Here is a 57,671-nt window from a genome sequence, read left to right on the forward strand (position 1 = left end):
GCTTTATTCAGATTTCAGCGTAATACGCGCAAAAGCCTTCTTGCCGGCCTGACATACATGGGTAGAACCCAGCTCATATATATAGGCGCGATCCACAACTACACCATCTATACGCACACCACCCGAGCCCAGGAGATCTCGCGCCACCGCAGCGTTCTTGACCAAGCCTGCTTTATTAAGGACTGCCGCAATCGGCATATCCTCGGCAGCAGTCAGCTCGATCTCCGGCAGATCATCCGGCAGCTCACCATCCTTCATACGATTACCCGCCGCGCGATGAGCATTGGCCGCAGCCTCCTCACCGTGGAAACGAGCAACAATCTCTTCGGCCAGCTTGATCTTGATGTCTCGCGGATTGGCTCCCGCCTCGACATCGGCACGGAACGCATTGATCTCATCCATGGACCGGAAGCTCAACAGCTCGAAGTAACGCCACATCAGCACATCAGGAATGGAGACCAGTTTGCTGTACATGACGCCGGGCGCTTCCTGAATACCTACGTAGTTGCCCAGCGACTTGGACATCTTCTTCACGCCATCCAGACCTTCCAGCAATGGCATGGTCAGAATGCATTGCGCCTCCTGACCATAGCCACGCTGCAACTCACGCCCCATCAACAGGTTGAACTTCTGGTCAGTACCGCCGAGCTCAACGTCCGCGCGCAACGCGACCGAGTCATAACCCTGTACAAGCGGGTAGAGGAACTCATGGATGGCAATTGGCTGATTGGATTTATAGCGCTTGTCGAAATCATCGCGCTCGAGCATACGAGCTACGGTGTATTGAGACGTCAGGCGAATGAAATCCGCCGGCCCCATCTGATCCATCCAAGTGGAGTTGAAAGCCACTTCAGTCTTGGCCGGATCAAGAATCTTGAAAACCTGAGTCTTGTAGGTCTCGGCATTATCGAGAACCTGCTCACGAGTCAGCGGTGGGCGCGTAGCACTCTTGCCACTTGGATCACCGATCATCCCGGTGAAGTCACCTATAAGGAAGATGACCTGGTGCCCCAGATCCTGGAACTGGCGCAGCTTATTAATAAGCACGGTATGACCCAGGTGCAGATCGGGCGCCGTTGGATCGAAACCGGCCTTGATACGCAGCGGCTGCCCGCGCTTGAGCTTTTCGATCAGCTCGGACTCGACCAACAATTCTTCCGCACCACGTTTGATCAGCGCTAGCTGCTCTTCAACCGACTTCATAACAGACCCGTAAGGCTCAGATTCAAAGGGCCCCAACCATACAAGATCGCGCACCAAATACAAGGTTTGCCCGGCGCGCGGACGCCAATCCACAGAACAGAGCGTCCGCGGGCTTGCTTCGCAGGGGATTTGGTTATATTTTATACAGTTATTTCATCTTCATCATGTCATTCATCTTTTCCAATTCATCTTTTCAAAAGTCAAAATTACCTATGACCACAGAACCGTCTAAAGCGCCACCGCTTTACCCAAAGACCCACCTGCTTGCCGCAAGTGGCATCGCAGCCCTCCTTAGCCTGGCGCTCCTGGTGTTTCCCTCCAGCGATGTTGAAGCCAAAAAGACGACTCTGAGTCTTGAACTGGAAAGCCCTGCTGAACAACTGACACAAGAACAAGACGCCGCCGAAGCCGTTCAAGCCACAAACGAACCGGCCGCCTCTCCTTTTGCGCAGATTGAAAACAGCCCGCAAGACACCACCGAGGCAGCCGCTCAGGTAGAAGCGCCTGTTGCAGAAGAAAAGAAGGGACCAGACCATCGCGAAGTGATTGTTGCCAAGGGCGACACACTTTCCACCCTCTTCGAAAAGGTTGGCCTGCCCTCGACTTCGGTCCATGAAATCCTGGCCAGCGACAAGCAAGCCAAGCAGTTCACTCAACTGCAGCGCGGCCAGAAACTCGAATTCGAACTCAATCCAGACGGACAGCTGACCAACCTGCACACCAAGCTGAGCGACCTGGAAAGCATCACCCTGACCAAAAACGACAAGGGTTATGTATTTAACCGCGTCACCGCCAAGCCTACCGTTCGCTCGGCCTACGTTCATGGCGTCATCAACAGCTCATTGTCCCAGTCGGCTGCTCGTGCCGGCCTTTCCCATAGCCTGACCATGGACATGGCCAGCGTATTTGGCTACGACATCGACTTCGCCCAGGACATTCGCCAGGGTGACGAGTTCGACATCATCTATGAGCAAAAAGTGGTCAATGGCAAGAGTGTCGGCAACGGTCCGATTCTTTCCGCGCGCTTCACCAACCGCGGCAAGACGTACACCGCAGTGCGCTACACCAACAAGCAAGGCAACAGCAGCTACTACACTGCCGACGGCAACAGCATGCGCAAGGCCTTCATCCGTACACCGGTTGATTTCGCCCGTATCAGCTCGAAGTTCTCCGCCGGTCGCAAGCATCCGATCCTGAACAAGATCCGCGCCCATAAAGGTGTCGACTACGCCGCCCCCCGCGGTACGCCAATCAAGGCCGCCGGCGACGGCAAGGTATTGCTTGCCGGACGTCGTGGCGGTTATGGCAACACTGTGATCATCCAGCACGGCAATACCTATCGCACGCTGTACGGCCACATGCAGGGCTTCGCCAAAGGCGTGAAGACAGGCGGCACTGTCAAGCAAGGCCAGGTTATTGGATACATCGGCACTACCGGCCTGTCCACCGGACCGCACTTGCATTATGAGTTCCAGGTCAACGGCGTCCACGTCGACCCACTAGGCCAGAAACTGCCGATGGCCGATCCGATCGCCAAGGCCGAGCGCGCGCGCTTCCTGGCCCAAAGCCAACCCTTGATGGCTCGCATGGATCAAGAGAAAGCCACCATGCTGGCCTCGAGCAAGCGCTAAGCATGGCGCTCTATATCGGTGTGATGTCAGGGACCAGCCTGGATGGCTTGGACATCGCACTGATCGAACTGACCCCGGCGATCAAATTGATCGCCACGCACTACATTCCGATGCCCGCCGCCCTGCGCACCGAATTGCTCGGATTGTGCAGCAGTGGGCCCGATGAGATCGCCCGCTCCGCCATTGCCCAGCAAAGCTGGGTAAAGCTGGCTGCACAGGGTATCCATACCCTGCTCAACGAACAGAAACTCAAGCCTGAAGACATCACAGCGGTCGGCAGCCACGGCCAGACCATCCGCCATGAACCCGCCCGCGGATTTACCGTACAGATTGGCAATCCGGCCTTGTTGAGTGAGTTGACCGGCATCGCCGTCGTCAGCGACTTCCGCAGCCGCGACGTCGCCGCCGGTGGACAAGGCGCCCCGCTGGTTCCGGCATTTCACGAAGCACTGTTCGAAGAACGAATCGGCAATCGCGCCGTGCTGAATGTCGGCGGTTTCAGCAATCTCAGCCTGATAGGGCCCGCAAAACCAGTAGCTGGTTTCGACTGTGGCCCTGGCAACGTATTGCTCGATGCCTGGATACACCAACAACGGGGCGAGCATTTCGATCGGGACGGTCAATGGGCTGCCAGCGGGAAAGTCGAGCCAGCCCTGCTCAAGGCACTGCTCAGCGATCCTTTCTTCGTCACCAAGGGGCCGAAAAGTACCGGCCGTGAGGTCTTCAACCTGCCTTGGCTGAGTCAGCATTTGTCGCAGTTGCCAACCTTCGCCCCGGAAGACGTACAGGCGACGCTGCTCGAACTGACTGCCCTGACCATCGTCGAATCCCTTCAACATGCCCAGTCCAATACTCAAGAGTTGCTGGTCTGTGGCGGCGGCGCGCACAACCAGGCGCTGATGAAGCGCCTGGCTGAGTTGCTGCCGGATACCAAGGTCAGCAGTACGGCGGTGCATGGCGTGGACCCGGACTGGGTCGAAGCCATGGCTTTCGCCTGGCTCGCCCATTGCTGCCTTGAAGGCATTCCGGGCAATCGTCCGAGTGTTACTGGCGCCTGTGGCTTGCGCGTACTCGGCGCCATCTACCCGGCCTGAGAAAGATTACGGACAAAAAAACGCCGCAGGGCCGTAAGGCACTGCGGCGTTTTTATTGGAGCCGTCTCAGATCGAGAACGAAGAACCGCACCCACAAGTCGTGGTCGCGTTTGGGTTCTTGATCACGAACCGCGAGCCTTCCAAGCCTTCCTGGTAATCCACCTCGGCACCTGCCAGGTACTGGAAGCTCATTGGATCGACCACCAGGCTGACACCTTCGCGCTCGACGATGGTGTCGTCTTCGGCCACTTCCTCATCGAAAGTAAAGCCATACTGGAAGCCGGAACAACCGCCACCCGTAACAAATACGCGCAGCTTCAAACGATCATTGCCCTCTTCATCGACCAGGCTCTTCACCTTGTGCGCGGCACCGTGGGTGAATTGCAAAGCCGTGGGGGTGAAGGTTTCGACGCTCATGCTGAATATCTCCCGGCGCTTACGCCGCCATAATGCGTGATGGCGGGCATTATCCGCTTCTCCTAGAAAATCGGTCAACTATTTGAAGAGCAGCGGCAAGCTACAAGTTAAAGGCTGCAAGCTTGTAGCTTAAAGCTTGCAGCTTTTAACTGCCGTTACGGCAACATCCCCGCATGGGACAGCCCCAGGCGCTCATCCAGCCCGAACAGGATGTTCAGGTTCTGCACCGCCTGGCCGGACGCGCCCTTGACCAGGTTATCGATGACCGACAACACCACCACCAGATCACCGTCCTGCGGACGATGCACGGCGATCCGGCAAACGTTCGCACCGCGCACGCTGCGAGTTTCCGGGTGGCTGCCGGCCGGCATTACGTCGACGAACGGTTCGTTGGCGTAACGCTTTTCAAACAACGCCTGCAGGTCCACCGAACGATCGACGACGGTTGCATAAAGAGTGGAGTGGATGCCACGAATCATCGGCGTCAGGTGCGGCACGAAGGTCAGGCCGACCTCCTTGCCCGCGGCCCGGCGCAATCCCTGGCGAATTTCCGGCAGGTGGCGGTGCCCCTTGACCGCGTAGGCCTTCATGCTTTCCGACGTTTCAGAATAAAGCGAGCCAACACTGGCTCCGCGCCCGGCACCGCTGACACCGGATTTGCAGTCGGCAATCAGACGCGAAGCATCGGCAAGACCGGCCTCGAGCAACGGCAGGAACCCCAGCTGAGTTGCCGTCGGATAGCAACCCGGTACCGCGATCAGTCGGGCCTGCTTGATTTTCTCGCGATTGACTTCCGGCAAGCCGTAAACCGCCTCGTCGAGCAGATCCGGCGCGCCGTGAGGTTGACCGTACCACTTGGCCCATTCATCAGCGTCCTGCAGGCGGAAGTCCGCCGACAGGTCGATGACCTTGGTCCCGGCAGCCAGCAGTTCACCCGCCAGGGCGTGGGCGACACCGTGGGGCGTGGCGAAGAACACCACATCGCAGGCGCCAAGGGTCTTGACGTCCGGAACGCTGAACGCCAGGCCGTCGTAATGGCCTCGCAGGTTCGGGTACATGTCGGCGACGGCCAGGCCGGCCTCGGATCGGGAAGTGATGACCACCACCTCAGCTTGCGGATGCTGTGCCAACAGACGCAGCAGTTCGACACCGGTGTACCCCGTGCCGCCGACGATACCGACCTTGACCATAAACCTGCCCTCAACGAACCCACTGGAAAGCCGTCGATGATAGGGGCCGCAGGGCCCGGCGACAACCGCCAAGGTGACGTGCGGACGCTCTAACCTCTACTATCGGGCTACCGTGAATCCTGGGAATAACTAAAAATGCTCTATCTGTGGCTCAAAGCACTTCACATCGTCAGCATGGTCTGCTGGTTCGCCGGCCTGTTCTACCTGCCGCGCCTGTTTGTCTATCACGCCCAAAGCGAGGACAGCGTCAGCAAAGAACGTTTCAGCGTCATGGAGCGCAAGTTGTATCGCGGCATCATGGGCCCGGCGATGATTGCCACCCTGGTATTCGGCATCTGGCTGCTCAGCCTCAACGCCGGCGCCTACTTCACCCAAGGTGGCTGGATGCACGCCAAGCTGACCCTGGTCGTGCTGCTGATCGGTTACCACCATATGTGCGGCGCCCAGGTAAAGCGCTTCGCCCGTGGCGAAAACACCCGCAGCCATGTCTTTTATCGCTGGTTCAATGAAGTGCCGGTTCTGATATTGCTGGCTATCGTAATTCTGGTTGTCGTCCGACCGTTCTAATCTCCAATCAGCGTCCATTATCTGGGGTACTTGCGATGTCGTTGCCCGCTCTGCTTGAACAACGCTTGCGCCTGCCCGTCGTGGCAGCGCCAATGTTCCTGATTTCCAATCCACAACTGGTGCTGGCCTGCTGCCGTAACGGCATCGTCGGTAGTTTTCCGGCGTTGAACCAGCGCGAAAGCAGTGGCTTCAAGGCCTGGTTGGCGGAAATCGAAGCAGGCCTGGCGACCCTGGAAAATCCGGCACCCTACGCTGTGAACCTGATCGTCCATCACAGCAACCCGCGGCTTCAAGCCGACCTGGCCATCTGCATCGAGCACAAGGTGCCGATTGTCATCACCAGCCTGGGCGCGGTGAAGGAGTTGGTGGATGCCGTCCATGCTTATGGCGGACTGGTGTTCCACGACGTGACGACCCGGCGTCATGCCGAGAAAGCCGCCGAAGCCGGTGTCGATGGCTTGATCGCCGTTGCCGCCGGTGCAGGCGGACACGCCGGGACCTGGAGCCCATTCTCATTGATTGCCGAGATCCGGCAGTTTTTTGATAAGACCTTGCTGCTTGCAGGATGCCTGAACCACGGTCACCAGATTCTGGCCGCACAATTGCTCGGCGCCGATCTGGCCTACTTCGGTACGCGCTTTATCGGTACGAGCGAAAGCCACGCCCCTGACGCTTATAAAGAGATGTTGCTCACATCCAGAGCCGCAGACATCGTGCATACTCCCGCTGTATCCGGAGTGCCGGCCAGTTTCATGCGCCAGAGCCTGGAGAATGCCGGTTTCGATCTGACCGCTCTGCAGAACAAGGGCGAGGTGGATTTTGGCTCGAAACTCAAACCGCTGAACGATGAAGCCAAGGCCTGGAAAACCGTATGGTCCGCGGGCCAGGGCGTGGGTGAAATCGATGATTTGCCCAGCGTCGATCAGTTGGTGGCACGCCTGGATGAAGAATACCGTCAGGCACAAGCACGGGCGGCGCAGCTTGGCGGGCAATGGCCCCGCTGAATCAACCTGAACAAAACAACTATTCAACTTCTAGAGACAAGGATGCCGGGCATGAGCGAAACCCGTTTCAACATCGTATTCGACGGCGGCCTGATGCCGGGCGTCGATACCACCACCGCCAAACTCAACCTCGCCGAGCTGTTCAAAAGCGATGTCAGCGCCATTGAACGGCTGTTCACCGGGCGCAAGGTAGCCCTCAAAAGCAACCTGTCCCAGAACGAGGCGCAACAGTACCTGGAAGCGCTCAACAAGAGCGGGATCGATGCCAGGATCGAAGCCGAACCCGTCGTCCAACTGAACCTTGGCGAGGTACAGGAGGCGCCACGGCAACCGAGTGGACGCCATCCCGATTCGATCGTCGAGCCCGCCTCGCCGTACGCGCCTCCCCGCGCCGAAGTCGGTGAAGCGCTTGCAGAGTACGGCACGCTCAAGCCCTTCAGCTTCGACGGGCGTATCGGACGCCTGCGCTACCTGGCCTGGACCATGGTGTTGACCTTGGCCCTACTGCCCTTGGTCGGCATAGGCTTCTGGCTGGCCACGGCCTGGCTGCTGGCTTCCGACTCGGTCGCGGGACTCATCGTCGGCGGCCTGCTCGCCGCAGTCGTCGTCCTTGCCTTTGCCTTCGTGAGCATCCAGTTCAACGTCCAGCGCCTGCATGATCTGGGCTGGTCGGGGTGGTTGTGGCTGATCAACCTGGTTCCCTTCGTGGGCAGCATCTTCCCCTTCATCCTCATCATCGCTCCGGGCAATACCGGCGCAAACCAGTACGGCCCCCCGCCGCCGCGCAATACCACTGCGGTCAAATTGCTGGCCTCGCTCTGGCTGGTGATGATCGTCCTGATTTTCATGGCTACCTTTGCCGGCATCTTCGGGGCCCTTCAGGAGGACTACGACAGCAGCAGCCTGAGCAGCTATGAAAGCAGTGAATACAGCAACGAAACCTCTGAAGAGCCCGCCGTCGAGGCAGCCGAGCCCGCTCCACCTTCTGTAGACTATGAAGAAGAAGAGGAACAATAAGCGCGCTTCATGCCGGTGACAGCCCAGTCAACTGGCGGCGGGCTGTTGCGATGGAGAACTGCATGACCCGTTACGCACTGATCACTGGCGCTTCCAGCGGCATTGGCCTGGCCATGGCCGAAGCGCTGGCCCGGCGCGGCCGCAACCTGATACTGGTGGCTCGACAGCGTGATCGGCTGGAAAGTATTGCAATCGAACTGACTCAGCGGTTTGGCGTGGAGGTATTGTTCCGGGCTTGTGACCTGAGCGAACCGCTGAGGCTTTCAGGCTTTCTCCTGGAACTGGAGGAAGGCGAGCGGCAGATCGACCTGCTGGTCAATTGCGCAGGCATCGGCACCAGCGGGCCGTTCCTGGGCCAGGACTGGATGACCGAGCAGGACCTGATCGAAGTCAATATCCTCGCCCTGACACGGCTTTGTCATGCCATCGGTAACAGCATGGCGCTGCTTGGCGGCGGGCAGATCCTCAACGTCGCCTCGATCGCCGCGTTCCAGCCCGGCCCCTGGATGAGTACCTATTACGCCAGCAAGGCCTATGTGCTGCACTTCTCCGAAGCCCTGCGGGTCGAGCTGAAGAAATGCGCGATCAAGGTCTCGGTGCTTTGCCCTGGCCCGACCCGGACCGGCTTCTTTTCCAGGGCGCAGATGGACGAACAGAAGCTCATCGACAGCAAGTTACTGATGAGCCCCGAAGAAGTGGCCCTGTACGCCGTGCGCGCGCTGGACCGCAACCGCGCCATCATCATTCCCGGACGCCGCAACCGCTGGCTGGCCGCACTGCCGCGCCTGGGCTCGCGATGGCTGGTCCGAACCATCGCCGGCATGATCAACAAGGCCTATTGCCCGCGCTGATCCCTTCAAGTTGAACTATCAGTCGCCTCAATCGGAGCCTTCACGCCCCCCGACCTCGACGAACCCAATGGAGAAAACAGCTGTGGATACTCTGTTCACCAAGATCATCAACCGGGAAATTCCGGCAAAGATCATTTACGAGGATGACCAGGTATTGGCCTTCCACGACATCGCCCCGCAGGCGCCTGTGCATTTTTTGGTCATACCGAAAAAACCGATTCGCACCCTCAATGACCTGGCCGAGGAAGACAAAGGCCTGGCTGGACACATTTTGTTCACTGCTCAGCGCCTGGCACTTGAATTAGGCTGTGAAGAAGGTTTTCGTGTGGTGATGAACTGCAATGAACTGGGTGGGCAAACGGTCTATCACATTCATATGCATGTGCTGGGACAGCGCCAGATGAACTGGCCACCGGGCTGATACACCTGACCCAACGCAAATCTTCGGCGGTCGATTGGGTTAAACTGGCCGCTGTGATTTTTCCCGGAGGTAAGCATGACTACCCAACGTCACTACTCGCCGATTGACCGTCTGTTGCTGCAAGCCGATACCGCGATGCGCACCCTGCTGCCCTTCAGTGGACAGCCGTACCGTCCATCACCGGCTATCGTGCAGCCAGACGCGCAACTGAGTGACGAGCAAACCCGCCACGTCGCCGGACTGATGCGTATCAACCACACCGGCGAAGTCTGTGCCCAGGCGCTGTATCAGGGCCAGGCGCTGACAGCGAAGCTACCGCAAGTGCGTGAAGCAATGGAGCATGCCGCCGAGGAAGAAATCGACCATCTGGTCTGGTGTGAACAACGGATTCGCCAGTTGGGCAGCCATACCAGCGTCCTGAACCCGCTGTTCTATGGGATGTCATTCGGGATCGGGGCCGTTGCCGGGCTGATCAGCGACAAAGTCAGCCTCGGTTTCGTTGCGGCGACCGAGCATCAAGTGTGCAAGCATTTGAATGAACACCTCGAACAACTGCCAGCCGAGGATGAAAAATCCCGGGCGATCCTTGAGCAGATGCGCGTGGATGAGGAACACCACGCCGAGAGTGCACTTGAGGCCGGTGGCTTCCGTTTTCCGGCCCCGGTCAAGTTCGGCATGAGCCTGCTGGCCAAGGTCATGACCAAGAGCACTTATCGGATTTGACGGCAATTGGGGACTGACCAGCTCATCCCCACGGAAATTAAAAAGGCGACTCCCCCAAGGGAAGTCGCCTTTTTTCTGTCCGGAAACTTCAATACGGCCCGTCGGCTATCGACTCAACCCAACTCGATGATTTCATAATCGTGGGTGATTTCGACCCCTGCGGCGCCGAGCATGATCGAAGCCGAGCAGTACTTCTCGGCGGACAGCTCAATGGCGCGCTTGACCTGGGCTTCCTTCAGGGCTCGCCCCTTCACCACGAAGTGCATGTGGATCTTGGTAAACACTTTGGGATCTTCAGTGGCGCGCTCTGCCTCCAGGAAAGCTTCGCAGCTTTCGACGGCCTGGCGGGACTTTTTGAGAATGCTGACCACGTCGAAGTTACTGCAACCGCCCACGCCCAGCAGGAGCATCTCCATCGGCCGAACCCCCAGGTTCCGCCCACCGGCCTCTGGCGGGCCGTCCATGACGACCACATGACCACTGCCTGACTCACCGAGGAACATGGCTTCGCCAGCCCATTGGATGCGTGCCTTCATCGCCAAGACTCCACTGTTAAAAAAGGGTCGCCAGCTTAGCACAGCGCTCCGGCATGACCGCTCTCCGTCTTAGGAGACCTGACCTGACAGCACGTAGGTAAATTCTCAAATCAATTAAGGACGCCTCTGTTAAGCTGGCCATACGCCAACTCGCTGGCGCATGGCCAGCTTTTAGCGATAGCCATTCGCGTCTATAAAAAAACCAAACCATCACACTGCGCAGTCTTTCGGGATACAACCATGGTTGCCATTACTCCCACGTTCAAGATCAAGAATCTCGACAAACTCTTGATGCATTGCCAGCGCCGCCGCTATCCAGCCAAACACAACATCATTTGTGCAGGAGATCGTTCCGAGACGTTGTTTTTCATCATCAAGGGGTCGGTCACTATCCTCATAGAAGATGACGACGGTCGGGAAATGATCATCGCCTATCTCAACTCCGGGGATTTTTTTGGCGAGCTGGGGTTATTCGAACAGGCGGGCAAGGAACAGGAACGCAGTGCCTGGGTACGGACCAAGATTGAATGTGAAGTTGCGGAAATCAGCTACGCCAAATTCCGAGAACTGTCCCTGCAAGACCCGGACATTCTTTACGTACTCAGCGGACAAATCGCACAGCGCCTGCGCAATACCACCCGCAAGGTCGGCGATCTCGCATTTTTCGACGTCACCGGACGTGTCGCACGCTGCCTGTTGGAACTGTGCAAGCAGCCCGATGCCATGACCCACCCGGACGGGATGCAGATCAAGGTGACCCGCCAGGAGATTGGTCGGATTGTCGGTTGTTCGCGGGAAATGGTCGGTCGCGTTCTCAAGGATCTGGAAGAGCGCAACCTGGTCAGTGTCAAAGGCAAGACCATGGTGGTGTTCGGAACGCGTTAGGCACCCAGCAGATTGATCAGCAGCTCCCGGTACAAAGCGTCGAGCCGCTCCAGCGCGTGAGGCGCCGGGAATTTTTCATGCAGGGCAATATGGCTCTCGGCTCGCACTCGCGGCTCCAGGCCGCAAGCCTCATTGAAGCGATTGACTGCCGCGACCAAGGACTCGCGCTCGTTCTCCAGCAAAAACGCGCCATGAACCAGCCCCACCGGACGTTGCCCCCCTTTGCTCTGGCGCCAGCGCTGGGCGGTGCCCACCATTTTCCGGCCGTCGAGGTTGACGTTGAAGCGCCCGTCACAAAAAGCCCCTTCCACCTCTCCCAGCGAAGCCACCCCGCCCAACTCGTCCAACAGCTGACAGATGGGATCGCACAACCGGCGATAGCCGGTTTCGATACGTCCGTGGTCACCTTCGCTGCGCGGGGGTGCGTAGACCAGGGCGATATTGACCGTAGCGACCGACTGCGGCACCGGTTCGCCACCTGTTTCACGCAACAAGACAGGCCAGCCATGAGCAGCCGATACTTCACAAGCGTCTTCAAACCCCGGTAGGCGACTCAAACGGCGCGGCATGACCAGCGCACGGTCGTTGGGCTGCCAGAACAGCAGGCCGAACTCGGCGTCGCCCGCGCAGATGCTGGCCAGCAGATCCTGTTCGGCTTGCAGGCCAGCTTCGACGGTCAGGGAGATCACAGGCGACATGGATCAGTCCAGCGTCGAGCCGCTCACCGGCAGACCACGCTCAGGAAAGAACAGTCGCTGCAATTCCGTACCCGGGTTCTCGGCGCGCATGAACGCTTCGCCTACCAGGAACGAGTACACATCGCTGACTTCCATCAGCTCGACATCGGCCCGGTTGAGGATACCGCTTTCGGTGATGACCAAGCGATCGCGCGGAATGCGCGGCAACAGGTCCAGAGTGGTTTCCAGGCTCACTTCAAAAGTGTGCAGATTGCGATTGTTCACGCCGACCAGTTTGGTATCGAGGGTTTTCAGGGCTCGTTCCAACTCGTCACCGTCGTGGACTTCCACCAGGACATCCAGCCCGACGCTTTTGGCTACGGCCGCCAGCTCGGCCATTTTCACGTCGTCCAAGGCGGAAACGATCAACAGCACGCAGTCGGCGCCCAGCGCACGCGCCTCGACGATCTGGTACGGGTCGATCATGAAATCCTTGCGGATCACTGGCAGCTTGCATGCCGCCCGCGCCTGTTTCAGGTAGTCGTCAGCGCCTTGAAAAAAGTCGACGTCGGTCAGCACCGAGAGGCAGGTAGCACCGCCCTTCTCGTAGCTTCGCGCGATCTCGGCCGGGACGAAGTGCTCACGAATCACGCCCTTGCTGGGGGATGCCTTCTTGATTTCGGCAATCACCGCCGGCTGTTTTTTCTTGGCCTGATCGATCAGAGCCTGGGCAAAGCCGCGCGGCGCATCCGCTGAACGCGCCAGGCTTTCCAGCTCGGCCAGACTGACCCGAGCGCTGCGCTCGGCCACTTCCTGGGCCTTGCGAGCCAGAATGTTTTCCAGAACCGTTGGCACGCTCATCCTTCGTTCTCCACTTTGAATACGGCGGTAAATGCACCCAACTCTTCGAGCTTTTCCCTGGCCAGCCCAGTGTGCAGCGCATCATGGGCCAGCTCCACGCCTTGCTTGAGGCTGCTGGCGTGGTCGGCGGCATACAACGCGGCACCGGCATTGAGCACGATCATCTCAGCGGCTTTCTGGCCATTCTCGGTCTTGCGACGCCCCAGGGCATCACGAATCAGCTCCAGCGATTGGGTCGGGCCGTCGACTGCCAGCCCGTGCAGGCTCTGGCTCTTCATACCGAGGTCTTCAGGTTCGACCCAATACTCGCTGATCTGATCATTTTTTAGCTCGGCCACGAATGTAGGCGCCGCCAGGCTGAACTCATCCAGTCCATCCTTCGAATGGACCACCAGTACGTGCTTGCTGCCCAGGCGTTGCAAGACTTCAGCCAATGGTCGGCACAACGCCTGGCTGAACACACCGACTACCTGATGTTTCACACCGGCCGGATTCGTAAGCGGGCCGAGCATGTTGAACAGCGTACGCAGCCCCAGCTCGCGGCGCGGCGCGGCGGCGTGTTTCATGGCGCTATGGTGGGTCTGGGCAAACATGAAGCCGATACCGACGTTATCGATACAGCGTGCCACCTGGACCGGCGTCAGGTTCAGGTAAATGCCCGCTGCCTCCAGCAGATCGGCACTTCCGCTCTTGCCGGAAACTGCCCGATTGCCATGTTTGGCAACGGTGCAACCGGCCGCCGCGACGACAAACGACGAGGCCGTGGAAACGTTGAAGATATTGGCGCCGTCACCGCCGGTACCGACCACATCCACCACACCGTCCAGCGTCTTGAGTTCGACCTTGTCCGCCAGCTCACGCATCGCCGAAACCGCACCCACGATTTCATCGATGCTCTCACTCTTCATGCGCATGGCCATCATGAACGCGCCGATCTGTGCATCCGTGCATTGGCCGGTCATGATTTCGCGCATCACGTCGCGCATCTCGTCGGTGCTCAGGTCGAGATGGCCGACGATACGGCTCAGGGCTGTCTTGATATCCATGAAAAGTCCTTAGCGCGTGCCGCCGGTTTGTTTGAGGAAGTTGGCGAACAGTTCGTGGCCCTGTTCGGTGAGAATAGACTCGGGATGAAATTGCACACCCTCGATATTCAGCGTCTTGTGGCGCAGGCCCATGATTTCATCGACCGAGCCATCTTCAAACTGGGTCCAAGCCGTCAACTCCAGACAGTCAGGCAGAGTTTCGCGCTTGACCACCAGGGAATGGTAGCGGGTTACGGTAAGCGGATGATTCAGCCCCTCGAACACGCCCTTGTCCTCGTGGAATACCGGGCTAGTCTTACCGTGCATGACTTGTCGGGCGCGTACCACGTCGCCGCCGAACGCTTGGCCGATCGACTGGTGCCCCAGGCAGACACCGAGGATCGGCAGCTTGCCGGCGAAATACTTGATGGCGTCGATGGAAATGCCCGCTTCGGTCGGCGTGCATGGGCCGGGCGAAACCACGATGCGCTCAGGCTTGAGGGCTTCGATTTCGGCGATGGTCAATTCGTCGTTGCGCACGACCTTGACCTCGGAGCCCAGCTCGCCGAGGTACTGCACAACGTTGTAGGTAAAAGAGTCGTAGTTATCGATCATCAGCAACATGGCGTAAGCGACCTATTGAATTCACTGACTTTAAATACAGCCTTCAGAGAATGACCCGCACGCTGCTGCGCTTGGCGAGGCAAGTGATGCCCCTGCGAAGCGGCTCTACAAGCGGGTAAAGAAGGCAAATCGGTACAGGTCCGGCGAAGCCGGCGGAGAATGTTCAGGCGCGCCAACGCCAGCGGGCGTGTGCCTTGATCATTTGATCCAGAAGTTTGCTGACAATCGACACAGGGAAAGTCTCGTTCATACGTCCCGGCACAGTAGCTTAGCTGGGCGGAGCACGCAATATGGGCGATCCCGAAGGGCTTTGAAACAATCGCGACGTTCAAGATGGATGGCAAAATGCCGGAAGTTTTTGGTACTGTCGTTTCGTTTTCTAACAAAAATAAGATAAAAACGGACTTTCCCATGATAAAGAAGACGTTGTTCGTACCGATTGCCGGTTGCCTGCTGGCGATGGCCTGCGCCCAGGCGAGCGCCGCCCCCAACCCTTATTCCAAGTTCATCGTGTTCGGCGACAGCCTCAACGACGCAGGCCAGTTCGCCGACCCGAATGGTCCGCCCGGCTCGACCGAGCGTTACACCAACCGAACCGGTCCGATCTATACCGACGGCAGCGGCGAGGCCTACTCCGCCAACTCCACCCAGTTGCTCGGTGGGCGCCTGGGTTATTCCGCCGACGAGACTGCCGCTTCCACTTCGGCGGTCCGCGCCGACCAGGGGCTGGCGGACGGCAACAACTGGGCGGTGGGCGGTTATCGCACCGACCAGATCCTCGAATCGATTACCGGCGTGTCCGACACCGGCGAGCGCAGCCGTCCTGGCTACCTGCAGTCCAATGGCCTGCGCGCCGATCCAAATGCGCTGTATTACATTTCCGGTGGTGGCAACGATTTCCTTCAAGGCCGGGTACTGACCCCCGAACAAGCGAACGCCGCCGCGGACCGTCTGGCCGACAGCGTCCAGGTGCTGCAAATGGCTGGTGCCCGCTATGTGATGGTCTGGTTGTTGCCCGACCTGGGCCTGACCCCGGCCCTCAACGGTGGTCCGTTACAAGACGCCTTTTCGCAACTGGGCAACCAGTTCAACCAACAGCTGATCACGCGACTGCAAGGCATCGACGCTGAAATCATTCCATTGAACATTCCGCTGTTGCTCAAGGAAAGCTTCGCCGACCCGGCAAGATTCGGCCTCGCCATCGGTGAGAACCTCACCGCGACCTGCTTCACTGGCAACGGCTGCACCGAAAACGCCACCTACGGCATCAACAGCGCCACGCCTGATCCCACCAAGCTGATCTACAACGACGCGGTCCATCCGACCGAAGCCGGACAGAAACTGATCGCCGACTATGCCTATTCCCTGCTCGCGGCGCCCTGGGAACTGACGTTGCTGCCGGAAATGGCCCACTCGACCCTGCGCGCTCACCAGGACGAGTTACGCAGCCAGTGGCAATCTGACTGGGAGAACTGGCAGGCCGTCGGCCAGTGGCGAGCTATTGTCGCAGGCGGCGGCCAGCATCTGGACATGGACAGCCAGGACAGCGGCGCCAGCGCCGATGGCAGTGGCTACAGCCTGAACATTGGCGGCAGCTATCGTCTCAACGACGCGTGGCGCGTAGGTGTCGCCGCCGGCCTCTACCGCCAGGACATGGAAGCAGGCCACAACGATTCGAAGTACAAACTCAATAGCTACCTGGCGACCGCTTTCGCCCAGTTCCAGCAAAACCGCTGGTGGGCCGATGCGGCACTGACCGGCGGCAAGCTCGACTACGACAACCTGGAGCGCAAGTTCGACCTGGGCGTCAACGAGGCGCAAGAGAAAGGCGACACCGACGGCCATCTCTGGGCATTCAGCACGCGGGTGGGCTACGACATTGCCCAGCCGGGCAGCGAATGGCACCTCTCGCCGTTTATCAGCGCTGACTATGCGAAGGTGGAAGTCGACGGCTATTCGGAAAAGAGCAACCGCTCCACGGCCCTGACCTTCGATGACCAGACCCGCGACTCGAAACGCCTGGGCATTGGCTTGCAGGGCAAATACAACATCACCCGCCAGACCCAGGTGTTTGGCGAATATGCCTACGAACGCGAGTACGAAGACGACACGCAAAAGGTGAACATTGCCCTCAACAGCCTGCCGGCCAACGACTTCACACTGGAAGGCTACACGCCACAGAGCCACCTCAATCGCCTGAGCCTGGGGGTCAGCCACCAGTTGACCAACGACTTGGCGCTACGGGGTGGTTATACACTGCGCAAGGATGATGACATGACCCAGCAAGGGGTAAGCCTGGGCGTCAGCCTGGACTTCTGATCGAGAAAACCTGTGGGAGCGAGCTTGCCCGCGATAGCGGACTGTCAGTCAACTGGTTGGTTGAATATGACGGCCTCATCGCGAGCAAGCTCGCTCCCACACACTGATCGAGTTATTGAAGGGTTTTCAATCGTTCGAAGTCTGCTCGGCCAGCGCCACGGCGCGGAACATGGCCCGGCGCTTGTTCAGGGTTTCTTCCCACTCCAGCGCCGGCACCGAGTCGGCGACGATACCGCCGCCGGCCTGTACGTGCAGTTCACCGTTCTTGATCACGGCAGTGCGAATGGCAATGGCAGTGTCCATGTTGCCGTTCCAGGCGAAGTAACCCACGGCCCCGCCGTACACGCCCCGCTTGACCGGCTCCAGCTCGTCGATGATTTCCATCGCGCGGATTTTCGGCGCGCCAGACAAGGTGCCCGCCGGCAGGATCGCCCGCAAGGCGTCCATCGCCGTCAGCCCGGCCTTCAACTGGCCGGTGACGTTGGAGACGATGTGCATCACGTTGGAATAGCGCTCGATGACCATCTTCTCGGTGAGCTTCACCGAGCCGATTTCCGAGACCCGCCCGGTGTCGTTGCGCCCCAGGTCAATCAGCATCAGGTGCTCGGCGATTTCCTTGTCGTCCGACAGCAAATCCTCTTCCAAGGCCCGGTCAGCTTCCTCCGTAGCGCCACGGGGGCGAGTGCCGGCGATCGGCCGGACGGTGATCAGGTTGTCTTCGACCCGCACCAGCACTTCCGGCGAACTGCCCACGACATGGAAGTCGCCGAAGTTGAAGAAGTACATGTAGGGCGTCGGGTTGAAACAGCGCAGCGCCCGATAGAGATCGATCGGCGCCGCCTTGAAGTCAATGGACATCCGTTGCGACGGCACTACCTGCATGCAGTCACCCGCGAGGATGTACTCCTTGATGGTATCGACGGCCCGTTCGTAATCGTCCTGGGTGAAACTGGAACGAAACACCGGGTCGGTCGCCGACTGCTTGCTGAAGTCCAGGCCGGGACGCGGAGCGATCGGCTGACGTAACTTTTCCAACAGTGCTTGCAGGCTTTGTTGACCTTGCTCGTAGGCATCTTCCTGGGACGGATCGGCCAGGACGATGGCGTGCATCTTGCCGGCGAGGTTGTCGAAAACGACGACCGCATCGGACACCATCAGCAAAATATCCGGCACGCCCAGCGGATCGGGGTTCGGGCAGGTGCCCAGGCGTTTTTCCACGTAACGCACGCAGTCGTAGCCGAAATACCCCACCAGGCCACCGTTGAAGCGCGGCAGGCCGGGGATGGTCGGCACGTTGTAGCGGGCCTTGAAGGTTTCGACGAACGCCAGCGGGTCTTCAACTTCGAGGCTTTCGATTTCGACACCGTCGTGGGTCACGCTGACGCGATGGTCATGGACCCGCAGCACCGTGCGGCACGGCAGGCCGATGATGGAATAACGGCCCCATTTCTCACCGCCCTGCACCGATTCGAGCAAGTAGGAGTTGGGCTGGTCGGCCAACTTGAGGTAGATCGACAGCGGTGTGTCGAAGTCAGCCAGGGTTTCACAGGCAAGAGGGATGCGGTTGTAGCCGGCAGCGGCTAGACGCAGGAATTCTTCGCGGATCATGGGGTGCCTCGTGGCAAGAGGAGCTGACAGTCAGGTATGCAAACGCGCCGGATAACCGGCCGGGATCACGTCAGGTGCGCCAACGCCAGCGGGCCAGGGCCTTCATGACTTTCATCCAGAGTTTGCGAGTGACCACCACGATGGCGTTTCCAGAAGAGGATTGAACAGCGTCGGGCAACGTTATCTCAGCGGCCGGGTCCAGGCAACCGGGAATTAACAGGCGCAAATCGTCGATTACCAGGGCAGGACATTCTTCGGCGATTGGGCGGCCGTGGTTGTAGCCGTAACTCAGTGCCACACATTTGACCCCTGCCGCCTTGGCCGCCAGCACATCGCTGCGCGAGTCGCCGACGAACAAGGATTGAGAGGCCGGGATGTTGGCCATTTTCATCACGAAAAACAGCGCGGCCGGATCAGGCTTTTTCTGCGGTAAGGTATCGCCGCCAATGATCCAGCGGAAATAGCGGCCGATTTTCATCTGGTCCAGCAACGGCGCAACGAAGCGCTCCGGTTTGTTGGTAATCAGGGCCATTTCCACGCCCTGCTTTTGCAGCCACTTGAGGGTGGAGCGCACGCCGGGGTAGACCACCGTCAGTTGGTGATTGTCTTCGTAGGCTTCATTGAACAACGCCAGCGCCCGCTCGGCCTCGGCATCATCGACACCTTGGGCATCGATGTCATTGGCCAGGGCCCGGCGCACCAGCATCGGCGCGCCATTGCCGACCCAGTGGCGTACCGAATCGAGGCCGGCAGGCGGGCGTCCAAGCTTGAGCAGCATCGTGTCCACCGCCGCCGCGAGGTCCGGGACCGAATCGACCAATGTGCCATCGAGGTCGAACATCACCAGACGCGGCAAGCTGCCGGGGAACAGCTGCTCGAAACCGCTCATGGGCGCGCCAAGGCCAGTTCGGCGCGCATTTGTGCAATCACCTCTTCGTAGTCCGGTGCGTTGAAGATGGCCGAACCCGCGACAAACGTGTCGGCGCCGGCCGCGGCGATTTCACGGATATTCTTCACATTCACACCACCGTCGATTTCCAGGCGGATGTCACGCCCCGAGGCATCGATCAACGCACGGGCTTCGCGCAGCTTGTCGAGCGTGCCCGGGATGAACTTCTGCCCGCCGAAGCCAGGGTTGACGCTCATCAGCAGGATCATGTCGACCTTGTCCATCACGTACTTGAGCACGTCCAGGGGCGTCGCCGGGTTGAACACCAGGCCGGCCTTGCAACCGCCTTCGCGGATCAATTGCAGGGAGCGGTCAATGTGCTGCGTGGCTTCAGGGTGGAAAGTGATGTAGGTAGCGCCGGCTTCGATGAAGTCACCAACGATGCGGTCCACCGGGCTGACCATCAAATGCGCGTCGATCGGCGCGGTGACGCCGTACTTGCGCAGCGCCGCGCAGACCATCGGGCCGATGGTCAGGTTGGGTACGTAGTGGTTGTCCATGACATCGAAGTGCACGATGTCGGCCCCGGCGGCCAGAACGTTGTCCACTTCCTCGCCCAGGCGGGCGAAGTCGGCAGAGAGAATCGACGGAGCAATAGCGAAGGGCTGCATGACGCACCTGTTTTGAGCGAAATCACGATGGCGCGCATTGTATACCTCAAGATTTGGCGCGCCCACCGTGGCAATCGATCAATACGCCGCGCGGTAGATCTTCTCGATATCGGCGGCGCTCAGTTTGCGTGGATTGTTGCGCATTAACCGTTCTATTCCCGCCGCTTCCACCGCCATGGATGGAATCACGTCCTCGGTCACGCCCAGGCTGCTGAGACCTTGGGGTATTTCCACGGCAGCACACAGCGTAATCATCGCCTCCACAGCCTCATCGGCCGCCTCAAGGTCGCTCAGGTGAGCGGTCTTGAGGCCCATGGCCTCGGCGATGTCACGCATGCGCTCGACACAGGCCATCTTGTTCCAGGTCATGACGTATGGCAGCAACATAGCATTGGCGACGCCATGGGACACGTGAAAACGCCCGCCTAATGGATAAGCCAGTGCATGGACCGCCCCAACCCCGGCATTGCCGAATGCCATGCCGGCCATGAGGCTGGCCGTGGCCATGTCTTCCCGGGCTTGCAGGTGAGCCGGGTTGGCATAGGCCTTGGGCAGCGCGCGGCTGATCAGCTTGATTGCGCCGATGGCCAGGGCATCGGTGATTGGCGAAGCATTGAGCGACAGGTAGGCCTCGATGGCGTGTGCCAGCGCATCAACGCCACTGGCAGCCGTGACGCCGCGCGGACAGGTGAGGGTCATCTGCGGACTGACCAGCGCCACGTCCGGCAACAGATAATCGCTGACGATGCCTTTTTTCAGCTGCGCGGCCTTGTCGGAGAGGATCGCCACGTTGGTGACTTCCGAACCGGTACCGGCCGTGGTGGGGATGGCAATCATGGGCGGGCCTTTGCGCGGCACCTGATCGACGCCGAACATATCCTGCAGCTCGCCGTGGTACCCGGCATAGACGCCCACGCACTTGGCAATGTCGATGGCACTGCCACCGCCGAGACCGATCAGGCCATCATGACCACCGTCGCGATAGGCTTGCATGCAGTCCTCGACAATGGCGATTTCCGGGTCCGGCATCACCCGGTCGAAAATCTCGTAGTCCCGTCCGCCCAGATGTTGCAAGGCCAGTTCCACGGTGCCGGACTTGACCAACGCCGCATCGGTCACGATCAGCGGGTTGTCGACGTCCAGGCGCGTCAACTCCGCAGCCAGTTGCTCGATGGCAGCAGCACCGGTGATCAGTTTATGGGCGATCTTGAATGAGGAAAGACTCATGTGCGCGGCCTCTTATTCGAGTATGGGCTGGCACAAGGATAGCTCGGTATTGGAGGTTGTCTGCCATTCAGCTTATGAATACACCGCAACCCCATTGTGGGAGCGGGCTTGCTCGCGAATACGTCGGCACATTCAACATTTATGTCGACTGGCACACCGCATTCGCGAGCAAGCCCGCTCCCACATTCGTCAGGCCTGGGTAGTACGCAGCTTCTCGCTACGCCCACGCAACCACTCCAGGGTCAGCAACAGGATCACCGAGAAGGCAATCAGCAGGGTCGCCGCCGCCGCGATGGTGGGGCTGAGGTTTTCGCGGATGCCGCTGAACATCTGCCGTGGCAAGGTTGCCTGCTCGGGGCCGGCCAGGAACAGGGTCACCACCACTTCATCGAACGACGTCGCGAAGGCGAACAGTGCGCCGGAGATCACACCCGGGGCGATCAACGGCAGGGTCACCCGACGAAACGCCGTCAGTGGCGAAGCCCCAAGACTGGCGGCAGCCCGAACCAGGTTGTGGTTGAACCCCTGCAGGGTCGCCGACACCGTGATGATCACGAACGGTACACCCAGCACGGCGTGGACCACGATCAGCGAGAAGAAGCTGTTGCCCATCCCCAGCGGGGCGAAAAACAGGTAACTGGCCACGCCAATGATCACCACCGGCACCACCATCGGCGAAATCACCAGGGCCATCACCAACGCCTTGCCTGGGAAGTCACCACGGGTCAGGCCGATGGCCGCGAGCGTGCCGAAGACCATCGCCAGCAACGTCGCCGCCGGGGCCACGATGATGCTGTTCTTCAGCGCTCGCATCCATTCGGCCGAGGCGAAGAAATCGTGGTACCACTGCAGCGAAAAGCCTTGCAGCGGGTACACCAGGAAACTGCCGGAGTTGAACGACAGTGGAATGATCACCAGCACCGGCAGGATCAGGAACAACAGAATCAGCCCGCAGAGTGTGCGCAAGCAGTAGAACCACACCCGCTCGACGGGGGACATGTAAGGACTCACCATTTTCGATCTCCCCTTAGCTCAGGCGCAGGCGACTGGCGCCCACCAGCCAGCTGTAAATCAGATAAAGCACGATGGTCGCCAGTAACAGCAGCCCGCCGAGCGCCGTGGCCATGCCCCAGTTGATGCTGGTGTTGGTGTAGAACGCGACGAAGTAGCTGACCATCTGATCGTTCGGGCTGCCCAGCAGCGCCGGCGTGATGTAGTAGCCGATGGCAAGGATGAACACCAACAGGCAACCGGCACCGACCCCGGCATAGGTCTGCGGGAAGTACACCCGCCAGAAACTGGCGAACGGGTGACAGCCCAGGGAAATCGCCGCACGCATATAGGTTGGCGAGATGCCCTTCATCACGCTGTAGATCGGCAGGATCATGAACGGCAGCAGGATGTGGACCATGGAGATGTATACGCCGGTGCGGTTGAACACCAGCTCCAGGGGCTTATCGATGACGCCCATGGCCATCAGCGCACTGTTGATCAGACCACCGGACTGCAGCAGCACGATCCATGCGGCGACGCGTACCAGGATCGAGGTCCAGAACGGTAGCAGCACCAGGATCATCAGCAGGTTGCTCTGGCGCGAAGGCAGGTTAGCCAGCAGGTAGGCCAACGGATAAGCCAGCACCAGGCAGATCGCGGTGATCACCAGGCCCATCCAGAACGTGCGAGTGAAGATATCCAGGTAAATCGCCTGGTCGGGGGTAGCTGGGGCCAGTTCGCCGAGGTCATCGATGCGGTGATCGACGGCCGCCAGCAGGTAATACGGGGTAACGTCGCTGGTGTTGCGGCGGATCACCTGCCAGTACGCCGGGTCGCCCCAACGCTCATCGAGGTTTTCCAAGGCTTCTTTATAGGAAGCCGGCTCGGTGGCAAACGGCAACGCCCGAGCGGTCTTGGTCAGCAGGCTACGATAGCCGGCCAGTTCCATGTTCAGGCGCTTGGACAAGTCGCCCAAGGTCTGATTCTTGCGGGCTTCGGCCAGGTCTTCACTGGCAGCCTTGTACACCGGCTCGCCCGGCAAACCACGTCCGTCCCATGCAGCGACGGCGGCGACAGTGCGAGGCATGGCGCCCACCACTTCCGGGTTGCTGACGCTTTTGAACAGCAGCGCCACGATCGGCACCAGGAACACCAGCAACAGAAACAACACCAGCGGCGCGATCAAGGCCTGGGCCTTCCAGCGGTTGATCCGCTCGGCATGCTTGAGCCGTTGCTTGAGGGTGGGGCTGGTGCCCGCGTTCAGTGGAACGGCGATAGCCATGGCGAACTCCGCGAATCTTTTTGATCGTTACAGAGGCGGCGGGCCACCTCTGTTCTTTTGAAACCGCAACCTGTGCAAGCGAGTCATTGTGGCGAGCGAGCTTGCTCGCGCTGGGCTGCGAAGCGGCCCCAAAACTTTGTCGGCAACGCCAATTTTGTGAGTGCTGCGCACTCAAGCGGGAGCAAGCTCCCTCGCCACAAAGCCCGTTCACCCATGGACGCTTTGGTTACTTGGCCGCCCAGGAGTTGAAGCGCTGCTCCAGTTGCTCACCGTTGTCAGCCCAGAAGCTGACGTCGATCTGCACTTGGTTGGCGATGTTTTCCGGGGTGGTCGGCATGTCCTTCAGGACATCCTTGGCCAGCAACGGTACAGCCTGGGTATTGGCCGGACCGTAGGCGATGTTTTCCGAATAGGTCTTCTGCTGCTGCGGCGCCACCGAGAAGGCGATGAACTTCTTCGCCGCTTCGGCGCGGGTCTTGTCCAGGCCACGTGGGATGGCCCAAGCGTCGAAGTCGTAGATACCGCCGTTCCACACCACTTTCAGGTTGCTTTCTTTCTGTACCGCGGCGATCCGGCCGTTGTAGGCTGAGCTCATGACCACGTCACCGGAAGCCAGGTACTGCGGCGGCTGGGCGCCAGCTTCCCACCACTGGATGTTCGGCTTGAGCTCATCGAGCTTCTTGAAGGCGCGATCCTGGCCGTCTTTGCCAGCCAGTACTTTGTAGACGTCTTTCGGCGCTACGCCATCGGCCATCAAGGCGAATTCCAGGGTGTACTTGGCGCCCTTGCGCAGGCCACGTTTGCCTGGGAATTGCTTGGTGTCCCAGAAATCCGCCCAACTGGTCGGCGCGGTCTTGAGCTTGTCGGCGTTGTAGGCCAGCACGGTCGACCACACGAAGAAGCCCACGCCGCAAGGCTGGATGGCGCCCTTGACGTAGTCTTCGGCCTTGCCGAACAGGGCCGGATCGAGTTGTTCGAACATGTCTTCGTCACAACCACGGGACAATTCCGGGGACTCGACTTCTACCAAATCCCACGAAACGCTCTTGGTATCGACCATGGCCTTGACCTTGGCCATTTCGCCGTTGTACTCGCCAGCCACGATCTTGCCATTGCCGGCCGCTTCCCACGGTGCGTAAAAGGCTTTGACCTGAGCCGCCTTGTTCGCCCCGCCGAAAGACACCACGGTCAGGTCCGGGCCCGCCGCCATCGCGCTTGCCGCACCCATCATGCCCAGTGTCAGGGCTGTGAACTTCAGGGATCTCAACATTTATTGTTCTCTCCACGTGCAGGGTTGGTGTTGGTACAGCAGGGGGCGATCAATTCGCCTCTAGAAGGGGATCGAGCGCACGCACATGCTCGACTTGCCAGCCAAGCGGAACCACGTCCCCAACCGCGAGCGCGGGATCGAGCTCGGCAATCGGCTGTTTCACGAAGAAGTCGGTCTTGCCGCAGACTTCCAGGCGAACCCGGACGTGGTCGCCCAGATAGATGAATTCCGCCACCCTCCCTGAGAAGCGGTTGACGCATTGTTCGCTGACGCCGTTGAGGCTCACCCGTTCCGGGCGGATCGACAGGGTCACCGGCTCGCCAGGCTTGCCGACATTCACCGCCAATGCCTCGACCTTTTCACCGCGTCCCAATTCCACCAGGCAGCGGTCGCCGGTCTGACTGTGCAGACGACCGTTGAGACGGTTGTTTTCGCCAATGAAGTTGGCGACGAAGGTGTTTTTCGGCTCTTCATACAGTGTGCGCGGCGGGGCGATCTGCTGGATCTCGCCCTGGTGGAATACCGCCACGCGGTCAGACATGGTCAAGGCTTCGCCCTGGTCGTGGGTCACGTACACCACGGTGACGCCGAGGCGCTGGTGCAGATGCTTGATTTCCATCTGCATGTGTTCACGCAGCTGCTTGTCCAACGCACCCAGGGGTTCGTCCATCAACACCAACTGCGGTTCGAACACCAGCGCCCGGGCCAGGGCAACCCGTTGTTGCTGGCCGCCGGACAATTGCGCCGGGTAGCGTTGGGCGAAGCTGTCCAACTGGACCATGCTCAAGACGCGCTTGACCCGATCACTCACGTCGCTCTTGTTCAGGCCACGCACCGTCAGCGGGAACGCCAGGTTCTCGGCGACGGTCATGTGCGGGAACAAGGCGTAGTTCTGGAACACCATGCCGATGTCGCGCTTGTGCGGTGGCACGTTGTTGATCGAGCGCCCGGCCAGCAGGATCTCACCGGCGGTTGGGGTCTCAAACCCGGCGAGCATCATCAGGCTGGTGGTCTTGCCGGAGCCGGAAGGCCCGAGCAGGGTCAGGAATTCGCCCTTGCGAATGTCCAGGTTGAGGTCTTTGACGATCAGGTTCTCGCCGTCGTAGCTCTTTTGCACACCACGAAAGCTGACCAGCACATCACTGGCCCCCGCGCTTGAATCGACCTGGCTCATACCCGCACCTTTTGTATTGATGACTGCTTGTGAGTCAAGCCTAGTGGAGCCTGGGGCCGGCGCAAATCGGGGCGCAGGAGAGAATCACCTCAGCCGGATGGAAGAGTCGGGGTAGGGATCGCCCTACAGGGATGGCGGGATTGGGTAAGTGCAGCGGCAAGTGATGAGCGGCAAGCGGCAAGCAGGGGCGAAAAGCGCTGTTGGGGTGTGTCGCAAATGGATATGCCGAGACAAAACCTTGTGGGAGCGCTGAAGCTCAGAGCAACTTGTGCTCCATCGCATACTTCACCAACTCAGCCAATGAGGTGATGTTGAGCTTCTGCATCAGCCGCGCCTTGTGGGTGCTGATGGTCTTGCTGCTCAGGGCCAGTTGCTGGGCGATATCGTTGACGTTGGCGCCCTGGGCCAGGCGTTCGAAGACGGAGAATTCACGCTCGGACAGCAGTGAGTGCAGCGGTCGCGTGTCGGTCAGGCCGACTTCAAAGACCATGCGGTCGGCCAGGTCCGGGTCGATATAGCGTCCGCCGGCCGCGACCTTGCGAATCGCCATGAGCAGCAGGGCCGGGTCGCTGTCCTTGGTCGCGTAGCCGGCGGCGCCGACCTTCAGGGCACGGGCGGCCATTTGCGCTTCGTCATGCATCGACAGCACCAGGATGGCCGGCGGGTTGTTCAGCGCCCGGATCCGTGGGATCGCCTCCAGGCCGTTGACGCCGGGCATGGAAATGTCCAGCAGCACCACTTCGCAGGGCACATGCCGCAAGGTTTCGAGCAACTGCTCACCATTGCTCGCCTCCCCTACCACCACCAGGTCCTTGGCCAGGCCGATCAGTTGCTTGATGCCTTCACGGACGATGGTGTGGTCTTCGGCTACCAGTACACGGATCACATTGTTCTCCAGATTCAGGATCCCTCATCGCGAGCAAGCTCGCTCCCGCAGGGCGTATGTGTACATCTCAATCAATGTGGAGCGAGCTGGCTCGCGATTGGGCCCGCCCAGGCAACCCACCCCATCAGGCCTCATGCAACGGCACCCGCACCGACAGGGTCGTCCCCTCCCCCGGCTCACTCTCCAGGGTCAACTGCCCGCCCATGATCAATACTCGTTCACGCATGCCGACCAGGCCAAAGGAGGTTGGCCGACTCGTATCGGCAATAAATCCTACACCGTCGTCGCTGACGGTCAGACACAATTCGTCGCCCTCCTGAACCAGCGTCAGCTCTACAGTATGCGCTTGGGCATGGCGCATCACGTTGGTCAGCGCTTCCTGGAGAATCCGGAACAGGCCAATGGCCTTGGCGTCGCTCAGGGCCGGCAGGTTGTCCGGCACCTGCACCAGGCATGGGATCTGCGTACGCGCCTCGAAACGCCGAGCCTGCCATTCGATGGCCGAGGCAATGCCAGCATCCAGGATCGGCGGGCGGAGCGCCGTTGCCACATCCCGCACCAGCTGGAACAACTGAGCAATCAGGCGCTTCATGCTATTAAGCCGCTCATGCAGGCCCGGGTCGAGTTGCGCGTAGGCCAATTCGCACATGGATGTTTCTAGCTTCAACACCGTCAGCATCTGGCCCAGCTCGTCGTGGACCTCCCGGGCAATGCGCGCCTTTTCCTCTTCCCGCACACTTTCCAGGTGCGCTGACAATTCGCGCAACTGTTCCCGTGAGCTGGCCAGCTCCAGTTCGATGCGCTTGCTTTCGGTGATGTCCCAGACGATTCCGTCCCAGACATAGGCGCCATCTTCGAGACGGCGGGTGATCGCTTTGATCTCGGCCCAGCGCTCCTGGCCTTCGCGGGTCAGGATGCGGCCTTGCCATGACCAGTCACTGTCGGTGTCCAGCGCCTGGTCCTGAGTGCAGTGGTAATCGGCCTTGTCCTGCGGGTGCACCAGGCTGCGCAGCCCGGTGTCGCTGCGGGCCAGGGTTGCAGGGGAATAACCCACCAGGCTTTCGCTGCCTTCGCTGATGTAGGCAAAGTCGATCTGGCCGGTCACCGGCGCCCGCTCCAGGCGAAAGACCAGACCTGGCACATTAGCGGCAATACCTTGCAACCGCGCTTCGCTTTCGCGCAACGCCGCCAGCGCTCGTCGGCGCTCGGTCACGTCGTTGAGGTAGACCACCAGGTATTCAGCGTCGCGAAAGCGCAGGAAGCTCAGAGAAACGTCAGCCGGCAAGATGCTGCCATCGGCTCGCACGCATTCGGTTTCGAAACTCTGCGGCCCATCTTCGCTGGCCCGGGCGCGCTTCCACAGGTTCAGCCAGCGATCCATGTGCAAACCCGGCTCGAAGTCGATCAAGGGGCGGTCGATGATGGCGCCCGAGGCATAGCCGAGCATGGTTTCAGCCGCTCGGTTGGCATAACGCACGTGGCTGTCCCAATTGACCCAGAGGATGCCGACCGTACTTTGATCGATGGAAAACTGCGTCAGGCGCAAGGCTTCTTCGCTGGCCGTACGCTGGGCGATGTCCTCCCTCGCGGCACGCAGACGACGCTCCAGTGCGCGTTGCTGGCGGCGCTGCCAGAACACGATGGCGACGCTGCTGAGCAGCAGGGCCAGAATCAATAGGGTCAAGTTCTGCCAGAAGCCCGGGGTCTCGGTCAGGCGTGGATATTTTGGCTTGAGCCAACGGCTGTGCAATTGCTCCAGTTCCTTGGCCGGGATCGCCTGCAAACCGCTGTCGATGATCTCGGCCAGTTCCGGCCAGTCCCGGCGCGTGGCAACCCGCAGCAACTGCGGCAGGCCGATGTCGCCCACCACCGCCAGCTCGGCGAATTCGGGCTCGACCATCAACCGCCCGAGCTGTGCCTCGTCGACCACCGCGTATCGAGCCTGCTGGGTCAGTAATAATTGCAGGGCCTCGCGCTCCATCGGCACACCTTGCAGATTCAGCGTCGGGTAGTTGCTGCGCAGGTAATCGGCCGTCGCGCTGGGCATGCGCACCGCGACCCGGGCCTGGCTGTCGAGTTTTTCCAACTCCACCCCTTCGGCGCCCTTCTGCGCGCCGACGATCAGTTGCGGCACGCGCATATAGGGATCGGAAAATTGCCAGAGCTTGAGCCCGCCCGGGGATTGGGTCAGGCCCGGCGCTACGTCCACCTCGCCGGCGCGCACCGCTGCTTCCAGCTGTGCCAGGTCCTGGAAATTGCGCCAGGTGAGCTCGACGTTCAACGCCTTGCCCAGCCATTGCATCAACTCGACGTTAGTGCCGGACAAACGCTGCAGGCGCCGGTCGTATTGGGCATAGGGCGCCTGCAATACCAGGCCGACCCGCCATTGCGGATGTTGCACCAACCATTGGCGCTGTCCCGCATTCAATTGCACCCCATGCGTCGACGGCGCGGGCGCGGCCCACGCCATCAAGGGAAGCCATAAACAGCCGATAACCCACAGGCAGCAAAAACGCATCATCGAAGTCTCAATGCACTGACAAATACTGACCAACCCATTAGGCTGCCGGAAATACTTCTGGTCATGGAATATCCAATGCCCTCTGTTTATCGCCTGGCGTTGCCAGCATTGTGCCTGTCGCTGATCCTGCCAAGTGCCTTTTCTGTACAGGCCAGCGAAACGGCGCCCGCCGCGCAGCAACCTGCCGAGGAAAAACCCGTCGAGCGCCAACCCTTGCTCGAGCGTAGCCAGGAAGAGGCGACCGCACTTGAACGAAGAGTCCCGGCCCAGGAACAACAACAGTTACAGACCGGCAGCGATGCCTTCCTGGCACTGTGGAAACCGGCCAATACCGGCGACCCCAGAGGCGCAGTCATCATAATCCCCGGCGCCGGCGAAACAGCTGACTGGCCTCAAGCTATCGGCCCTTTGCGGAAAAAGTTGCCAGATGTTGAGTGGAGCAGCCTGAGTATCACCCTGCCGGACCTGCAAAGCGACGTCATTGCACCGCGCGTGGTAGAAACACCGCCCGAGACCAAGCCGACCGACACCGCTGCCGCAGCACCGGACGCCACCACTGCGGCGCCGATCGAACAGGCCGCAGGCGGCGAAGCCGATGCGACAGATCCCGTCGTCGACCAAACCGATGAAGAACATGCCAAGGCCGACGCCGAGCGCATCTTCGCCCGTATCGATGCAGCCCTGGCCTACGCCGAACAGCAAAGCGCACGCCGTATCGTGCTGCTGGGCCATGGCACTGGCGCCTATTGGGCAGCGCGCTACTTGAGTGAAAAGCAGCCCTCACAAGTCGAACGCTTCGTGATGGTGGCCGCCCAGACCCCGGCCACCGCCAAGCCGGCCCTGGCCGAACTGACCTCGACCTTGAAACTGGCGACCGCCGACATTTTCTACATGGACAAGCCGCTGGATCGAAACGCGGCGCTGGAGCGCTTGCAGGCGAGCAAACGCTTGAAAGGCTCGACCTTCAGCCAGGTGTCCCTCAAGGCCCTGCCGAACCCGGCGGCGGAGCAGGAGCAGCTGTTTCGTCGGGTCCGGGGTTGGTTGAATCCGCAGAAGGCGGGGGAGTAAGGCTGACCCGTTCGGGATGTCGGCGCCCACCCTCCTGTGGCGAGGGAGCTTGCTCCCGCTGGAGCGCGAAGCGGTCCCCAAAGCGAGCACTGCGGTTCTTCATAAAGACCCGGACTGCGACTGCTGCGCAGCCGAACGGGAGCAAGCTCCCTCGCCACTGGGGATAGTGGCGCTACCGGAAATTCCGCCGTTCCCGTATCAAGCGATAGGCGTTGTGCAACTCCCGAGTCCTGTCAGTGGCTTCACGCACCTGCAAGGGCGTTGCCCCGCTGCCGGCAATCTTGTCCGGATGGTGGCGACTGAGCAATCGTCGGTAGGCTCGCTTGATCTGCGACGGTTCACTCGTGGCGGAAACGCCCAGCAAACGCAACGCCTCCTGATACGTCACCCCACTGCTGGGCAGCGACAGTTTGTGCGGTTCGTAATCGCTGGCCAATGCCTGGACCTGTTGTTGGGTCCAGCCCAGCCACTTGCCCCACCGGGCAATCAATTCACGCTCGCCGACGCCCGCCTTGCCATCAGCCCAAACCATTCGCCAGCAGGCCCGCAGCACGCCTTCCGCCGCATGCGGCTGGGTGCTGAGGCGGCGCAGATAACCGCGTAGGCGGACATCTCCAGACTTGCCCCGGTTGAATGCAGCGATGGCCCGGCGTTGCGCCGATTCGCTCAGGTCCAGGGCCCGCATTTCCTGGCGAGCCTGTTGGATGTGACCGTCGACCACACGCCCATCGCTTTTCGCCAAACGCCCCAGCAACACAAACAACAGTTCATCGTTGCGCAACGCTGGGCGCCCGCCCAGACGCTCACGAAGCTGCTCCCAGCTTTGCACGTTTAGGCGCCTATCCAACGCTTGTCCTAATAACGCACCAAGCATGGCCCCCGGGATGCTGGCTATGGCAAAGCCCGCCCCGGCTCCAATCAGAGTCCCTGGCCACCACATATCAACCGCTCGCTTCTATCAAGGTTTCGACCTGCGCCAAACGTTCATGGGTGCCGACATCGACCCAATGCCCTTTGAGGTGCTCGCCACTGACGCGTCCCTCGGCCATGGCCGCGCGCAACAGCGGTGCGAGCTTGAACGCACCCTCCGCGCAACCGTCGAACAACCGCGGGTGCAGAACGGCGATGCCGCTATAGGTCAGGTTGTCGGCAGGGGCGTGCCTATCGTGAACCTTTCCGTCGACCAGGACGAAATCGCCGTCTGGGTGATGCTCGGGATTATCGACAAGCACCAGGTGCGCCAACCCTTCGAGCGGCCGGCGCAAAGCGCTGAAGTCGTAGTCGGTCCAGACATCGCCGTTCACCACCACAAACGCTTCATCGCCCAGCAGCGGCAAGGCCCGGAAGATTCCACCGCCGGTTTCCAGCGGCTCGCCTTCAGGGGAAAACCGAATGCTCACGCCAAACCGTGCACCATCCCCCAGGTGATCTTCGATCTGCTGACCGAGCCAGGCGTGATTGATCACGATCTCGGTGAATCCGGCCCTGGCCAGCGCCCGCAAGTGGTATTCGATCAAGGGAACACCACCGACGCGAATCAACGGCTTTGGCGTGGTAAGGGTCAAGGGGCGCATGCGTTCGCCCTTGCCCGCCGCCAGAATCATCGCCTTCATGCCGTTGCTCCAGCCGATTGCCGCAAGCTGCCCAGAAGTTCATCGAGCGGTGCCAGTTCCGGACGGCGGGCAATGACCGCTTCTATATAAGCAAAGAATCGCGGCACATCGCCGAGGTAGCGTGGCTTGCCATCACGATGACAAATGCGCGCGAAGATCCCGATGACCTTTAGATGACGCTGCACGCCCATCAAATCGCTGGCCCGCAGGAAGTCCTCGAGGTCCGGTTGCACGGGAATGCCGAGGGCGCCGGCCTGCTGCCAGTAACTCTCCAGCCAGCCGCGCACGCGCGCCTCGGGCCAACTGAGGAAAGCGTCCTTGAACAGGCAGGTCACGTCGTAGGTAACGGGACCATAGACGGCATCCTGAAAATCCAGCACGCCGGGGTTCGGCACGCTGAGCATCAGGTTGCGTGGCATGTAGTCCCGGTGCACCAGCACTTTGGGCTGGGCCAGGGCGCTGTCGATCAGCAACTCGCTGGCTTGCTGCCAGAGCTGCTGCTGGGCCGAATCCAATTCGATCCCCAGCTCGCGCTTGACGTACCACTCGGGGAACAATTCCAACTCCCGACGCAACAACGCGACATCGTAGCTCGGCAACGGCGCAACCATTGGCAGTTGCTGGAAAGCCAGCAAGGCTTGCAGGGCATCGCGGAATAAATCGTCGGCATTTTCGCCGTTGATCACGTCCAGATAGGTTTGGTTGCCCAAGTCATTGAGCAAAAGAAAGCCGCGCTCGAGGTCTTCAGCATAAATTTTTGGCACGTTAATGCCGGATTTCGCCAGCAAAAAAGCAATATCCACGAAGGGTTTGCAGTTTTCCTGGGGCGGTGGCGCATCCATGACGATCAAACTGCGACCCTCGCCTTCCCAGCGGAAATAACGCCGGAAACTCGCGTCACTGCTGGCGGCGGTCAACGTGGCCGGGGGTACGGGGCCCCAGCCCTGTTGAGTGAAAAGGATCGGCAGTTGTTCATCGAGCCAAACTTTCAGGTGTTGCAAGCGTACATCTTGGTCGGGCATTGCAAGGGTCTCCGACGGCGCTAGCCGTCAAGCGGGTCATGCTTTATTATCCAGCATCTTTTTCAGACCATCGAGAGGCGTGCGGCCCACACCGCGGGCAGATGGCACGCAGGAAGCCCGGACTAATAAGATGGCATTGAAATCCCCCGCGTTTCGTAAAAAATTTCCGTTGCTGGTCACCGGCAGTCTGCTGGCCCTGCAACCCCTGGCCTCTTCATTCGTCGTCGCGGCGCAGCAGTATGACTGCTCCGTCTCCGCTTCGGGTGCCTGGGACTGTGCACCCAAGACACCGGCCGCCGCGTTGCCGCCGCGTCCCGTGCATGACGGCAGTGCGGTTTCCGACAGCGGCGCGGCTCCGGCCGACAGCAGCTCGGGCGAGGAAGCCGGCGAAAAGCCGATGCTCGTTACCGAAGCCAAGGGCCGCGGCCTGAAGTCGCGCAGTGCAGACTACAGTCACCTGGATTGGGTTCCACGGGAGAACCTTACCCCGGCGCAATTGGCTGAAACCGGCCCTTACTGCTCGGGTGCCTATATCGAGCCGACCCGTCCTGGCATGAACGACAAGACGGCCAAGAGCGACGCTCCTACCTTCCTCGGCGCCAAGGCTTCGCGCTATCAACAGGAAGAACAGGTGGCGACGCTGGCCGGCGACGTGGTCATGCGCCAGGGCAGCATGCAGGTCGAGGCCGACGAGGCCAGCCTGTACCAGGCTGAGAACCGCGGTGAGCTGAGCGGTAACGTCCGCGTTCGCGACAACGGTGCACTGATCGTCGGCGACCATGCCGATGTACAGCTGGACACCGGCGAAGCCAAGGTCGACAACGCCGAATACGTGATGCACAAGTCGCGTATTCGCGGTAACGCGCTGTACGCCAAGCGTGCAGAGAATGCGATCATCCGTCTCAAGGACGGTACGTACACCACGTGCGAACCGAACAGCAACGCCTGGACGCTCAAGGGCAACAACATCACCCTGAACCCGGCCACCGGCTTCGGTACCGCGACCAACGTGACGCTGCGGGTCAAGGACTTCCCGGTCCTGTACACACCGTACATCTACTTCCCGATCGACGACCGTCGCCAGTCCGGCTTCCTGCCGCCGACCATCGGCAGCGGCAGCGACACCGGCTTCCTGCTGGTCACCCCGTACTACTTCAACCTGGCGCCGAACTACGATGCCACGTTGTATCCGCGCTACATGGCCAAGCGCGGCCTTTTGATGGAAGGCGAATTCCGCTACCTGACCAAATCCAGCGAAGGTCAGTTCGGTGCTGCGTACCTCAACGACGAGGACGATGAGCGCAGCGGGCAAAGCGACTACGACAAGACCCGCTACATGTATAACTGGCAGCACAAGGGCGGCCTCGACTCGCGCGTGCTGACGGAAGTCGACTACACCAAGATCAGCGATCCGTACTATTTCCAGGACCTTGAAAGCGATCAGATCGGTATCGAGTCCAATGATTACGTCAATCAGCAAGGCGCAGTCAGCTATCGCGGCGACAACTACACGGCACGCGTGAATGCCCAGGCCTATCAGATGGCGACGATTTCGAAAATCACGCCCTATAATCGCCTGCCCCAGATCACCTTCAATGGCTCCCTGCCCGAACATCCGTATGGCCTGTATTTCGAGTACAAGACAGAGTTGGTGCGATTTGATCGTGATTTGCGGACTGGCAACTATACCGATGAGGATGGCAACACCGAACCGTGGCTGGACACCAACGTTCGCGGACTGGCGCGGGCTAACGGCACTCGCCTGAATCTGGCGCCAGTCATGAGCTTGCCGATGGAAGCCACGTACGGCTTCATCAAGCCGTCGCTCAAATACCAATACACCCAATATGATCTGGACCTGGACGGCACTGGCAAATCCCAGATCGCCGCACAGTCCGCCGAGACTGATCGTCTGCGCGGCACGTATAGCGGCAGTCAGAATCGCGGCGTCCCAATCGCCAGCATCGACAGCGGCCTGTACTTCGACCGGGATACCCAGTGGTTTGGTAGTAACTACCGCCAAACCCTGGAGCCACGCCTGTTCTACCTCTATGTCCCAGAGAAAGATCAGAGCGACATTCCGGTTTTCGACACCGGCGAATCCACCTTCAGCTACTCCTCGCTGTTCCGGGACAACCGTTTCTCTGGCTCCGACCGTGTCGGCGACGAGAACAAACTCTCCCTGGGCGTGACCAGTCGCTGGATCCAGGAAAACGGATTCGAGCGCCAGCGCGTCAGCGTCGGCCAGGCCTTTTACTTCAAGGACCGCGAAGTTCAACTGCCAGGCATCGATTTCAATACGCGTGAAGATGCCAAGTCCGACGTATCTCCCTATGCACTGGAGTACGAATTCCGCTGGAACCGCGACTGGCGCACTACTGCTACCTATAACTGGGACCCGGACACCCATAGCCCTCGCTCGGGCAGCGCGATGTTCCACTACCAGCCTGAAGACAACCCGAACAAGGTTATCAACGCCGGTTATCGCTATCGCAACGACCAGGTCCGTTACGACCAGACTACGGGTCAATGGTCCGTGGGCGGCGGCGACTACGGCACACCGGGCACACCGGGCTACGTGAAGGACTACTACAAGATCAAGCAGCACGACTTCTCGGTCATCTGGCCAGTCGTGCCGCAGTGGAACCTTATCAGCCGCTGGCAGTATGACTACAACCGCAACCGTACCCTGGAAGCCTTCGGTGGTTTCGAATACGACAATTGCTGCTGGAAACTGCGCCTGATCAACCGTTACTGGGTCGACTACGAAGAGTTCAGTCAAGCCGCCCCGGAAAACGAAAAAGGCGACCACGGCATCTTCCTCCAAATTGTTCTGAAGGGACTCGGCGGCCTGACCGGCGCCAAGGTAGAGAGCTTCCTCGACAAAGGCATCCAAGGTTATCGTGAACGTGAAGACCAAGCTTTCTGATTGTCTGCGCCCGCTGATGCTGGGCGCGCTGTTCCTGGGTACCGCGGCCAACGCCGCGGTACAGTCCATCGACAAGGTAGTGGCCATCGTCGACAACGACGTGGTCATGCAGAGCCAGCTGGACCAGCGCGTCCATGAAGTGCAGCAAACCATCGCCAAGCGCGGCGGAGGCCTGCCGCCTCCGGGCGTGCTGGACCAGCAAGTGCTCGAACGCCTGATCGTCGAAAACCTGCAATTGCAGATCGGCGAACGTTCCGGCATCCGCATCACCGATGAAGAACTGAACCAGGCCGTCGGCACCATTGCCCAGCGCAACAACATGAGCATCGACCAGTTCCGCGCCGCCCTGGCTCGCGACGGCCTCTCCTACGAGGACGCCCGTGATCAGATCCGCCGCGAAATGGTCATCAGCCGTGTGCGTCAGCGCCGTGTGGCCGAACGCATCCAGGTGTCGGAGCAGGAAGTGAAAAACTTCCTCGCCTCGGACCTGGGCAAGATGCAGCTTTCCGAAGAGCTGCACTTGGCGAACATCCTGATTCCGACCCCGGAAAGCGCCAACTCCGAAGCGATCCAGAGCGCTTATCGCCAGGCAATGGATGTCTACCAGCAACTCAAGCAAGGCGCTGATTTCGGTCAGATGGCCATTGCCAAGTCGGGCAGCGACAACGCCCTGGAAGGCGGTGACATGGGCTGGAGAAAACCCGCTCAACTGCCGCCTCCGTTCGACCGTGAACTGAGCGCCATGGCCGTGGGCGACATCACCCAGCCAGCACGCACCCCTGGCGGCTTCATTATCCTGAAAGTGCTGGAAAAACGCGGTGGCGGAACCCAGGTCCGTGACGAAGTGCATGTTCGCCACATCCTGATCAAGCCAAGCGAGATTCGCAGCGAAGCCGAGACCAAGCGCCTGGCGGAGAAACTCTACGACCGCATTGAAGCGGGCGAAGACTTTGCTGAACTGGCGAAGAGTTTTTCCGAAGACCCGGGCTCGGCCCTCAACGGCGGCGACCTGAATTGGGTTGACCCCAATGCACTGGTTCCCGAATTCCGCCAGGTCATGGCTGACACGCCGCAAGGCCAGTTGTCCAAGCCGTTCAAGAGCCCTTATGGCTGGCACGTGCTGGAAGTCCTTGGCCGCCGCGCCACTGACAGCACCACCCAGGCTCGCGAACAGCAAGCAATGACTGTCTTGCGCAACCGCAAATACGACGAAGAGCTGCAAACCTGGCTGCGTCAGATTCGCGACGAAGCCTACGTTGAAATCAAACTTCCTGGTGCAGACCAGGCAGCGCAGTGAAACCCAAGCGTTTCGCGCTGACCCCCGGCGAACCAGCCGGCATCGGTCCCGACCTGTGCCTGCTGCTCGCCTCGCAAGCCCAGCCACATCCCCTGATTGCCATCACCAGTCGCGACCTGCTCCTTGAGCGGGCCGCGCAACTGGGGCTGGCCGTCAATCTGTTGCCCGTGACACCGCAGGCCTGGCCGGACGTCCCGGCGCCCGCCAACAGCCTGTATGTCTGGGATACGCCCCTGGGCGCTCCGGTCGTCACAGGGCAGTTGGACAAGGCCAACGCCGCGTTCGTCCTCGAGACCCTGACCCGCGCCGGCCAGGGCTGCCTGGACGGTGCGTTCGCCGGCATGATCACCGCACCGGTGCACAAAGGCGTGATCAACGAATCCGGGATTGCCTTTTCCGGGCACACCGAATTCCTGGCGGACCTGACCCACACCGCGCAAGTGGTGATGATGCTCGCTACCCGCGGACTGCGTGTGGCCCTGGTGACCACTCACCTGCCCTTGCGGGACGTCGCCGACGCCATCATCCCGGAACGTCTGGAGCGGGTCACGCGCATCCTGCACGCCGACTTGCAGGAAAAATTCGGCATCGCCCGGCCGCGCATCCTCGTTTGCGGGCTCAATCCCCACGCGGGTGAAGGCGGACACCTGGGCCGTGAAGAAATCGACATCATCGAACCCACCTTGGAGCGCTTGCGCAGCGAGGGCATGGACCTGCGTGGCCCGCTGCCTGCCGACACTCTGTTCACCCCAAAATATCTGGAGCACTGCGACGCGGTGCTGGCGATGTACCACGACCAGGGCCTGCCCGTGCTGAAGTACAAAGGTTTCGGCGCGGCGGTCAACGTGACGTTGGGCCTGCCGATCATCCGCACCTCCGTGGACCATGGCACTGCCCTGGACCTGGCCGGCAGCGGCAAGATCGATACCGGCAGCCTGCAAGTCGCACTGGAAACCGCCTACCAGATGGCCGAGACCCATTTATGACCGAGCAATACCAACACCGCGCGCGCAAGCGTTTCGGCCAGAACTTCCTGCATGACGCCGGCGTGATCGATCGCATCCTGCGTTCGATCCGGGCCAAGCCCGACGACCGCCTGCTGGAAATCGGCCCAGGCCAGGGCGCCCTGACCGAGGGCCTGCTCGACAGCGGCGCGCAACTGGACGTGGTGGAACTGGACAAGGACCTGGTGCCGATCCTCAACCAGCAGTTCGCCGGCAGGAGCAATTTCAGCCTGCACCAGGGCGACGCGCTGAAGTTCGACTTCAATAGCCTGAACGCTGCACCGAACAGCCTGCGGGTGGTGGGAAACCTGCCGTACAACATCTCCACGCCGCTGATCTTCCACCTGCTGAGCAACGCCGGCCTGATCCGCGACATGCACTTCATGCTGCAAAAAGAAGTGGTCGAGCGCCTCGCCGCCGGCCCGGGCGGTGGTGACTGGGGTCGCCTGTCGATCATGGTCCAGTACCATTGCCGGGTCGAACACCTGTTCAACGTAGGCCCGGGCGCGTTCAACCCGCCGCCGAAAGTCGACTCGGCCATTGTCCGCCTGGTGCCCCATGCCGTCCTGCCGCACCCGGCCAAGGATCATCGCCTACTGGAGCGGGTGGTACGCGAAGCGTTCAACCAGCGCCGCAAAACCTTGCGCAACACCCTGAAACTATTGCTCAGCAGCACCGAAATCGAAGCCGCCGGCGTCGATGGCAGCCTGCGCCCAGAGCAGTTGGACCTGGCAGCGTTCGTGCGCCTGGCCGACAAACTCAGTGAACAGGTCGTCCCGCAAGTCGACGCCAACTGAACGGGTGACGATCGCTATCGGGCAGTACGCCAGTCTGGTCTACTACCCGATACTTGGCCTAGACTGATCTCCTGAGTCGCGCCCGCGTCCCGCTTCGTTTTTAAGGCCTTATTTGCATGTCTGATCCTCGCTACCAGGTCGACGTCAGCGTCACCACCCGTTTTCTGGCAGAACAGTCGCAACCCGAGCATGACCGCTTCGCTTTCGCCTACAGCATTACCGTGCGCAATAACGGCTCCTTGCCGGCCAGGCTGCTGTCACGGCATTGGATCATCACCGACGGCGATGGCCATGTCGAAGAAGTGCGTGGCGAAGGTGTGGTCGGCCAGCAGCCGTTGATCGATGCAGGCAAGAGCCACAGCTACAGCAGCGGCACGGTGATGACGACCAAGGTCGGCACCATGCAGGGCACCTACCAGATGCTGGCCGAGGACGGCAAACGCTTCGACGCCGTCATCAAACCCTTTCGCCTGGCCGTGCCCGGAGCCCTGCACTAATGGCCACGTATGCGGTCGGCGACCTGCAAGGCTGCCTCGACCCGCTCAAATGCTTGCTGGAGCGCGTTGCTTTCGATCCTCAAAAAGACACGCTGTGGCTGGTGGGCGACCTGGTCAACCGTGGCCCGCAGTCCCTTGAGACGTTGCGCTTTCTCTACAGCATCCGCCAGTCGCTGGTGTGCGTGCTCGGTAACCACGACCTGCATCTGCTGGCTGCCTGGCAGAACATCGAGCGCCTGAAAAAGTCCGACACCTTGAGCGAAATTCTCGACGCCCCCGATTGCGTTGAACTGCTGGAGTGGTTGCGCCAGCAGAAGCTCATGCACTACGACGAGGCGCGCCACCTTGCACTGGTCCATGCCGGCATCCCGCCCCAGTGGTCCCTGCGCAAGGCGCTCAAGTGCGCTGGAGAAGTCGAACAGGCATTGCGTGACGACAACCTGTTCGCCCCCTACCTGGACGGCATGTACGGCAACGAGCCGGTCAAGTGGGACAACGACCTCACCGGCAGCGCTCGTCTTCGCGTCATCACCAATTATTTCACGCGCATGCGCTTCTGCACCCGCGACGGCAAGCTCGATCTCAAGGGCAAGGAAGGTATCGAGACGGCGCCGCCCGGCTATGCCCCCTGGTTCAAGCACAGTGAGCGCAAGACCCGTAACCTGAAGATCATTTTCGGGCACTGGGCCGCACTCGGCGGCCAATCCGACGAACCCGGCGTCTTCGCCCTCGATACCGGTTGCGTGTGGGGCAGTGCCATGACCCTGATGAACGTCGACACTGGCGAGCAACTGCATTGCGATTGCGATGAACAGGGCCACGCCAAAACCCATCACCCGACCACTGCACCATTGCCGGCCGGCACTGCCGTTTGACCGGCGTTGCGCTTCAGCTACAGGAGCCCCTCATGAGCGAATTCAAACGCATCCCCCCGGAACAGGCCCAGGCCCTGCGCCAGCAAGGCGCGGTCGTCGTCGACGTCCGCGACCCAGCCACTTTTGCCGCTTCGCATATCAGTGGCTCCCAGCATCTGGATAACCATTCCATCGCTGACTTCATCCGTGCCGCCGACCTCGATGCGCCGACTGTCGTGGTCTGCTATCACGGCAACTCCAGCCAGAGCGCAGCCGCCTATCTGGTCAGCCAGGGCTTCAGCGACGTCTACAGCCTGGACGGCGGCTTTGAGTTGTGGCGTGCGACTTATCCTTCAGAAACAGCGCAAGACAATCACGAATAATTTTTTATGCCGTCCAAGCCCGCGTGAACCGTGGGCTTGAGCGATGGCAGACGAACGGTCTGCCATAACTAATTACGTATTCCACCTTTACCTCCGCGATTCCGAACTATCCTTAGCCTCAGGCCATCCAAAACAGGGGAGAGCCGGTACACCGGCGCGCGGGTCATCGGGAGTCAGCTTTCAAGAGCCTGCATGCTTGAAAGCATTCTGGGGGGTAAAACGGCAACTGGGTTCCCAGCGGCTGTCCAGCATCGACTGATTGATCCGACACCGGCTCCACGTATCGAGCGAGGTGACGTCATGAGCATTTTTAGCCACTTCCAGCAACGTTTCGAGTCCACGCGGCAAGAGGAATACTCGCTGCAGGAATACCTCGAACTCTGCAAGCAGGACCGCAGTGCCTATGTGTCGGCTGCGGAGCGTCTGTTGCTGGCCATCGGAGAACCGGAGCTGCTGGATACCTCGACCAACTCGAGGCTCTCGCGCATCTTCTCCAACAAGGTGATTCGCCGCTATCCGGCCTTTGCGGACTTCCACGGGATGGAAGAATGCATCGAACAGATCGTGTCCTATTTCCGCCACGCCGCCCAAGGCCTGGAAGAGAAGAAACAAATCCTTTATCTGCTCGGCCCCGTGGGTGGTGGTAAATCGTCCCTGGCCGAGAAGCTCAAGCAACTGATCGAAAAAGTGCCCTTCTATGCCATCAAGGGCTCGCCGGTGTTCGAATCGCCTCTAGGGCTTTTCAACGCCACTGAAGATGGCGCGATCCTTGAGGAAGACTTCGGCATTCCACGCCGCTATCTCAATACCATCATGTCGCCATGGGCCACCAAGCGCCTGGCCGAGTTCGGCGGTGACATCAGCCAGTTCAAGGTGGTCAAGCTCTACCCATCGATCCTCAACCAGATCGCGGTGGCCAAGACCGAACCGGGTGACGAAAACAACCAGGATATTTCCGCCCTGGTGGGCAAGGTCGATATCCGTAAACTGGAAGAATTCCCACAGAACGACGCCGATGCCTACAGCTATTCGGGTGCGCTGTGCCGGGCCAACCAGGGCCTGATGGAATTCGTCGAAATGTTCAAGGCGCCCATCAAGGTGCTGCACCCGCTGCTGACCGCCACTCAGGAAGGCAACTACAACAGCACCGAGGGGCTGGGGGCCATTCCGTTCACCGGCATCCTGCTGGCCCACTCCAACGAATCGGAATGGCATACCTTCCGCAACAACAAGAACAACGAGGCCTTCATCGACCGGATCTACATCGTCAAGGTGCCGTACTGCCTGCGAGTGAGCGATGAGGTGAAGATCTACGACAAGCTGCTGTTCAACAGCTCGCTGTCCAAGGCCCATTGCGCACCCGACACCCTGAAGATGCTTGCCCAGTTCACGGTGCTGTCGCGCCTCAAGGAACCGGAAAACTCCAACATCTATTCGAAGATGCGCGTGTACGACGGTGAAAACCTCAAGGACACCGATCCGAAGGCCAAGTCGATCCAGGAATACCGCGACAATGCGGGGGTTGACGAAGGGATGAACGGGCTGTCCACACGCTTCGCGTTCAAGATCCTGTCCAAGGTCTTCAACTTCGACCCTCACGAGATCGCGGCCAACCCGGTTCATCTGCTGTATGTGCTGGAACAGCAGATCGAGCAAGAGCAATTCCAGGCCGAAACCCGCGAGCGCTACCTGCGTTTCCTCAAGGAATACCTGGCCCCGCGCTACATCGAGTTCATCGGCAAGGAAATCCAGACGGCGTACCTGGAGTCCTACAGCGAGTACGGCCAGAACATCTTCGACCGCTACGTGCTGTACGCAGACTTCTGGATCCAAGACCAGGAATACCGCGACCCGGAAACCGGCGAAATCCTCAATCGCGTGGCCCTCAACGAGGAACTGGAAAAAATCGAGAAACCGGCGGGCATCAGCAATCCGAAGGACTTCCGCAACGAGATCGTCAACTTCGTATTGCGCGCCCGGGCCAACAACAACGGCAAGAACCCAACCTGGCTCAGCTATGAAAAGCTGCGGGTGGTCATCGAGAAGAAAATGTTCTCCAACACCGAAGACCTGCTGCCAGTCATCAGCTTCAACGCCAAGGCCAGCAAGGAGGACCAGCAAAAACACAACGATTTCGTCACACGCATGGTCGAACGTGGCTATACCGACAAACAGGTACGACTGCTCTCCGAGTGGTATCTGCGGGTCCGGAAATCGCAGTAAGCAGCGGCAAGCTTCTAGCTACAGCCTGTAAGGGAACGGCGTTGAGCCCATGGCTCGACGCCACGCCCCTTGCAGCTTGAGGCTTACGACTTGAAGCTCCCCCGGAGGGGCCTATGAGCTATGTGATCGACCGACGCCTTAATGGCAAGAACAAGAGCACGGTGAACCGCCAGCGGTTTCTGCGGCGTTACCGTGATCACATCAAGAAGGCCGTCGAAGAGGCGGTCAGCCGGCGTTCCATTACCGATATGGAACACGGCGAACAGATCAGCATCCCCGGTCGCGACATCGACGAGCCGGTGCTTCACCATGGTCGCGGTGGCAAACAGACCGTCGTGCACCCCGGCAACAAGGAATTCACCAGTGGCGAGCACATCCCCCGTCCCCAGGGCGGAGGCGGCGGCAAGGGACCCGGCAAGGCCGGCAACTCCGGCGAAGGCATGGATGAGTTCGTGTTCCAGATCACCCAGGAGGAATTCCTGGAGTTCATGTTCGAGGACCTGGAGCTGCCGAACCTGGTCAAGCGTAACCTGACCGGCACCGACACCTTCAAGACCGTGCGTGCCGGTATCAGCAACGAAGGCAATCCATCACGCATCAACATCATCCGCACCCTTCGCTCAGCCCACGCCCGGCGTATCGCGCTGTCGGGCAGCAGCCGGGCAAAACTACGCGAGGTGAAGGAAGAACTGGCCCGCCTGAAACGCGAAGAACCCGACAATTTTGGCGACATCCAGGACCTTGAAGCGGAAATCGAGAAACTCAGCGCCCGCATCCATCGCGTACCGTTCCTCGACACGTTCGACCTCAAGTACAACCTGCTGGTGAAACAGCCAAACCCCAGCTCCAAGGCGGTGATGTTCTGCCTGATGGACGTCTCCGGCTCCATGACCCAGGCCACCAAGGACATCGCCAAGCGCTTCTTCATCCTGCTGTACCTGTTCCTGAAACGGAACTACGACAAGATCGATGTAGTGTTCATCCGCCATCACACCAGCGCCCGGGAAGTGGACGAAGAGGAATTCTTCTATTCCAGGGAAACCGGCGGCACCATCGTCTCCAGCGCCCTGAAGCTGATGCAGGAAATCATGGCCGAGCGCTACCCCGCCAACGAATGGAACATCTATGCAGCCCAGGCGTCGGACGGTGACAACTGGAACGACGATTCACCGATCTGCCGTGACATCCTGATCAACCAGATCATGCCGTTCGTCCAGTACTACACCTACGTGGAAATTACTCCACGCGAACACCAGGCCTTGTGGTACGAATACGAACGGATTGCCGAAGCTTTTTCCGACACATTTGCCCAACAGCAATTGGTCTCGGCCGGGGATATCTACCCGGTCTTCCGTGAACTCTTCCAGCGCAGGTTAGTGACATGACCGCCAAAAAAGAGCAGAAGCGCCAGCCTATTTCCACCGGCTCCGAATGGACATTCGAGCTGATCAAGGCCTACGACCGCGAAATCAGCCGTATCGCGGACCGTTATGCCCTCGACACCTACCCGAACCAGATCGAGGTGATCACCGCCGAGCAGATGATGGACGCCTACGCGTCGGTCGGCATGCCGCTGGGCTATCACCACTGGTCCTACGGCAAACACTTCCTCAGTACCGAGAAATCCTACAGCCGGGGCCAGATGGGGTTGGCCTATGAGATCGTCATCAACTCCGATCCCTGCATCGCCTACCTGATGGAAGAAAACACCATCTGCATGCAGGCCCTGGTGGTGGCGCATGCCTGCTATGGGCACAACAGCTTCTTCAAGGGCAACTACCTGTTCCGCACCTGGACCGATGCCAGCTCGATCATCGATTACCTGGTGTTCGCCAAGCAGTACATCATGCAATGCGAGGAGCGCCATGGTATCGACGCGGTGGAGGACCTGCTGGACTCCTGCCACGCCCTGATGAACTACGGCGTGGACCGCTACAAGCGGCCGTATCCGATTTCCGCCGAAGAAGAACGTCGGCGCCAGAAGGATCGCGAAGAGCACCTGCAAAAACAGATCAACGACCTGTGGCGCACCATTCCCAAAGGTGCAGACAAGTACAACGAAAAAGACAATGCACGGTTCCCTGCCGAGCCCCAGGAGAACATTCTCTATTTCATTGAAAAACATGCGCCGCTGCTGGAGCCGTGGCAGCGGGAAATCGTGCGCATCGTGCGCAAGATCGCCCAGTACTTCTATCCACAGCGCCAAACCCAGGTCATGAACGAGGGCTGGGCCACGTTCTGGCACTACACGCTGATGAACGACTTGTACGACGAGGGCCTGGTCACAGACGGCTTCATGATGGAGTTCCTGACGTCCCACACCAGCGTGGTGTTCCAGCCTGGCTTCGACAGCCCGTACTACAGCGGTATCAACCCTTACGCACTGGGCTTCGCCATGTACCGCGACATCCGGCGCATGTGCGAAAACCCCACCGAGGAAGATCGTCGCTGGTTCCCGGAAATTGCCGGCTCGGACTGGTTGTCCGCCATTAAATTCGCCATGAGCAGCTTCAAGGACGAAAGTTTCATCCTGCAGTACCTCTCGCCCAAGGTGATCCGCGACCTGAAACTGTTCAGCATCCTCGATGACGATCAGAAAGATGACCTGCTGGTACCTGCCATTCACGATGAGGGCGGCTACCGCATCATTCGCGAAACCCTGGCGGCGCAGTACAATCTGGGCAATCGCGAACCCAATGTGCAGATCTACAGCATTGACCGCCGCGGGGATCGCTCGCTGACCCTGCGGCACCAGGCACACAACCGCAAACCCCTGGGCGACTCCACCGACGAAGTGCTCAAGCACCTGCATCGCCTCTGGGGTTTCGACATCCACTTGGAAACCCTGCAAGGCGACCAGGTGATGAAAACCCATCACGTCCCCCCCAGAGGCGAACAAGCCGAAGGAGACTACGGTCGCCTGGACCTGGCCGTCATTCATCTTTGATCCCGTTTTCGCCTCCGGATGTCCGACGCACAGGTTATCCTGTCGGACCAACGGAGGTTTTTTATGCAGATCTATAAAGTCGGCGGCGCCGTTCGCGACCGCCTGCTAGGCATTCCCGTCACCGACATCGATCGGGTCGTGGTGGGTGCCACCGCCGAGGAAATGCTCGCCAAGGGGTTTCGCCCGGTGGGAGCCGATTTTCCGGTATTCCTAGACCCAAAGAGCGGCGAGGAGTACGCCCTCGCCCGCACCGAACGCAAGAGCGGCCGAGGCTATGGCGGCTTCGTGTTCCATGCAAGCCCTGAAGTGACCCTGGAGCAGGACCTGGTTCGCCGAGACCTGACGATCAACGCCATGGCCGAAGATGACCATGGCAACCTGACCGATCCGTACCACGGCCAGCGCGACCTGGAAGCCCGGGTGCTACGCCACGTTTCCCCCGCTTTCGCCGAAGATCCGCTCCGAGTCCTGCGGGTTGCCCGCTTCGCCGCGCGTTATGCTCCGCTGGGTTTCAAGGTGGCGGACGAAACCCTTGAACTGATGCGCCAACTCAGCGAGTCCGGCGAGCTGGAAGCACTGACGGCCGAGCGCAGTTGGAAAGAAATTTCCCGCGCCCTCATGGAAAAACAGCCGCAGGTATTTATCCAGGTCTTGCGCGACTGCACGGCCCTCAAGGTCCTGATGCCAGAGGTCGATGCGCTGTTTGGCGTACCCCAGCCTGAAGCCCATCACCCGGAAATCGACACTGGCGTCCATACCCTGAGCGTGCTGGAACAAGCCGCCCTGCACCAACAACCGCTGACAGTCCGCTGGGCCTGCCTGCTCCATGACCTGGGCAAAGGCCTGACGCCCCAACACGAATGGCCACGACACATCGCCCATGAGCACACGGGGCTGAAGCTGATCAAAGCGGTCAACGAACGCTTCAAGGCGCCCCGCGACTGTCAGGAATTGGCGTTACTGGTAGGCCAATACCACACCCATGGTCATCGCGCGCTTGAGCTCAAGGCGTCCACTTTGCTTGAGCTGCTGCAGAGTTTCGATGTGTACCGTCGTCCTCAGCGCTTCGAGGAATTCATCGCAGCCTGTGAGATGGATGCGCGGGGGCGCAAAGGGCTTGAAGACAGAAGTTATCCACAGGCTGATTATTTGCGGGGCGCAGCGGCAGCAGCCCGCGCAGTGGCGGTGCAGCCCTTGCTGGAGAAAGGCTTCAAGGGACCGGAGCTGGGTGAGGCGATCAAGCGCGAGCGGCTCAAGGCGTTGAAGGCCTATAAGGAGGTGGCGAGCTGACGGGCGTTTTCAGGTCAGTTCGCATTCCGGCCGGATGTAACACCGCCATCGCGAGCAGGCTCGCGATGACGGCAGGCGCCTCACAGCAGATTCGATGGCGTAAGCTGCTGGCCACGCCATTCGAAAGCCACTGGCGCCAGCACCTGGTCGATCTGCGATTCTTCCCACAAAGTGGCGAAGCTTTTGCCGACGCCTGGGTGAATCCGATCCGGCGCGATCAACGACAAAGGCCATAGGACGAAGGCGTTCTTGAGGATTTCCGCGCGCGGCAAGATCAATCCATCGAAGTTGCCGACCTGTTCGCCATACAACAACACGTCGATATCCAGCGGCAGCCCCTTGCGGTCCGGCGCATAGCGACCGTTGTCCGCCTCGATGAACTTGAGACGACGATCCAGCTCCATCAGCGGCAGATCCGTGAAGGCCGAGACGACGAAATTGAAGAATGGCCCGCTCTTGATACCCACCGGCTGGCTCTCGAACACGGCCGAACAGCGGATGTCCACCAGGAAACCGGCCAAGGCTTCAAGACCGGCGCACAGATGGGTTTCGCGCTCGATATTGCTGCCGAGCCCGAGAAAAACCTGAGTCAGCGACATCCGCGCTCGATCTCCACACCAACGCCGCTGGCCGCCGGTACGGCGCCAGGCTTGGTTAATTTCAGACGCAGCCAGGTGATCTTGAACTCATCCATGAGCTCCTGGGCCAGTCGCTCGGCAAAGGTCTCGACCAATTGGAACTGCGCCTGCTCGGCAAATGCCTGGATGCGCGACGATACGCTGGCGTAGTCGAGTGCCAGGGTCAGGTCGTCGCCCGCGGCGGCCGGACGGTTGTCCCAGGCGAAGCTCAGGTCAAGCCGCAGGCACTGTCGGATGCCTCGCTCCCAGTCGTAGGCCCCGATTACCGTGTCGACTTCCAGGCCCTCGATAAACACTCTGTCCAAGCACTCTTCTCCGCAGCACGACAAGGGCGCAATGCGCCGTTAGAATCAGGGCGTCCTCGCCCGGAATAGTTAGCATGTTTTGGTTACTGGCGATTCTCGCCTACCTGCTCGGCTCGCTGTCCTTCGCCATTTTGCTCAGCCGCCTGACCGGTCGCCCGGATCCGCGAATGAGTGGCTCAGGCAATGCCGGCGCCACCAACATGCTGCGCCTGGCCGGACGCAAACTCGCCATCCTGACCCTGCTGGGCGACCTCTGCAAAGGCCTTGTCCCGGTATTGATCGCCAGCCTCGCAGGGCTCTCGTTGCAGCAACAGGCCTGGATTGGCGTCTGCGCCGTCATCGGCCATCTATTCCCGCTGTACTTTCGCTTTCGTGGCGGCAAGGGTGTCGCCACCGCCGCCGGCATGTTGCTGGGCCTGTACCCACCCGCCGCCCTGCTGGCTGTCTGTGCCTGGCTGCTGACGTTCTACCTGACCCGCACCAGCTCCCTGGCCGCGCTGATCGCCACGCCGCTGACCCTGCCGCTACTGGCCTGGCAGGAACCGGCGGCCTTGCTACCGATGACCGCGCTGGTTGCGCTGATCGTCTGGCGTCACCGGGGCAATCTACGCGACCTGTTCGCCGGGCGCGAACGGCATTTTTAAATGCCCTATCACAGGGGCGCCAACTGCTCCATCGGCCAGCGCGCCTGCACGCTGATCGCCAGGCTTTCGTGCTGGCCGGCCTGCAAGCGCTGGCAACCGGCAAAGGCAATCATCGCGCCGTTATCTGTACAGAACTCCGGCCGGGCGTAGTAAACGTCGCCCTTCATGTCGCCGAGCATTTTCTCCAGCGATGCCCGCAAGGCCTTGTTCGCGCTCACGCCGCCTGCGATCACCAGGCGCTTGAGCCCGGCCTGCTTGAGGGCACGCTTGCACTTGATGGTCAAAGTCTCCACCACGGCCTGCTGGAACGCCAGCGAGATGTCGCAACGGGCTTGTTCACTGTCGTCCCCGGCGCAGACGCACTGCTGCCAGGTGTTCAGGGCGAAGGTCTTCAACCCGCTGAAACTGAAATCCAGGCCGGGACGGTCGCACATCGGCCGCGGGAACACGAAACGCCCATCGACCCCTTGCGTCGCAAGCCGGGAAATTTCCGGCCCACCGGGATAATTGAGGCCCATCATTTTTGCAGTTTTGTCGAACGCTTCGCCGGCAGCATCATCGAGCGTCTCGCCGAGCAACTCGTATTGGCCGATGCCATCGACTCGAATGAGCTGCGTATGGCCGCCCGATACCAACAAAGCGACGAACGGAAATTGTGGCGGTTGCGACTCCAGCATCGGCGCCAGCAGGTGGCCTTCCATGTGATGCACGCCCAAGGCCGGAATCCCCCAGGCAAAGGCCAGCGCCTGGGCACAGGAGGCGCCCACCAGCAACGCGCCCACCAGGCCCGGGCCGGCGGTGTAGGCGATACCGTCGATCTCAGTCGGCACACAGTTGGCTTCGGCCAGGACCTGACGGATCAAGGGCAGCATGCGCTTGACGTGATCGCGGGAGGCAAGCTCCGGCACCACCCCGCCGTAGGCACGGTGCAGGTCGATCTGGCTGAACAGCGCATCGGCCAGCAGGCCACGTTCACTGTCGTAAAGTGCGACACCGGTTTCGTCGCAGGAGGTTTCTAATCCCAGTACTAGCATGGGTTTGCGCCTTGTAGAGGCTGAATTCGAAGGCGCGCATAATAGTCGCCGCGTTGTGCCCCGACCAGCGGTTTTCGATCAGAGGCTTTGCATTCCGAGCGTTGAGGGGTTAACATCCGCAACCCTTAAAAACCGACGTCTTCAAGTGCTCTTTTGCCGCGAGGATGTTGACCCCGGTAATGAATGAAGGTAGCTCTGGATGCCAGCCGTCAAAGTAAAAGAGAACGAACCCTTCGACGTAGCTCTGCGTCGTTTCAAGCGCTCCTGCGAAAAAGCCGGTGTTCTGGCTGAAGTTCGTAGCCGCGAATTCTACGAGAAGCCGACTTCTGAGCGTAAGCGCAAGGCAGCAGCCGCTGTTAAGCGTCACGCCAAGAAAGTTCAGCGCGAACAGCGCCGCGCCGTACGTCTGTACTAATACACAGACGTCCGTAGCAAGCTTCTGCCAAGCCCGGCCCTCAAGCCGGGCTTATGGCATTTGCGGAATAACGCTTGATGCTTCACTGTCAAAGTCGCAGACGCGACAAAGACAACCTGCTTCACCGCGTCAGACCTGGCTCTTTTGCCAGCGGTGCACGTCTTTCCTGACGAGCCTTCCAAGGCTACCGACGAGCACACCCTGATTCCTCTAACGACGATCAGCCCAAGGCACCTGCCTGCGTGTCCGCTTAGCCGTTACCGGACTCAGCGCAACACATTCAAACAGTCGAATACTGATAGTTATTAACGTCAGTGGATTATCGGCAGATACACTTCCCGACAGCGATGATGCAGACGACCCGGTCGAGCCACCGATTTAGCGTGCCTCAAACCCAGACCCGGTTACGCCTGCCGATTTCGGGTCCATATTTCGCGCAGTGATGATGAGAACGCCATGGCCGGGCTGATTCCCCAGAGCTTTATTGACGACCTCCTGAACCGCACCGACATCGTCGACGTGGTCAGCTCTCGCCTGCAAATGAAGAAAGCGGGCAAGAACTACACGGCCTGCTGCCCGTTCCATAAAGAAAAAACGCCTTCTTTCAGCGTCAGCCCCGACAAGCAGTTCTACTATTGCTTCGGCTGCGGCGCTGGCGGCAATGCCCTCGGCTTCATCATGGACCACGACAACCTGGACTTCCCCCAGGCCGTCGAAGAACTGGCCAAAGCCGCCGGCATGGAAATACCCCGGGAGGAAAGCGGTCGACAGCACAAGCCACGCCAACCGACCGATTCTCCGCTTTACCCACTGCTGACGGCGGCGGCGGATTTTTATCGCCAGGCCCTCAAAAGCCATCCGGCACGCAAGGCTGCGGTGGATTATCTCAAGGGCCGCGGCCTGACCGGCGAAATCGCCCGGGACTTCGGCCTCGGCTTCGCCCCGCCCGGCTGGGACAACCTGTACAAGCACCTAAGCAGCGATACGCTACAACAGCGCGCCATGATCGACGCCGGCCTGCTGATTGAAAATGCCGAAACCGGCAAGCGCTACGACCGCTTCCGCGACCGGGTCATGTTTCCGATCCGCGACACGCGCGGACGGATCATCGCCTTTGGTGGCCGGGTGCTGGGCGACGACAAGCCGAAATACCTGAACTCCCCGGAAACCCCGGTGTTCCATAAGGGCCAGGAACTCTATGGCCTGTACGAAGCACGCAAGAACAACCGCAACCTCGATGAAATCATTGTCGTCGAAGGCTACATGGACGTTATTGCCCTGGCCCAGCAAGGCCTGCGCAACGCCGTGGCGACCCTGGGCACGGCCACCAGCGAAGAGCACATGAAACGCCTGTTTCGTGTCGTGCCCAACGTGCTGTTCTGCTTCGACGGCGACCAGGCCGGTCGCAACGCCGCCTGGCGCGCCCTGGAAGCGACCTTGCCGTGCCTGCAGGACGGCCGGCGGGCACGCTTCCTGTTCCTGCCCGAGGGCGAGGACCCGGACACCCTGGTGCGCTCCGAAGGCACCGATGCGTTCCGTGCGCGGATCAACCAGCACGCACAGCCGTTGGCCGACTATTTTTTCCAGCAATTGACCGAAGAAGCTGATCCACGCTCCCTCGAAGGCAAGGCCCACATGGCCACCCTCGCGGCACCGTTGATCGACAAGGTGCCCGGCGCCAACCTGCGCACACTCATGCGCCAGCGCCTGAGCGAGATCACCGGCCTGAACAGTGAAGCGGTCAATCAACTGGTGCACAGCGCCCCCCAGGAGGCGCCACCGGCTTATGACCCGGGCATCGATTACGACGCGATGCCGGATTTCGCCGACTATCATCAACCTCAGCAGGATTACGCCCCCCAGCAGGAATGGACACCGAAAAAACCCGGCAGTGGCGGCAAGAAATGGGACAAGAAACCCTGGGACAAGAACGGCAAGCGCGGCGATCGCGACCAGCCACGTGCCCCGCGCGTGCCGGCCGCCGTCGAACCACCAACACTGGCCGCCTTGCGCACCTTGCTGCATCACCCGCAACTGGCGGAAAAAGTAGAGGACGCCGGGCACTTCGCCGCCGAGGACCACAGCAATACGCAATTGCTGGTTGCACTCCTTGAAGCCGTGCAGAAAAACCCCAAGCTAAACTCTTTCCAGTTGATTGCACGGTGGCACGGCACCGAGCAGGGGCGCTTGTTGAAGGCCCTGGCCGAGAAGGAATGGCTGATTGAGGGAGACAACCTTGAACAACAGTTTTTCGACACCATTACTAGCTTGTCCGCCCGCCAACGCGAGCGAAACCTGGAACAACTTCTGCGAAAAGCTCGCCAGAGCGAGTTGACCAGCGAAGAGAAAAACCAATTGCGCGACTTACTCAGCCGCAATGTTTGCGCATCAAACCCGACCTCAACTGGCGCGTGAGGTCACAGCTCAGGTATAATCCTCGGCTTGTTTTTTGCCCGCCAAGACCTTCAGTGGATAGGGTGTTATGTCCGGAAAAGCGCAACAGCAGTCTCGTATCAAAGAGTTGATCCTATTGGGTCGTGAGCAGGGCTACCTGACTTACGCGGAGGTCAACGACCACCTGCCGGAGGATATTTCAGATCCGGAACAGGTGGAAGACATCATCCGCATGATCAACGACATGGGGATCAACGTATTCGAGGTTGCTCCAGATAAGGATGCCCTTATGCTGGCCGACGCCGATACCGACGAGGCGGCCGCTGAAGAAGCGGCCGCAGCGTTGGCAGCGGTCGAGACCGACATTGGTCGCACCACGGACCCCGTGCGCATGTACATGCGTGAAATGGGTACGGTAGAGCTCCTCACACGTGAAGGCGAAATCGAAATCGCCAAGCGTATTGAAGAAGGCATCCGTGAAGTGATGGGCGCTATCGCGCACTTCCCTGGCACGGTTGACCATATTCTCTCCGAGTACACCCGCGTCACCACCGAAGGTGGCCGCCTGTCCGACGTCTTGAGCGGTTATATCGATCCGGACGACGGCATTGCGCCGCCTGCCGCCGAAGTGCCGCCACCGATCGACGCAAAAGCCGTCAAGGCCGACGACGACACCGATGACGACGACGCCGAAGCGAGCGACGACGAGGAAGAAGCCGAAAGCGGTCCGGATCCGATCATCGCAGCACAGCGTTTCGGCGCTGTGGCCGAGCAGATGGAAATCACCCGCAAGGCGCTGAAAAAGCACGGCCGCAACAACAAGCAGGCGATTGCCGAGCTGTTGGCACTGGCCGAGCTGTTCATGCCGATCAAGCTGGTACCCAAGCAATTCGAAGGCCTGGTCGAACGTGTTCGCAGCGCCCTGGATCGCTTGCGCCAGCAAGAGCGCGCGATCATGCAGCTTTGCGTGCGTGATGCCCGCATGCCGCGTGCCGATTTCCTGCGCCAGTTCCCTGGCAACGAAGTCGACGAAAGCTGGACCGATGCGCTGGCCAAGGGCAAGAGCAAATACGCTGAAGCCATTGCTCGCCTGCAACCGGACATCGTTCGCTGCCAGCAGAAGCTCAGTGCGCTGGAGGCCGAGACTGGCCTGAGCATCGCCGAGATCAAGGACATCAACCGTCGCATGTCGATCGGCGAGGCCAAGGCCCGTCGCGCGAAGAAAGAGATGGTCGAAGCGAACTTGCGTCTGGTGATCTCCATCGCCAAGAAGTACACCAACCGCGGCCTGCAATTCCTCGACCTGATCCAGGAAGGCAACATCGGCCTGATGAAGGCGGTGGACAAGTTCGAATACCGTCGCGGCTACAAGTTCTCGACTTATGCCACCTGGTGGATCCGTCAGGCGATCACTCGCTCGATCGCCGACCAGGCCCGCACCATCCGTATCCCGGTGCACATGATCGAGACGATCAACAAGCTCAACCGTATTTCCCGGCAGATGCTGCAGGAAATGGGTCGCGAACCGACGCCGGAAGAGCTGGGCGAACGCATGGAAATGCCCGAGGACAAGATCCGCAAGGTATTGAAGATCGCCAAAGAGCCGATCTCCATGGAAACCCCGATCGGTGATGACGAAGACTCCCATCTGGGTGACTTCATCGAAGACTCCACCATGCAGTCTCCGATCGATGTCGCCACTGTCGAGAGTCTCAAGGAAGCGACTCGCGAAGTACTCTCCGGCCTCACTGCCCGTGAAGCCAAGGTACTGCGCATGCGCTTCGGCATCGACATGAATACCGACCACACCCTTGAGGAAGTCGGTAAGCAGTTCGATGTAACCCGTGAGCGGATTCGTCAGATCGAAGCCAAGGCGTTGCGCAAACTGCGCCACCCGACGCGAAGCGAGCATCTGCGCTCCTTCCTCGACGAGTGACCTTCAAAACCCCCGGCCCTGCCGGGGGTTTTGCTATGCACAGATAAAATCCCCTTCGCTACGCTCCTCAGCACCCTGTTGCCCGTCTACACTCGAATCATCCTCACCAAGCCATGACGAGACAGTGATGCCCAGACTGACGGCCGCGCTTTTGCTGTCATTGATGACCTGGACCGCAACAGCTGGCGCGTTGACGCTCACCGACGAGGAGCTCCGCTGGCTCAAGGACCACCCCGACCTGCGCCTGGGTGTCGATGCCTCATGGCCGCCGTTTGAGTTTCGTGACGACCAGGGCCGCTATCAGGGCTTGGCCGCCGACTACGTCGACATCATTCGTGAACGGCTGGCCATCAAGCTCACACCCATCGAGCCGGTCAGCTGGACCGCCGTGCTGGAGCAGGTCGCACAGGGCAAGATAGACCTTTTGCCGGGCATCATGTCCACACCGGAGCGTCAGAACTACCTGGCATTTACCCGCCCTTACCTGGATTTCCCCATCGTCATCCTGGCCCACCGCGGTGGCGCCCAGCCGCACAACCTCAAGGAACTGTACGGGCTGAAAATAGCCGTGGTGGAGAACTATGCCCCCCATGAATTGCTGCGCAACCACCACCCCGACCTGAACCTCGTGGCGCTGCCCAACGTCAGTTCAGCCCTGCAAGCCCTGGCGACCGACGAGGTGGACGCGGTAGTGGGTGATCTGGCCTCCAGCGTCTGGAGCCTGCGTCAACTCAAGCTCGAAGGCCTTTATGTCAGCGGGGAAACGCCGTATCGCTATCAGTTGGCAATGGCCGTCCCTCGAGACAACAAGATATTGGTGGGCATCCTGGACAAGGTCATGGCGGACATGAGCCCCGCCGAAGTTGCCGAGATCCAGCAGAAGTGGGTCGGCAATGTGCACGACTACCGCCAGCTCTGGTCAGACTTGCTGCTTTACGGCCTGCCTGCGTTGCTGCTCCTGGTCGGCATACTGGCAGTGGTGATTCGCATCAACCGCCGACTCAGCTCGGAAATCGCCCGGCGGGTCGAGCTGGAACAGGAGCTGCGCAGCAGTGAATACCATTACCGTGGGCTGGTGGAGAGCCTGTCGGCCATCGCCTGGGAGGCAAGGGTCAGCGACTTCACTTACAGCTACGTTTCGCCCCACGCCGAAGACTTGCTGGGCTATCCCCTTTCCCATTGGCTGATACCGGGCTTCTGGCGCAACATCATTCATCCCGCCGACCTGATCCGTGCCCAGACCTATTGCGATCATGAAGTGCTGGCGGGTCGCGACCACTGCATCGATTATCGTGTGATCACTGCCGATGGCCGTTGCCTGTGGGTGCGCGATATTGTCAGCCTGATCGAACACGGGCACGAACCGGTGATGCGCGGGCTAATGATCGACATCAGCGAAGCCAAGCGCACCGAGGAAGCCCTGCGCCTTTCGGAGCAGAAATTTGCCTCGGTGTTCCGCCAGTGCCCGGACATCCTGGTGATTGCACGGTTGTTGGACGGTTGCCTGCTGGAGGTCAACAAGGCCTTCGAAGAGCAGATCGGCCTGAGCGCCGCCGAGGTGGTGGGACACAGCGCAACCGAACTGAATATCTGGGGCATCCAGGGCGTGGGGCCGGGCCTGTTGCAGCGCTTGCAGGCCGGTAGCATTCGCAACCTGGAAATGCCCTTCCGCCGTAGCAATGGCCAGGTGTTCACCGGGCTGATCTCCGCCGAGCCCTTCGACCTCGACACGACGCCAGCCCTGGTCGTGGTGGTGCGGGACATCAGCCAGCTCAAGGAAACCCAGCAGCAATTGCAGACATCCGAAGAGAAGTTTGCCAAGGCGTTCCACGCCTCGCCCGATGGCCTGCTGTTGTCCCGGCAAAGCGACGGCCTGCTGATCGAAGTCAACGAAGGCTTCAGTCGCATTACCGGTTTCAACAGTGCCCTGTCGGTGGACCGCTCTACCCTGGACCTGGGCATCTGGGTCAACCTCAACGAGCGAAAGCAGATGCTCGACCTGCTGAAGCGGGACGGCTTCGTCAGGGACTTCAGCTGCCACATCCGTCGCAACGACGGGCAGATCCGGCTCTGCGAAGTCTCCAGTCGCCCGCTGCCCATCGGCAACGAAGACTGCATGCTGACCATCGCCCGGGACATCACCGAACGCCATCTCATGCAGGAGAAACTGCAACAGGCCGCCACCGTGTTCGAAAGCACTGCCGAAGGCGTGCTGATCACCGATACGCAACAGCACATCAGCGCGGTAAACCGAGCCTTCACTGAAATCACCGGCTACAGCGAAACCGAAGCCTTGGGCCATACGCCCCGGTTGTTGGCTTCCGGCCTGCACGACAGCGCGTTTTACGCCGCGATGTGGCATCAGTTGACGGCCGAAGGGCACTGGCAAGGAGAGATCTCCAACCGACGCAAGAACGGCGAGCTGTACCCCAGTTGGCTGACCATCAGCGCGGTGCGCAATCGGGACCGACAGATCACCCATTTCGTCGCGGTCTTCGCCGATATCTCCAGCCTCAAACACGCCCAGGCCCGTCTCGACTACCAGGCCCACCACGACCCGCTGACCGGCCTGCCGAATCGCACGCTGTTCGAAAGCCGCTTGCTGGCAGCTCTCAATGGCCAGCAGGAAAACGGTAGCCAGGGTGCCGTGCTGTTCCTGGACCTGGACCGCTTCAAGCACATCAATGACAGCCTCGGACACCCGGTCGGCGACCTGTTGCTCAAGGGCATTGCCGTGCGCTTGCGCGAGCAGTTGCGCGACATCGACACCGTGGCGCGCCTGGGCGGCGACGAGTTCATTATCCTGCTGCCGGGC

Annotated in this window: 51 protein-coding genes (1 of these 51 running past the window's edge); 27 read left to right on the forward strand and 24 right to left on the reverse strand. The window is 60.2% G+C overall.

What is annotated here, in order from left to right:
- Positions 1–3 precede the first annotated feature (3 nt).
- The gene (gene tyrS, locus V7773_RS14385; protein WP_092146441.1) at positions 4–1,203 is read right to left on the reverse strand and encodes a tyrosine--tRNA ligase; all 1,200 of its coding nucleotides are present in this window, start codon (positions 1,201–1,203) and stop codon (positions 4–6) included.
- A gap of 212 nt (positions 1,204–1,415) precedes the next feature.
- On the opposite strand from tyrS, the gene V7773_RS14390 reads away from it, so the two are divergent.
- Positions 1,416–2,834 carry a peptidoglycan DD-metalloendopeptidase family protein gene (locus V7773_RS14390; protein ID WP_092146439.1) on the forward strand — a complete coding sequence of 473 codons (1,419 nt, stop codon included), beginning with the start codon at positions 1,416–1,418 and terminating at the stop codon, positions 2,832–2,834.
- 2 nt (positions 2,835–2,836) lie between these two features.
- Positions 2,837–3,928, forward strand: a complete 1,092-nt coding sequence (locus tag V7773_RS14395) for an anhydro-N-acetylmuramic acid kinase (RefSeq protein WP_336073956.1) — start codon at positions 2,837–2,839, stop codon at positions 3,926–3,928.
- A 66-nt stretch (positions 3,929–3,994) separates the two neighbouring features.
- On the opposite strand, the gene erpA is transcribed toward V7773_RS14395, so the two are convergent.
- Positions 3,995–4,345 (reverse strand): iron-sulfur cluster insertion protein ErpA, encoded by a 351-nt coding sequence (gene erpA, locus V7773_RS14400; protein ID WP_003177727.1) that lies wholly within the window; start codon positions 4,343–4,345, stop codon positions 3,995–3,997.
- Positions 4,346–4,500: 155 nt separating this feature from the next.
- The gene (gene argC / locus V7773_RS14405; RefSeq protein WP_057449595.1) at positions 4,501–5,535 is read right to left on the reverse strand and encodes an N-acetyl-gamma-glutamyl-phosphate reductase; all 1,035 of its coding nucleotides are present in this window, start codon (positions 5,533–5,535) and stop codon (positions 4,501–4,503) included.
- A gap of 135 nt (positions 5,536–5,670) precedes the next feature.
- On the opposite strand from argC, the gene hemJ reads away from it, so the two are divergent.
- The 6 genes from hemJ (at position 5,671) to coq7 (ending at position 10,118) form a co-directional block, all read left to right on the forward strand.
- A complete protein-coding gene (hemJ, locus tag V7773_RS14410; protein WP_003206117.1) occupies positions 5,671–6,102 on the forward strand; it encodes a protoporphyrinogen oxidase HemJ in 432 nt (143 codons plus the stop codon).
- A gap of 35 nt (positions 6,103–6,137) precedes the next feature.
- The gene (locus tag V7773_RS14415) at positions 6,138–7,106 is read left to right on the forward strand and encodes an NAD(P)H-dependent flavin oxidoreductase (RefSeq protein WP_336073959.1); all 969 of its coding nucleotides are present in this window, start codon (positions 6,138–6,140) and stop codon (positions 7,104–7,106) included.
- Positions 7,107–7,157: 51 nt separating this feature from the next.
- A complete protein-coding gene (locus V7773_RS14420) occupies positions 7,158–8,123 on the forward strand; it encodes a DUF805 domain-containing protein (protein ID WP_336073960.1) in 966 nt (321 codons plus the stop codon).
- 62 nt (positions 8,124–8,185) lie between these two features.
- Positions 8,186–8,974 carry an SDR family NAD(P)-dependent oxidoreductase gene (locus V7773_RS14425; RefSeq protein WP_072342509.1) on the forward strand — a complete coding sequence of 263 codons (789 nt, stop codon included), beginning with the start codon at positions 8,186–8,188 and terminating at the stop codon, positions 8,972–8,974.
- A gap of 82 nt (positions 8,975–9,056) precedes the next feature.
- A complete protein-coding gene (locus V7773_RS14430) occupies positions 9,057–9,395 on the forward strand; it encodes a histidine triad nucleotide-binding protein (RefSeq protein ID WP_003206124.1) in 339 nt (112 codons plus the stop codon).
- A gap of 75 nt (positions 9,396–9,470) precedes the next feature.
- On the forward strand, positions 9,471–10,118 hold the full coding sequence (gene coq7 / locus V7773_RS14435) for a 2-polyprenyl-3-methyl-6-methoxy-1,4-benzoquinone monooxygenase (protein ID WP_014340488.1): 648 nt from the start codon (positions 9,471–9,473) through the stop codon (positions 10,116–10,118).
- Between the two features lie 113 nt (positions 10,119–10,231).
- On the opposite strand, the gene V7773_RS14440 is transcribed toward coq7, so the two are convergent.
- On the reverse strand, positions 10,232–10,654 hold the full coding sequence (locus tag V7773_RS14440; RefSeq protein ID WP_003206127.1) for an OsmC family protein: 423 nt from the start codon (positions 10,652–10,654) through the stop codon (positions 10,232–10,234).
- Positions 10,655–10,894: 240 nt separating this feature from the next.
- Here V7773_RS14440 and crp point away from each other — a divergent pair, with 240 nt between their 5' ends.
- Entirely contained in the window at positions 10,895–11,539 is a 645-nt protein-coding gene (crp, locus tag V7773_RS14445; RefSeq protein WP_060740379.1) for a cAMP-activated global transcriptional regulator CRP, read from the forward strand.
- On the opposite strand, the gene V7773_RS14450 is transcribed toward crp, so the two are convergent.
- The 4 genes from V7773_RS14450 to V7773_RS14465 are packed head-to-tail and all read right to left on the reverse strand — an operon-like array spanning position 11,536 to position 14,726.
- Positions 11,536–12,237 (reverse strand): lipoate--protein ligase family protein, encoded by a 702-nt coding sequence (locus V7773_RS14450; RefSeq protein ID WP_336073961.1) that lies wholly within the window; start codon positions 12,235–12,237, stop codon positions 11,536–11,538. The genes crp and V7773_RS14450 overlap by 4 nt on opposite strands.
- Before the next feature lie 3 nt (positions 12,238–12,240).
- On the reverse strand, positions 12,241–13,077 hold the full coding sequence (trpC, locus tag V7773_RS14455; protein ID WP_336073962.1) for an indole-3-glycerol phosphate synthase TrpC: 837 nt from the start codon (positions 13,075–13,077) through the stop codon (positions 12,241–12,243).
- Complete coding sequence (gene trpD / locus V7773_RS14460) at positions 13,074–14,123, reverse strand: anthranilate phosphoribosyltransferase (RefSeq protein ID WP_336073963.1); 1,050 nt, start codon at positions 14,121–14,123, stop codon at positions 13,074–13,076. Before trpD ends, trpC begins: the two co-directional genes overlap by 4 nt.
- A 9-nt stretch (positions 14,124–14,132) precedes the next feature.
- A complete protein-coding gene (locus V7773_RS14465; RefSeq protein ID WP_063324125.1) occupies positions 14,133–14,726 on the reverse strand; it encodes an aminodeoxychorismate/anthranilate synthase component II in 594 nt (197 codons plus the stop codon).
- Between the two features lie 411 nt (positions 14,727–15,137).
- Between V7773_RS14465 and estP the strand changes: the two genes are divergently transcribed.
- Positions 15,138–17,045, forward strand: a complete 1,908-nt coding sequence (gene estP / locus V7773_RS14470) for an esterase EstP (RefSeq protein ID WP_336073964.1) — start codon at positions 15,138–15,140, stop codon at positions 17,043–17,045.
- A 126-nt stretch (positions 17,046–17,171) separates the two neighbouring features.
- Here the strand turns inward: estP and trpE are convergent, their stop codons facing one another.
- The 10 genes from trpE to V7773_RS14520 all read right to left on the reverse strand — a co-directional run bounded on the left by trpE (position 17,172) and on the right by V7773_RS14520 (position 29,566).
- A complete protein-coding gene (gene trpE / locus V7773_RS14475; protein WP_092221562.1) occupies positions 17,172–18,653 on the reverse strand; it encodes an anthranilate synthase component I in 1,482 nt (493 codons plus the stop codon).
- Between the two features lie 70 nt (positions 18,654–18,723).
- On the reverse strand, positions 18,724–19,542 hold the full coding sequence (locus tag V7773_RS14480; RefSeq protein ID WP_063324122.1) for a phosphoglycolate phosphatase: 819 nt from the start codon (positions 19,540–19,542) through the stop codon (positions 18,724–18,726).
- Complete coding sequence (rpe, locus tag V7773_RS14485) at positions 19,539–20,213, reverse strand: ribulose-phosphate 3-epimerase (RefSeq protein ID WP_063324121.1); 675 nt, start codon at positions 20,211–20,213, stop codon at positions 19,539–19,541. Before rpe ends, V7773_RS14480 begins: the two co-directional genes overlap by 4 nt.
- Before the next feature lie 78 nt (positions 20,214–20,291).
- Positions 20,292–21,440 carry an iron-containing alcohol dehydrogenase gene (locus tag V7773_RS14490; protein ID WP_063324120.1) on the reverse strand — a complete coding sequence of 383 codons (1,149 nt, stop codon included), beginning with the start codon at positions 21,438–21,440 and terminating at the stop codon, positions 20,292–20,294.
- 189 nt (positions 21,441–21,629) lie between these two features.
- Positions 21,630–22,454, reverse strand: a complete 825-nt coding sequence (locus V7773_RS14495; protein ID WP_063324119.1) for an ABC transporter permease — start codon at positions 22,452–22,454, stop codon at positions 21,630–21,632.
- A gap of 13 nt (positions 22,455–22,467) precedes the next feature.
- Entirely contained in the window at positions 22,468–23,715 is a 1,248-nt protein-coding gene (locus tag V7773_RS14500) for an ABC transporter permease (RefSeq protein WP_018607201.1), read from the reverse strand.
- A gap of 226 nt (positions 23,716–23,941) precedes the next feature.
- Positions 23,942–24,985, reverse strand: a complete 1,044-nt coding sequence (locus V7773_RS14505) for an ABC transporter substrate-binding protein (RefSeq protein WP_003206153.1) — start codon at positions 24,983–24,985, stop codon at positions 23,942–23,944.
- 49 nt (positions 24,986–25,034) lie between these two features.
- Positions 25,035–26,159, reverse strand: a complete 1,125-nt coding sequence (locus tag V7773_RS14510) for an ABC transporter ATP-binding protein (protein ID WP_336073966.1) — start codon at positions 26,157–26,159, stop codon at positions 25,035–25,037.
- Positions 26,160–26,415: 256 nt separating this feature from the next.
- Positions 26,416–27,045, reverse strand: coding sequence for a response regulator (locus V7773_RS14515; RefSeq protein ID WP_003206156.1), 630 nt, complete (start codon positions 27,043–27,045; stop codon positions 26,416–26,418).
- 124 nt (positions 27,046–27,169) lie between these two features.
- Positions 27,170–29,566 (reverse strand): PAS domain-containing sensor histidine kinase, encoded by a 2,397-nt coding sequence (locus V7773_RS14520; protein ID WP_336073967.1) that lies wholly within the window; start codon positions 29,564–29,566, stop codon positions 27,170–27,172.
- Between the two features lie 75 nt (positions 29,567–29,641).
- On the opposite strand from V7773_RS14520, the gene V7773_RS14525 reads away from it, so the two are divergent.
- Positions 29,642–30,634, forward strand: coding sequence for an alpha/beta hydrolase family protein (locus V7773_RS14525; protein WP_336073968.1), 993 nt, complete (start codon positions 29,642–29,644; stop codon positions 30,632–30,634).
- A 172-nt stretch (positions 30,635–30,806) separates the two neighbouring features.
- On the opposite strand, the gene V7773_RS14530 is transcribed toward V7773_RS14525, so the two are convergent.
- The 3 genes from V7773_RS14530 to V7773_RS14540 are packed head-to-tail and all read right to left on the reverse strand — an operon-like array spanning position 30,807 to position 33,269.
- Positions 30,807–31,574, reverse strand: a complete 768-nt coding sequence (locus V7773_RS14530) for a TerB family tellurite resistance protein (RefSeq protein WP_072342471.1) — start codon at positions 31,572–31,574, stop codon at positions 30,807–30,809.
- A 1-nt stretch (position 31,575) separates the two neighbouring features.
- A complete protein-coding gene (gene murU, locus V7773_RS14535; protein WP_092146415.1) occupies positions 31,576–32,247 on the reverse strand; it encodes an N-acetylmuramate alpha-1-phosphate uridylyltransferase MurU in 672 nt (223 codons plus the stop codon).
- Positions 32,244–33,269, reverse strand: a complete 1,026-nt coding sequence (locus tag V7773_RS14540; protein ID WP_063324112.1) for an aminoglycoside phosphotransferase family protein — start codon at positions 33,267–33,269, stop codon at positions 32,244–32,246. Before V7773_RS14540 ends, murU begins: the two co-directional genes overlap by 4 nt.
- A gap of 130 nt (positions 33,270–33,399) precedes the next feature.
- Here V7773_RS14540 and V7773_RS14545 point away from each other — a divergent pair, with 130 nt between their 5' ends.
- The 11 genes from V7773_RS14545 to V7773_RS14595 all read left to right on the forward strand — a co-directional run bounded on the left by V7773_RS14545 (position 33,400) and on the right by V7773_RS14595 (position 47,490).
- On the forward strand, positions 33,400–36,198 hold the full coding sequence (locus V7773_RS14545) for an LPS-assembly protein LptD (protein ID WP_336073969.1): 2,799 nt from the start codon (positions 33,400–33,402) through the stop codon (positions 36,196–36,198).
- Positions 36,179–37,495, forward strand: a complete 1,317-nt coding sequence (surA, locus tag V7773_RS14550; protein WP_139197732.1) for a peptidylprolyl isomerase SurA — start codon at positions 36,179–36,181, stop codon at positions 37,493–37,495. Before V7773_RS14545 ends, surA begins: the two co-directional genes overlap by 20 nt.
- Positions 37,492–38,481, forward strand: a complete 990-nt coding sequence (gene pdxA / locus V7773_RS14555) for a 4-hydroxythreonine-4-phosphate dehydrogenase PdxA (RefSeq protein ID WP_336073971.1) — start codon at positions 37,492–37,494, stop codon at positions 38,479–38,481. The genes surA and pdxA overlap by 4 nt, the downstream gene beginning before the upstream one ends.
- Positions 38,478–39,296: a 16S rRNA (adenine(1518)-N(6)/adenine(1519)-N(6))-dimethyltransferase RsmA gene (rsmA, locus tag V7773_RS14560; protein ID WP_336073972.1), complete on the forward strand. Its 819-nt coding sequence runs from the start codon at positions 38,478–38,480 to the stop codon at positions 39,294–39,296. The genes pdxA and rsmA overlap by 4 nt, the downstream gene beginning before the upstream one ends.
- 116 nt (positions 39,297–39,412) lie before the next feature.
- Positions 39,413–39,793 (forward strand): Co2+/Mg2+ efflux protein ApaG, encoded by a 381-nt coding sequence (apaG, locus tag V7773_RS14565; protein WP_003206172.1) that lies wholly within the window; start codon positions 39,413–39,415, stop codon positions 39,791–39,793.
- Entirely contained in the window at positions 39,793–40,668 is an 876-nt protein-coding gene (locus tag V7773_RS14570; protein WP_336073973.1) for a symmetrical bis(5'-nucleosyl)-tetraphosphatase, read from the forward strand. The genes apaG and V7773_RS14570 overlap by 1 nt, the downstream gene beginning before the upstream one ends.
- Before the next feature lie 32 nt (positions 40,669–40,700).
- Entirely contained in the window at positions 40,701–41,030 is a 330-nt protein-coding gene (gene glpE / locus V7773_RS14575; RefSeq protein ID WP_336073974.1) for a thiosulfate sulfurtransferase GlpE, read from the forward strand.
- Positions 41,031–41,330: 300 nt separating this feature from the next.
- Positions 41,331–43,253, forward strand: coding sequence for a PrkA family serine protein kinase (locus V7773_RS14580; RefSeq protein ID WP_253469928.1), 1,923 nt, complete (start codon positions 41,331–41,333; stop codon positions 43,251–43,253).
- A gap of 113 nt (positions 43,254–43,366) precedes the next feature.
- Positions 43,367–44,638, forward strand: a complete 1,272-nt coding sequence (locus V7773_RS14585) for a YeaH/YhbH family protein (RefSeq protein WP_025215799.1) — start codon at positions 43,367–43,369, stop codon at positions 44,636–44,638.
- On the forward strand, positions 44,635–46,200 hold the full coding sequence (locus tag V7773_RS14590) for a SpoVR family protein (protein WP_063324107.1): 1,566 nt from the start codon (positions 44,635–44,637) through the stop codon (positions 46,198–46,200). Before V7773_RS14585 ends, V7773_RS14590 begins: the two co-directional genes overlap by 4 nt.
- A gap of 63 nt (positions 46,201–46,263) precedes the next feature.
- Positions 46,264–47,490 (forward strand): multifunctional CCA addition/repair protein, encoded by a 1,227-nt coding sequence (locus tag V7773_RS14595; RefSeq protein ID WP_336073975.1) that lies wholly within the window; start codon positions 46,264–46,266, stop codon positions 47,488–47,490.
- An 80-nt stretch (positions 47,491–47,570) separates the two neighbouring features.
- Here the strand turns inward: V7773_RS14595 and folK are convergent, their stop codons facing one another.
- Together folK and folB are read right to left on the reverse strand one after the other, a co-directional pair.
- Positions 47,571–48,089 (reverse strand): 2-amino-4-hydroxy-6-hydroxymethyldihydropteridine diphosphokinase, encoded by a 519-nt coding sequence (gene folK, locus V7773_RS14600; RefSeq protein WP_057449623.1) that lies wholly within the window; start codon positions 48,087–48,089, stop codon positions 47,571–47,573.
- On the reverse strand, positions 48,080–48,433 hold the full coding sequence (gene folB / locus V7773_RS14605) for a dihydroneopterin aldolase (RefSeq protein ID WP_003206187.1): 354 nt from the start codon (positions 48,431–48,433) through the stop codon (positions 48,080–48,082). Before folB ends, folK begins: the two co-directional genes overlap by 10 nt.
- A gap of 74 nt (positions 48,434–48,507) precedes the next feature.
- Here folB and plsY point away from each other — a divergent pair, with 74 nt between their 5' ends.
- Positions 48,508–49,077: a glycerol-3-phosphate 1-O-acyltransferase PlsY gene (gene plsY, locus V7773_RS14610; RefSeq protein WP_003206189.1), complete on the forward strand. Its 570-nt coding sequence runs from the start codon at positions 48,508–48,510 to the stop codon at positions 49,075–49,077.
- 8 nt (positions 49,078–49,085) lie between these two features.
- Here plsY and tsaD read toward each other — a convergent pair whose 3' ends face one another.
- Positions 49,086–50,111 (reverse strand): tRNA (adenosine(37)-N6)-threonylcarbamoyltransferase complex transferase subunit TsaD, encoded by a 1,026-nt coding sequence (gene tsaD, locus V7773_RS14615; RefSeq protein ID WP_336073976.1) that lies wholly within the window; start codon positions 50,109–50,111, stop codon positions 49,086–49,088.
- Positions 50,112–50,310: 199 nt separating this feature from the next.
- Here tsaD and rpsU point away from each other — a divergent pair, with 199 nt between their 5' ends.
- From rpsU to V7773_RS14635, 4 genes are all read left to right on the forward strand, one after another.
- Positions 50,311–50,526, forward strand: a complete 216-nt coding sequence (gene rpsU, locus V7773_RS14620) for a 30S ribosomal protein S21 (RefSeq protein WP_002551877.1) — start codon at positions 50,311–50,313, stop codon at positions 50,524–50,526.
- A gap of 456 nt (positions 50,527–50,982) precedes the next feature.
- A complete protein-coding gene (gene dnaG / locus V7773_RS14625; protein ID WP_072342441.1) occupies positions 50,983–52,941 on the forward strand; it encodes a DNA primase in 1,959 nt (652 codons plus the stop codon).
- Positions 52,942–53,008: 67 nt separating this feature from the next.
- Positions 53,009–54,856, forward strand: a complete 1,848-nt coding sequence (gene rpoD, locus V7773_RS14630) for an RNA polymerase sigma factor RpoD (RefSeq protein WP_336073977.1) — start codon at positions 53,009–53,011, stop codon at positions 54,854–54,856.
- Between the two features lie 127 nt (positions 54,857–54,983).
- A protein-coding gene (locus tag V7773_RS14635; RefSeq protein ID WP_336073978.1) for a bifunctional diguanylate cyclase/phosphodiesterase crosses the window boundary here: on the forward strand, positions 54,984–57,671 show its 5' portion. It continues 1,056 nt past the right edge of the window; 2,688 of the gene's 3,744 nt are visible here — the first part of the coding sequence; the start codon lies at positions 54,984–54,986; its stop codon lies off the right edge, out of view.

The sequence above is a fragment of the Pseudomonas sp. 3JA genome (assembly GCF_036961705.1).
In the GTDB taxonomy this organism is placed as follows: Bacteria; Pseudomonadota; Gammaproteobacteria; order Pseudomonadales; family Pseudomonadaceae; genus Aquipseudomonas; species Aquipseudomonas fluorescens_Q.

What these genes read in the sequence shown, in the direction of transcription:
- V7773_RS14585 (WP_025215799.1), top strand. Translation starts at nt 43,367, where the DNA reads ATGAGCTATGTGATCGACCGACGCCTTAATGGCAAGAACAAGAGCACG.
- V7773_RS14580 (WP_253469928.1), top strand. Translation starts at nt 41,331, where the DNA reads ATGAGCATTTTTAGCCACTTCCAGCAACGTTTCGAGTCCACGCGGCAA.
- V7773_RS14450 (WP_336073961.1), bottom strand. Translation starts at nt 12,237, where the DNA reads ATGTCGCCTGTGATCTCCCTGACCGTCGAAGCTGGCCTGCAAGCCGAA.
- V7773_RS14530 (WP_072342471.1), bottom strand. Translation starts at nt 31,574, where the DNA reads ATGTGGTGGCCAGGGACTCTGATTGGAGCCGGGGCGGGCTTTGCCATA.
- V7773_RS14395 (WP_336073956.1), top strand. Translation starts at nt 2,837, where the DNA reads ATGGCGCTCTATATCGGTGTGATGTCAGGGACCAGCCTGGATGGCTTG.
- hemJ (WP_003206117.1), top strand. Translation starts at nt 5,671, where the DNA reads ATGCTCTATCTGTGGCTCAAAGCACTTCACATCGTCAGCATGGTCTGC.
- folK (WP_057449623.1), bottom strand. Translation starts at nt 48,089, where the DNA reads ATGTCGCTGACTCAGGTTTTTCTCGGGCTCGGCAGCAATATCGAGCGC.
- murU (WP_092146415.1), bottom strand. Translation starts at nt 32,247, where the DNA reads ATGAAGGCGATGATTCTGGCGGCGGGCAAGGGCGAACGCATGCGCCCC.
- rpe (WP_063324121.1), bottom strand. Translation starts at nt 20,213, where the DNA reads ATGCAGCCCTTCGCTATTGCTCCGTCGATTCTCTCTGCCGACTTCGCC.
- V7773_RS14390 (WP_092146439.1), top strand. Translation starts at nt 1,416, where the DNA reads ATGACCACAGAACCGTCTAAAGCGCCACCGCTTTACCCAAAGACCCAC.
- V7773_RS14520 (WP_336073967.1), bottom strand. Translation starts at nt 29,566, where the DNA reads ATGATGCGTTTTTGCTGCCTGTGGGTTATCGGCTGTTTATGGCTTCCC.
- V7773_RS14540 (WP_063324112.1), bottom strand. Translation starts at nt 33,269, where the DNA reads ATGCCCGACCAAGATGTACGCTTGCAACACCTGAAAGTTTGGCTCGAT.
- V7773_RS14500 (WP_018607201.1), bottom strand. Translation starts at nt 23,715, where the DNA reads ATGGCTATCGCCGTTCCACTGAACGCGGGCACCAGCCCCACCCTCAAG.
- apaG (WP_003206172.1), top strand. Translation starts at nt 39,413, where the DNA reads ATGTCTGATCCTCGCTACCAGGTCGACGTCAGCGTCACCACCCGTTTT.
- V7773_RS14425 (WP_072342509.1), top strand. Translation starts at nt 8,186, where the DNA reads ATGACCCGTTACGCACTGATCACTGGCGCTTCCAGCGGCATTGGCCTG.
- V7773_RS14480 (WP_063324122.1), bottom strand. Translation starts at nt 19,542, where the DNA reads ATGAGCGGTTTCGAGCAGCTGTTCCCCGGCAGCTTGCCGCGTCTGGTG.
- rpoD (WP_336073977.1), top strand. Translation starts at nt 53,009, where the DNA reads ATGTCCGGAAAAGCGCAACAGCAGTCTCGTATCAAAGAGTTGATCCTA.
- V7773_RS14570 (WP_336073973.1), top strand. Translation starts at nt 39,793, where the DNA reads ATGGCCACGTATGCGGTCGGCGACCTGCAAGGCTGCCTCGACCCGCTC.
- glpE (WP_336073974.1), top strand. Translation starts at nt 40,701, where the DNA reads ATGAGCGAATTCAAACGCATCCCCCCGGAACAGGCCCAGGCCCTGCGC.
- V7773_RS14595 (WP_336073975.1), top strand. Translation starts at nt 46,264, where the DNA reads ATGCAGATCTATAAAGTCGGCGGCGCCGTTCGCGACCGCCTGCTAGGC.
- V7773_RS14440 (WP_003206127.1), bottom strand. Translation starts at nt 10,654, where the DNA reads ATGAAGGCACGCATCCAATGGGCTGGCGAAGCCATGTTCCTCGGTGAG.
- tsaD (WP_336073976.1), bottom strand. Translation starts at nt 50,111, where the DNA reads ATGCTAGTACTGGGATTAGAAACCTCCTGCGACGAAACCGGTGTCGCA.
- erpA (WP_003177727.1), bottom strand. Translation starts at nt 4,345, where the DNA reads ATGAGCGTCGAAACCTTCACCCCCACGGCTTTGCAATTCACCCACGGT.
- estP (WP_336073964.1), top strand. Translation starts at nt 15,138, where the DNA reads ATGATAAAGAAGACGTTGTTCGTACCGATTGCCGGTTGCCTGCTGGCG.
- trpD (WP_336073963.1), bottom strand. Translation starts at nt 14,123, where the DNA reads ATGGATATCAAGACAGCCCTGAGCCGTATCGTCGGCCATCTCGACCTG.
- plsY (WP_003206189.1), top strand. Translation starts at nt 48,508, where the DNA reads ATGTTTTGGTTACTGGCGATTCTCGCCTACCTGCTCGGCTCGCTGTCC.
- V7773_RS14495 (WP_063324119.1), bottom strand. Translation starts at nt 22,454, where the DNA reads ATGGTGAGTCCTTACATGTCCCCCGTCGAGCGGGTGTGGTTCTACTGC.
- V7773_RS14420 (WP_336073960.1), top strand. Translation starts at nt 7,158, where the DNA reads ATGAGCGAAACCCGTTTCAACATCGTATTCGACGGCGGCCTGATGCCG.
- trpE (WP_092221562.1), bottom strand. Translation starts at nt 18,653, where the DNA reads ATGATCCGCGAAGAATTCCTGCGTCTAGCCGCTGCCGGCTACAACCGC.
- dnaG (WP_072342441.1), top strand. Translation starts at nt 50,983, where the DNA reads ATGGCCGGGCTGATTCCCCAGAGCTTTATTGACGACCTCCTGAACCGC.
- V7773_RS14510 (WP_336073966.1), bottom strand. Translation starts at nt 26,159, where the DNA reads ATGAGCCAGGTCGATTCAAGCGCGGGGGCCAGTGATGTGCTGGTCAGC.
- coq7 (WP_014340488.1), top strand. Translation starts at nt 9,471, where the DNA reads ATGACTACCCAACGTCACTACTCGCCGATTGACCGTCTGTTGCTGCAA.
- crp (WP_060740379.1), top strand. Translation starts at nt 10,895, where the DNA reads ATGGTTGCCATTACTCCCACGTTCAAGATCAAGAATCTCGACAAACTC.
- tyrS (WP_092146441.1), bottom strand. Translation starts at nt 1,203, where the DNA reads ATGAAGTCGGTTGAAGAGCAGCTAGCGCTGATCAAACGTGGTGCGGAA.
- V7773_RS14415 (WP_336073959.1), top strand. Translation starts at nt 6,138, where the DNA reads ATGTCGTTGCCCGCTCTGCTTGAACAACGCTTGCGCCTGCCCGTCGTG.
- argC (WP_057449595.1), bottom strand. Translation starts at nt 5,535, where the DNA reads ATGGTCAAGGTCGGTATCGTCGGCGGCACGGGGTACACCGGTGTCGAA.
- V7773_RS14490 (WP_063324120.1), bottom strand. Translation starts at nt 21,440, where the DNA reads ATGAGTCTTTCCTCATTCAAGATCGCCCATAAACTGATCACCGGTGCT.
- rsmA (WP_336073972.1), top strand. Translation starts at nt 38,478, where the DNA reads ATGACCGAGCAATACCAACACCGCGCGCGCAAGCGTTTCGGCCAGAAC.
- V7773_RS14525 (WP_336073968.1), top strand. Translation starts at nt 29,642, where the DNA reads ATGCCCTCTGTTTATCGCCTGGCGTTGCCAGCATTGTGCCTGTCGCTG.
- V7773_RS14545 (WP_336073969.1), top strand. Translation starts at nt 33,400, where the DNA reads ATGGCATTGAAATCCCCCGCGTTTCGTAAAAAATTTCCGTTGCTGGTC.
- V7773_RS14590 (WP_063324107.1), top strand. Translation starts at nt 44,635, where the DNA reads ATGACCGCCAAAAAAGAGCAGAAGCGCCAGCCTATTTCCACCGGCTCC.
- rpsU (WP_002551877.1), top strand. Translation starts at nt 50,311, where the DNA reads ATGCCAGCCGTCAAAGTAAAAGAGAACGAACCCTTCGACGTAGCTCTG.
- trpC (WP_336073962.1), bottom strand. Translation starts at nt 13,077, where the DNA reads ATGAGCGTGCCAACGGTTCTGGAAAACATTCTGGCTCGCAAGGCCCAG.
- V7773_RS14465 (WP_063324125.1), bottom strand. Translation starts at nt 14,726, where the DNA reads ATGTTGCTGATGATCGATAACTACGACTCTTTTACCTACAACGTTGTG.
- V7773_RS14505 (WP_003206153.1), bottom strand. Translation starts at nt 24,985, where the DNA reads ATGTTGAGATCCCTGAAGTTCACAGCCCTGACACTGGGCATGATGGGT.